The following is a 56459-nucleotide window of genomic DNA, read 5'->3' on the forward strand; positions in this document are numbered from 1 at the left end:
GATGTTCATTCAGGGTGTACATTTAGATAGTAGAGTGTCTTCCCATTTTTTTCCACTCTTTTGCCCCTTCGAGTAAAATTTTACACATACCATCATTATACATCAAAATGCCATTGATATTTCGGAAGACAGCTGCGTATACTCCAATAGCGGGTCATGCATTTTACGGCCAGGCAAAAACAGTTTGAAACCAAACCGCGGGCCGTGCATGATGCATCATCCAGCCCTGGGCAGAAAGGAGAGCCCTCCTTTTCCCTTCTATACGGGGAAGCCTTATGCATTGTCCGGCCCAAGCTTTTTTTCAAGCGCCTCTATCTGGTTGAGAAACCGGCCGGCTTTCAATTGCAGGCCGGTATATTCATCATAATACATGGAAATGGCCGTTCTCAGTTCTTTTTTTGTCGAGTCTTTGACAGAAATGCTACCGAGCCGGTTGATGTCCAGAAAATAAAAAAGCCGGAGCAGGCGGATAACCGGCTGTGGCAACGGAAGCCGGTACGGGTCGCGCGCAAAACAGCGGTGGCAAAGAAGGCCATTTTCCCGGATGGAAAACGCAAAGGGCCCTTCCGTGTTTCCGCATACCGCACATCGGTCCATCACCGGGTACATGCCGAGCACATTCAGCATCTTCATTTCAAAGATGTCCCTGATAATTTCCGGGTCATAGCCTTCATCAATATATTCGAGTGTCCGGAGCAAAAGTTCGAACACAAACGGATTCTTTTTTCTATCTTCAACCGCCCGGCCTAAAAGTTCCACCACATAGGCGGCATACGCCGTTTTAAAAATATCTTCGCGGATATGGCGCATCGGTGAGACGGCCTCTCCCTGCTGAAGGGTGGCAAGGCCGCGCGACGGCTGAAAAAGGAAATTCCCATATGTAAAAACCTGGGAAACCGCAGCCAGCCGGCTGTTCGGCTTTTTGGCTCCGCGCGCCATAAAGCCCAGCTTCCCAAATTCTCTCGTGTAAATATGCAGGATTTTATTGGATTCGCCGTAGTCGGTATTTTTAATGACGATCCCTTCACATTTTTCAAACAACCTCTCCACCTCTTGCCCGGCAGGCAGTGCGGCATATCCTTAAATAATGGAAAAATCCGCATCTGCCGGATCTTCGTCACGTTCATACCGGTCCTGGCGCCGGTCCCTTTCCAGTTCCTTAAAAAGCAGGTACGTATCAATATTGCCGGTATCCGCAAAGACTTTCCAGGTAAATTCTAACATATTCACCACGCCTTTCATGTTGTAGGTCATGAAATTTCATTAAAAGTCTTTAATAGCTTCACCAGGGGACATGCAAACATTCGGGGTAAAAATTTACAACCAAAAGCGGGCGCCAAAATCAATATTCGTCTTCCCGGAAACCGAAATCGCGCAGCTGGCTGATTTTATTCCGCCAATCTTTCTGCACTTTTACCCATAATTCCAAATAAACTTGCGACCCGAGCAAATTTTCAATATCAGCCCTTGCTCTTTTGCCGATCTCTTTCAACATACTTCCCTGCCTGCCGATGATAATCCCCTTTTGGGACGGCCGTTCGACAACGATCGTCGCCATCACGCGGATGACATCCTTGTTCTCCGCCTGCTCTATTTTCTCAATGACAACTGCAATCGAATGCGGCACTTCTTCTCTTGTAAGCTGCAATGCTTTTTCGCGGATCAGTTCCGAAATGATGAACCGTTCCGGATGGTCCGTCACCTGGTCCGCCGGATAATACTGCGGCCCTTCCGGCAAATATTCCTTGATGGCACCGAGCAGCCGGCCGACGTTATTTCCTCCGAGCGCGGAAATCGGGACCACTTCACGGAACGGGTATAAATCTTTGTACTGTTCAATAAAGGCAAGCAAATCATCCGGATGGACGAGGTCAATTTTGTTGATGACCAAAAAAACAGGCGTGCGCACGTGTTTAAGCAGGTCGATAATGTACTCGTCGCCGCGGCCGCGTTTTTCTTCCGCATTGACCATAAATAAAATCAGGTCCACTTCTTTTAATGTGTCCGTGGCTGATTTTACCATGAAGTCGCCAAGCTTATGCTTCGGTTTATGAATGCCAGGTGTATCAATAAAAATCATCTGTGCATCATCAGCTGTGTAAACGCCCTGTATCTTATTCCTTGTGGTCTGCGGCTTATCGCTCATGATGGCGATTTTTTGCCCGACCACCTGGTTGATGAAAGTGGACTTCCCGACATTCGGGCGTCCAATGATAGAAATAAAGCCTGATTTATATGTTGGTTGTTCCATGCAAATCCTCCGTTGAATAAGCGCCCGAAAGCAGCTTTACCATTGTTTCCATATCTTTTCCCCTTACCTATATTTTACTACAAATATGACCAAAAGTTAAAATGTATTTTTCATTACTTTTGAATATTTTAAAGGTTCGTGAAAATATTGTCGACTCGTGGCGTGTTTGCACTGATTTTAGCGTCACTTGCATGCCATGGCCGTTTTCAAGCAATGCGATTACCTTTATTTTAGCGCAACGGCCTGCGCCTTTCAAATTGCGGCAGATCCCGTTGGCGCCCCTAACTGTACGGCAGCCCGGCCGGATCCGCCATCTGCTTTTTCAGGTGGGGAGAAGCGGGCCATAAAAAAGAAGCCGCATTAAAAAGCCGCTCCCTGGAATACATGCCATAATTTTGGAAGAAATACGATGCAGCCGATAATGGCCGCAAGCACGGCCCACATCAGGACCGCCGCCGCCGCTGCATCTTTCGCAAGCTTGGCAAGCGGATGGTATTTATGCCCCACGGTAAGGTCAACCGCCCGCTCAATTGCTGTGTTCATCAGCTCCATTGCAATCACGCCGAAAATGGAAAATAAAATGGCGATCCACTCTGTTTTGGAAAGGGAGAAGAAAAATCCGAGCAAACAAGCGCATAACGCCGCCAGAAGATGAAAACGGAAATTCCGTTCCTGCCGGATGGTTGCAAACAGCCCCTCCACAGCCGGCCGGAAAGGGGTGCGGTATTTCGGGATTTTTTTATCGTTTAAGTCCATAGCGATCGAGGATCTCGTTTTGGCGCCCGAACATTTCCGTTTCATCTTCTTTTGTCATATGGTCATAGCCGAGCAGGTGAAGAAATCCGTGAACCGCCAAAAAGCCGAGTTCCCTTTCAAACGAATGCCCGTACTCTCCTGCCTGCTCCCTTGCCCGCGGCACGGAAATGATAATATCCCCGAGCACGCGTGGCATTTCTGCACCGGTAATTTCGATCTCCCCTTCCCCCATTTCTTCAAGCGCGAACGAAATGACATCGGTCGGCTGGTCTTTGCCGCGGTAATCGCGGTTGATTTCGCGGATCCCTTCATTATCCGTAAAAGTTACCGACAACTCGGTGCCGTCCTCCACCCCTTCCTGCCGGGCTGCATAATCGAGCAATGTCCGGACAAGCTCGAGATGCTCCGCTTTCAGCTCATTTGTTTCATCCATCATATCGAGTGATAATGTCATGTCAGCCATCCTTTTTCGTTATTTTTACGGGATACCCTTATTTCGGATACTGGATCCTTGAATGAAAGATGCCGTTAAGCGTCTCGCAAAGCGTGCGTTTAACGGTCTCCAGTTCTTTCAGGGTAATGTCACATTCATTAAATTGCCCATCCATAATGCGCCCTTGCACGATATTGCCGACTAAATTTTGAATGTCATCGGGCGTCAGATGGTTCATGGATCGGACAGCCGCTTCCACGCTGTCCGCAATGTTGATGACAGCCGCTTCTTTCGTCTGCGGCTTCGGGCCCGGGTAACGGAACGCTTCTTCTTTCACATCCGGGTTTTGCGCTTTTGCTTTATGGTAAAAATACTTCAGCAAAGTCGTGCCGTGATGCTGTTCGGCAATATCCGAAAAAGCTTTCGGCAGCTTATATTTTTTCAATGTTTCTGCCCCGTCTTTTGCATGGGCAATGATAATATCCCTGCTTGTTTCAGGCGAAAGGCGGTCATGCGGATTCGGGATATTCAGCTGATTTTCGATAAAAAAATGCGGCCGTTTTGTTTTCCCAATATCATGATAATAGCTGCCGACCCTGGCAAGGAGACCATTCGCCCCGATCGCTTCACAAGCCGCTTCGGCAAGATTGTCAACCATCAGGCTATGGTGATACGTGCCCGGTGCTTCCGTCAAAATCTTCTTCAAAAGCGGGTGGTTCGGATTGGACAGCTCCACATGGCGGATCGGCGACAAAATGCCGAACGCCGCTTCAAAAAAAGGCTGCAACCCCATCACAAGCACGGCGGACAAAATGCCGGAAAGAAACGCAAATGAAAGGGTATATAAAAAGTCCATCTTTACGATCTGGCCGGCATTCAAAAAATAGATGGCACCTACCGCAAGCACATTCAATAGCGCTGCAAAAATCCCGGTTTTAAACAAACGCGTGCTCCGGTCGTTTCGGCAAAAGCAAAATGCCTCCTGTCCCTGTAATAAGTGCGTATACAACCATCTCGGCGTTAAATGTATCTGCAATGTCACCGTGAAATTCGATGCTCGCACAAGCGGCAAGCAGGGCTGAAAGCAAAAAGGCGGAACGGTCCCTGAGCAAAATCCGGGCGAGCAGCGGCACCATTGCAGCCGGATAGGCGTACTCGATGCCCGGAATCTCAAGATGGGTCAAGATCCCTGCCATCTTCATTAACGCAAGGGCAATGACAAGAATCAGGCCGGCCATGACAAGCCGGTTTTGTGCCGGGCCGCTGTCAAACGTATAGACTTTCGCAACACTAGCGGCCGCCAGCTGTTTTTCTTCTTTTGTTTTTTCTTCGTCGATGACCGTTTTCGGAGAACGGATTGTATTGTTCGCAACTGAAAACAGTTTGATATCATACGTCTGGGGCCTAATGTTCGGATAAAAAATGCCGAATAAAATAAGGGCCAGTAAAAACAGGATCACGAATCATTTAAAGCTTAACATCATCCGCAACCTGCCCATTTGCCCGGGAATTTTCATTTGCTTTTCATACACCGCCTTTTGCAATCGCTCTTAACGGTTCCATCATATCAGTTTTCCGGCAAAAATGCATGGCAAAACAACCCGGGTGCCACGGCCCGGGTTATGCGTTTTGATAAGCTTCGATAATTTTCGCAACAAGCGGGTGGCGGACGACATCGCTTTCTTCCAGATAGACGAACGAAATGCCGCGGACTTTCTCCAGCACTCTTTCAGCTGTCAAAAGGCCGGATTCCGCGCCTTTTGGCAGGTCAATCTGCGTTCTGTCCCCTGTAATCACCATTTTGGAGTGAAAACCGAGGCGGGTCAGAAACATTTTCATTTGTGCCTGTGTCGTATTCTGCGCTTCATCGAGAATGACGAACGCATCATCAAGTGTGCGCCCGCGCATATAGGCAAGCGGGGCAATTTCGATTGTTTCCCTTTCAATCAGGCGCTGTGTGTGCTCCGCGCCGAGCACATCGTTTAATGCATCATAGAGCGGGCGCAAATACGGATCGACTTTTTCCTTCAAATCCCCCGGCAAAAACCCGAGGCTTTCCCCGGCTTCAACAGCCGGGCGGGTTAAAATAATCCTTTTTACCTCGCCGCTTTTTAAAGCATTCACCGCCATTACAACGGCCAAATACGTTTTTCCCGTTCCGGCCGGGCCGATGCCGAACACAAGGTCATGATGGCGGATCGCCTGGATATAGTCGCGCTGCCCGAATGTCTTGATCCGGATCGCTTTCCCTTTCGCATTCCGGGCAATTTCTTCTTCGTACAGGCTTCCCAAATATTCAAGATGGCCCTTTTTTTCCATTTCGACAGCGTAAAGCACATCGCGCCCGCTGATCGTGATGCCTTTTTTAATCAAACCAAGCAGTTCGGACATGACGGCGATCACCCTTTCCGCCGCATCTTCTTTGCCGCTTGCCTGGATCGTTTCGCCGCGGGTGAGGATATGGACCCCGTAGGCATCCTCGAGCATTTTCAGATGATGGTCGGAAATGCCGAATAAAAGCACTGCTTCGTTTGTATTCTCCAATTGAAGTTTTGCCGTACTTTCTTCTGTCATTCTAAGTCTCCTTGAGCAATTGGTTTTGCGATTGCGATATTTTCTACTACTTCGTAATAAATCATCATTTTTAATGTACCATTGCGGACATGTTCTTGCAAAACATATTCATCCGTAACGGTTGCTTCTTTTGGCAGTTTTTTGCGCAAATCCTGCCTTGCTAATTTTTTTGCTTCTGTTTCAGCCTCTTTTTTGGTATAATTTCTGTCCCGCTCTTCTTTCTCGCGGACCGTTTCCCTGATAAAGCGGACCGGCAATGTCCATTTTAAAAACTTGACCTTTTCTGCTTCTTCCGATGTCCGGTACTGTTTAAAACGGGGGGTCCGGAAGCCCCATATGTGCAGCTTCATCGAGCCGATTCCAATATAATATTTTTGGGCTGCATTGCCGGTATACACTTGAAAACGGGAGGAAAGCGGAAGTTCAACCGCCGTTTTATACCACGTTTTTCCGTATACTTTCCCTTTGGCTGCCACAGGGTATTTTTCTTTATCATTCCCAATGACACCGGAAACAAGCAGCTGGCCTTTTTTGACATACTGGTTAATTTTTACAACCGGCTTGCCTTTTTCAACAAACATATTTTCCACCACCGCTTTCTGTGAAGCGACAAGATGCTGTGGGCCCGGATTTTTCACCGGTTCCGGCATGTTTTTCTCCACAACGGTAAAATGATAGGTTGTCCCGCGCAGCTCCACGCCGACCCATGTCACGTCCGGAAGATTGTTTGTCAGCTTGCGCTGGATGGTTTCAATATCATCGAGAAAAAACTGTGAATGCCCTGTTTGAATGCCCAGTTTGTCCAATTGTTTGCGGATTTCGTGCTCGGTTTTTGGCGTTGCGCCTTTGATCTCCACGCCCCAAACCATGTTGGAAAGCACCGTGATCACGGCAAGAAAGAGAAAAAAGCCGAACAGGAATCCGGCGTTTTTCAGCGTCCTTTTCCATAAAAAAGGAACGCCGCGCCCCCTTAAAAAGCGGACATGCAAATCTTGTCCCCTTACTGCTTTTCTGAGCTGGTGAATGTCTGAAAGGCGCAATTCGAACGTGACGGCCATGGTGCCCTGCCGCCTGACATTCCAAACAGCGAGGCCGGCTCTTGTCAGCTGGTTGATAAAGCGTTCGATCCCTTTTCCCTCAATTTTTACAGCCACCGACCCCTGTAAAAAAGTTACCCAATGATTTTTCAACCAAAGCCACCCCTATCCGTTCAAATACAACACTTCATCTATTTTGCCTTCCAATAAAATTTCTTCGGGCAAGATCGTTTTGATGACAAAAGACCGGCCTTTGATTAAGAGCTGCCCGTTTTTTAAAAGCAGCCGGACTTCTTTATCGGAAAAAGTCAAAAGGCCGCGGTGGTTCTCAACATAAATATGAATTTGGCCGATCATCGTGATTCTCGGTAGGTCCATCATGACATCCTGCGGAAGGTCCATTTTTTGTGACATCCAGTTTTGCAAATGCTGCCGCCATTTTTTCGCCATAAAAAGAACCCCCTTTCATCTCATATTTATGAAATAAAAAAGGGGTTCATCACTTTATTTGCAGTTTTTTTGTCCGAAACGTCCGGGACCGTTTGGAAACCCGTGTTTCCGGTTCAAGGATACGGCAAAGGTGCGGTAAAAAGCACAACGAAAAGCCGGAAATCATATTGATTTCCGGCTTATATGAGAAAGGTCAGGATAATTGCTGTTGCACAATATTTCTTACAACCGTACCGTCAGCTTTGCCTTTTACTTTCGGCATGACGGCTCCCATAACTTTTCCGAAATCAGCTTTAGACCCGGCATGCACTTCTTCAATGGTCTGCCGGACAATTTCACGCACTTCGTCTTCAGAAAGCTGCTCCGGCAAATATGCGTTCACATATGCCAATTCTTTTTCTGCTTTTTCAACAAGGTCACTGCGACCTGCATTTTTAAATTCCTGGAGGGAGTCTTTCCGTTGCTTCACTTCGCGAGAAAGGACTGTCAACTCTTCATCATTCGTCAAACCGTCTTTTCCGAGCCTGATCGCTTCGTTTTGAACAGCTGCCTTAAGCATACGAATTACGGAGAGTCTTTCTTTATCTTTGTTCTTCATCGCTTGCTTCATATCGCTATTTAAACGCTCGAGAAGACTCATCATTCCACCCTCTCTTACCACTTACGTTTTCTAGCAGCTTCTGATTTCTTTTTGCGTCTTACGCTTGGTTTTTCATAAAATTCGCGCTTTCTGTATTCCTGTAAAGTTCCGGTTTTCGAAACAGTACGTTTAAAGCGGCGAAGCGCATCATCAAGCGACTCGTTTTTTCGAACGACAGTTTTAGACATTTCTTTCCCTCCCTCCGAACACAAACGGTTACATGTCAGGTTGAGCAACCCGTGCACTTTATTATTATATAATATCCTCCATAACCGGTCAACATTTGCGCCTTGTCTTTCGTGATTTGGCTTTTGCCTTATTTGCCCCGCCTGTTCCTCCTTTTGGTATAATAGAGATCAAAGAACGATTGGAGGAAGACGATGGAACAACAGGAAACGGCACATATCATTGTTTCAGGAAGGGTACAGGGCGTCGGCTTCCGCTACCACACCCAATTTTTGGCAAAGCAATACAATATATGCGGGTGGGTCCGCAACAAAGACGATGGCACTGTCGAAGTGATGGCACAAGGCAGGAAAAAAGAGATGGAACAATTTATCCGCGGGCTGAAAAAAGGGCCGTCGCGCTTTGCAAAAGTAACCGGAATGGATATTGACTATTTACAGCAGCAAGAACAGTACCGTGATTTTCGTGTGTTGTATTAAATGGATTTTCCAAATAATAAAAAGGCATGTTCGATACCCCCTTTCCATATGATCATAAGGGGGGAAGGACATGCTTTATTTACTTTCATTTCTTTTGTTGACGGTGACATTTTTATTCGGCATTCACAGGCTGCGGGCCGGGCTGTTTGCCTTATCCGGCGGCCATGCCGGAAATGCACTGAAAAAACTGGCAGGCAGGCCGCTGTCCGCCATGCTGTTCGGGATGGTTTTGACGGCGCTTTTGCAAAGCAGCTCCGCCGTGATGGTCATCACTGTCGGGCTCGTTTCTGCCGGAATGCTGACGTTTTCGCAATCGATCGGAATCATTTTGGGCACGAATATTGGCACGACTTTCACGCTCGAATTGCTGACTTTCGACTTCTCCTCTTTGAGCCTGCCTTTTTTGGGGGCAGGAGCAGTGTTCTATTTTTTCGGAAAAGGCCGCGTCAAAAGCGCCGGTATTATTCTGTTCGGCCTCTCGCTTGTGTTCGGGGCAATGCGCGGATTTGAGGAGCTTGCCGTGCCGGTATCAAAAACCGCTTTTGTCCAGCATTTGTTTACCGTTTTAAATACCCACCTCTTGTCCGCTTTCTTACTCGGAATCTTGCTTTCTGCAGCGATCCAGTCCAGCACCGTGACGATCGGGATGGCGATGGGTTTTCTTGCAGCCGGGGTATTCCCGCTTGAAACCGGAATTAGCATCATGCTCGGGGCCAATATCGGGACATGCATCACCGGGCTTCTGGCCAGCATCGGGGCCGGAGAGGAAGCAAGGCTGACGGCATTTACCCATGTCTGGCTGAATGCCGGAGGGGCGCTTGTTTTCTTGCCTTTCCTGCATGTGCTCGCGGACACTTGCCGAATGCTGTCGGCTAATCCGGAACAACAGCTTGCCCATGCAAGCCTATTGTTTAATCTTCTATCCTCACTGGCTGTTTTGCCATTTTCCGAAAGATTCGGCCGGTTTATCATCGCTTTGCACGGAAAAAAATAAAACAACCGGGCTAAAAGCCCGGTTGTTTTTGCCATGTGCTTCAAAGGGCAGGCATTTTATCCGGAAACTGCCCTGGCCTCTTCAATGCCATTATGCGGCACTTTTTTTCCTATTATGGGGCTGCCTTTTATCAGGCGCGCTTTTTCCGGGCAAACACGCCATCCGGTTTTTGCGTTACATGGCTTCATTTACGGCCGGCATGACGTCGTCCATCACTCTGACGAACTGTGCTTCATTATATGGATACCCAGCTTTTGTGATTTTCACTTTGACGAGTTTTCCAACCATATCCGGGGTGGCCGGGAAAACGACTTTCAGGTAATTATCGGTATAGCCTTCGTACAGCCCGCTTTCCGGATCTTCTTTGAACGGCTCTTCCGGAATGACTTCAAGCACCTCGTTTTCAAATTGGGATGCGTATTCTTTTGCCAGCTGGTCGCTTAATACGATCATGCGGTGGACACGTTCATTTTTGATTTCTTCATCAATCTGGTCCTTCATTCTGGCAGCAGGCGTACCTGTCCTGGGCGAGTACGGGAAAACATGGAGTTCCGCAAACCGGTGTTCTTTTATGAAATTGTATGTTTCCATAAACTCTTCTTCCGTTTCACCCGGGAAGCCGACGATGACATCAGAAGTCAGTGCAAGGCCCGGCAATGCTTCTTTCAACTTGGTAATCCGTTCCGCGAACTGGTCCATCGTATATTTCCGGCGCATTCTTTTCAGCACCGTATCGGAACCGGACTGGATCGGGACATGCATATGGCGGACAACGACTTTCGAATGTTTAATCACACCAATCACTTCATCCGTCAGCTGGCTGGCTTCAATAGACGAAATGCGGACGCGTTTCAGCCCCTGCACTTTTTCTTCTAGGTCCCGAAGCAGCATCGCAAGATTGTAATCTTTTAAATCCTGGCCGTATCCGCCTGTATGAATGCCGGTTAAAACCAGTTCTTTATAGCCTGCATCGACAAGCTGCTGGGCTTGCGCGATGACCTTTTCAGGATCCCTCGACCGCATCAGGCCGCGCGCCCACGGGATGATGCAAAACGTGCAGAAATTGTTGCAGCCTTCCTGGATTTTCAGGGAAGCCCGGTGCCGGTCGGTAAAATACGGCACTTCCATTTCTTCATACACACGGTTTTTCATAATATTTTTGACAGCATTGACCGGTTTGCGCTCTTTCAAATACTGTTCAATATACCCAAGCATTTTGGTGCGGTCCTGTGTGCCGACAACGACATCGACACCGGGAATTTCGAGGATCTCGCCCGGCGATGTCTGCGCATAACAGCCGGTCACACAAACTACGGCATCCGGGTTTTGCCGGACTGCCCGGCGGATGACCTGACGGCTCTTTTTGTCTCCTGTATTGGTGACCGTGCAAGTATTGATCACGTAGACATCGGCATTCGTTTCAAAGTCGGTTCTTTCATAGCCCGCTTGTTTAAACAGCTGCCAAATGGCTTCAGTCTCATAATGGTTCACTTTGCATCCTAATGTATGGAATGCTACGGTTGACATCCTCTTCACCTCATTAATTCAAAATGGTAACTTATGGCAGAAAGTACATATAACGGCGCCGTCTCCGCCCGCAAAATGCGCGGGCCTAAGCTGCAGGATACGAATCCGGCTGCTTCAAGCCTGCGGATTTCATCAAGGGATAGGCCCCCTTCCGGCCCGAAAACGGCCAGTACATTGCCGCCTTCCGATATGTTCGACAATACTTCCGCAAACCGGTGCCGTTCCCCTTCTTTTGCATTTTCTTCAAAAGCAACCAGCTTATATTGATATGTATGGCTTTCTTCGATCAGCTGCTGGAAAGAAACAGGGGGGCTGATTTCGGGCAAGTGGCTGCGGTGCGACTGTTCTGCGGCTTCCCGGGCAATCTTTTGCCAGCGTTCGCGTTTTTTTGCTTCTTTCTTTGTGTCCCATTTTACAACGGATCTTTCCGCAATGAAAGGCAAAAAATGAAAGGCACCCAGCTCGGTTCCCTTTTGGATGATCCATTCCAGTTTATCCGCTTTCGGAAGGCCGCATGATACAGTAACATGGACCGGAAGCTCTTTTACGGCGGTTTCCCATCCGGTAATCCGGGCCATAACGGCATCGCCTGTGATTTCCCCGATTTCGCAAATGCACACTTTTTCATCTGAAAATACACCATAAAAGCGGCTTCCGGCGGACATTCTCATGACGCGCGCGATATGATGGTAATTTTCGCCGTCCAGGCGGATTTCCTGCTCCCCCCGATACGGCCGGTTTAAAAAATAACGCTGCATGGCCTCTCACCCGCGCTTTGCCATGAGCGCAACCCAGTCTTCCATGACCATCGTTTCTTCAATCGTGAAGCCGGAAGAAGTGAGCGCATCCACGACAAGGTCCTTTTTTTGCCGAATGATGCCGGAAGCAATAAAACGGCCGCCCGGTTTGACATGCCCGAATGCCTCTTCAGCAAAACGGGCGATCACTTCAGCAAGAATATTGGCCACCATCACATCGGCTTGCCCGCTTACGCCTTTCAACAAATCATTTTGTTTGACAGTTACCCGGTTTTGGACTTTATTGAGTTTCACATTGAGCGTAGCCGCACGGACCGCCACCTCGTCCAGATCAAGCGCAAGCACCCGCCCTGCTCCGAGCAGGGCGCTGGCAATGCTTAACACGCCGGAACCGGTGCCGACATCAATGACCGTGTCGCCCGGTTTTACCGTCCGTTCTAATGCCTGGATGCACATGACCGTGGTCGGATGGGTACCGGTGCCGAACGCCATGCCGGGGTCCAATTCAATGATCAGCTCATCGCTTGATACCGGCTCATAGTTTTCCCACGTCGGCACAATCGTAAATTTTTCGGATATTTTCACGGGATTGTAGTATTTTTTCCATGCCGTTGCCCATTCTTCTTCATGCACTTCGCTGATCGTCACCTTGTTCGGGCCGATATCAATATCAAAAGTGGCCAGATTGGTAATCGCCTGTTTGATTTCCTCGACGGTTTCACCTAAAAAGCTGTTTACGGGCAGGTACGCTTTAATGATGACCCCTTCTTCCGGAAAATCGTCCGGATCCAGTTCATAAATTTCACCGAACCGGTCGTCATGCTCTTTCAGCAGCTCATCCGAGTCCTCGATCACAATCCCGCCGGCGCCCGCTTCATACAAAATATTCGAAATCGGATCCACCGCTTCGTTCGTGGTGTGGATCATAATTTCCGACCATTTCATGAACGCCTCACTCCATTCCTGTTTAGTCCCCTTTAAATGCCCGTTTCATTTTGTCAAAAAAATTGCTGCTTTGTTCATCCGGGACCTCTCCACTCGCTTCGGCGAATTCGCGCAAAAGTTGTTTTTGCCGTTCGGTAAGCTTCCTTGGGGTGACAATTCTCGCGATGACATGCTGGTCGCCGGTGCCGTGCCCGTGGACATTCGGCACGCCTTTCCCGCGCAGCCTGAATTTTGTGCCGGATTGTGTGCCGGCCGGAATTTTCAATTTTACTTTCCCGTGCAACGTCGGCACTTCGATTTCATCGCCTAAAGCAGCCTGGGTAAAAGTAATCGGGATTTCGCAGTAGATGTCGTCGCCGTCCCGTTCGAACAGTTCATGCGGCCGGACGTGGAAAATGATGTACAGGTCGCCGGCCGGTCCGCCGTTTATGCCCGGTTCGCCCTGGCCTGCAACGCGGAGCTGCTGCCCGTCGTCGATGCCGGCCGGAATTTTGACATGAATTTTGCGGCGTTTTTTCACTCTTCCGGTACCGCCGCAAGTTTTGCATTTGTCTGTAATGATCTTGCCGGTACCGCCGCAGTAATGGCATACCCTGCGGTTCACAATCCGGCCGAACGGTGTCTGTTGCTCAGTATTGAGCTGTCCGGTTCCGTGGCAGTGCGGGCATTCTTTCGGATGCGTCCCCGGTTTTGCCCCGGTTCCGTGGCAGGTATTACAAGTTTCCTCGCGCGGAATCTGGATGTCCGTCTCTTTCCCGAAAACCGCCTCCTCAAATTCAAGCGTCATCGTATATTGCAAATCAGCCCCCTGCCTTGGCGCATTCGGGTCATTTCTTCTGCCGCCGCCAAAGAATGTGCTGAAAATATCTTCGAAACCGAAACTGTCAAAATCCGAGCTGCTGAATCCGCCAAAACCGTTTCCGCCCCCGAAGCCCTGGTTCGGCCCTGCATGCCCGAACTGGTCATATTGAGCGCGTTTCTGGTCATCGCTCAACACTTCGTACGCTTCCTGGATTTCCTTGAATTTTTCTGCAGCATCAGGCGCTTTGTTAATATCCGGGTGGTATTTTTTGGAAAGCTTGCGGTACGCTTTTTTTATCTCGTCTTTCGATGCATCTTTCGCGACGCCCAACACTTCATAGTAATCCCGTTTACTCATTTCTTCTCACTCCCGAAACGTTCACATAAAGGTAATTGTAGCATTCGCATAAGAAAAAAGTCAAAGCCGAGAATAGACCAGACTTTGACTTTTTTCCTGGCTCATTGAAAAATGGCCATATTGTTTTATCGTTATTTTTTATTATCATCGACTTCTTCAAAATCAGCGTCGACAACATTGTCATCCTTTTTTCCGTCTCCCCCGGCATCCGTGTTTTGCTGCTGTTGTGCTGACTGCTGATACAGCTTGACGGACAAGTCCTGCACGATTTCCTGCAGCGCATCTTTTTTCTGCCTCATTTCATTGAGATCATTTTTCTCAATGGCCGCTTTTAATTCGTCCTTTGCTTTTTCGGCTTTGGAAATTTCAGATGCGTCCACTTTACCTTCCAGTTCTTTTAATGTTTTTTCAGCAGTGAATACAAGCAGGTCGGCTTCATTGCGGAGTTCCGCTTCTTCTTTGCGTTTCTTGTCTTTTTCTGCGTTAGCTTCCGCTTCTTTTACCATCCGTTCGATTTCTTCATCGGACAAAGTGGTGGACGATTTGATCGTAATCTTTTGCTGTTTGCCGGTGCCAAGGTCTTTTGCGCTGACATTGACAATCCCGTTTTTATCAATATCAAACGTAACTTCAATTTGCGGAATGCCGCGCGGTGCCGGCGGAATATCGGTCAATTGGAAACGGCCGAGCGTTTTGTTGTCGGCAGCCATCGGGCGTTCGCCCTGCAGGACATGAATGTCAACGGCTGTCTGGTTATCCGCTGCAGTTGAAAAGATTTGCGATTTTGAAGTCGGGATCGTTGTATTGCGCTCAATCAATTTCGTGAACACGCCGCCCATTGTTTCAATTCCGAGCGACAGCGGCGTAACGTCGAGGAGCACGACGTCTTTCACATCCCCCGTCAATACCCCGCCCTGGATTGCGGCACCCATTGCTACAACTTCATCCGGGTTGACGCCTTTATGCGGTTCTTTCCCGATTTCTTTGCGGATCGCTTCCTGAACGGCCGGAATCCGGGTTGAGCCGCCGACTAGGATGACTTTATCGATGTCATTCGCTGTAAGCCCTGCATCCTGCAATGCCTGGCGTGTCGGGCCCATTGTCCGTTCAACAAGGTCTGCCGTCAGTTCGTCGAATTTCGCACGGGTTAACGTCATTTCCAGGTGGAGCGGGCCTGATTCCCCTGCCGTAATAAACGGCAGCGAGATTTGGGTGGAAGTGACCCCTGACAAGTCTTTTTTCGCTTTTTCAGCCGCATCTTTTAAACGCTGGAGCGCCATTTTGTCTTTCGACAGGTCGATGCCGTGTTCTTTCTTAAATTCACTGACAAGGTAATCGATGATCGCCTGGTCGAAGTCGTCGCCGCCGAGATGGTTGTCGCCGGCAGTTGCGTGCACTTCAAAGACGCCGTCGCCGAGTTCAAGGATGGAGACGTCAAACGTACCGCCACCAAGGTCAAATACAAGGATGGTCTGGTCCTCATCCGTTTTGTCAAGGCCGTATGCCAGCGCTGCAGCAGTCGGTTCGTTGATAATCCGTTCGACTTCAAGCCCGGCAATTTTCCCGGCGTCTTTTGTTGCCTGGCGCTGGGCATCATTGAAATAAGCAGGGACCGTAATGACCGCTTTTTCGACTTTTTCGCCCAGATAATCTTCCGCATATGATTTCAAGTATTGCAGAATCATGGCGGAAATTTCCTGCGGCGTATATTCTTTTCCTTCCGCTGTGACTTTGTGTGTCGTGCCCATATGGCGTTTGATCGAAATGATCGTATTCGGATTTGTGATCGCCTGGCGTTTTGCGACTTCCCCTACCTGGCGTTCCCCGTTTTTAAAAGCGACAACAGACGGCGTTGTCCTGCCTCCTTCCGGGTTCGGAATGACTTTCGGTTCGCCGCCTTCCAGAACTGCGACACATGAGTTCGTCGTACCTAAGTCAATGCCGATAATTTTGCTCATGATAATGCCTCCCTTAAAAATTATGTAAAGCGCGTTACTCGTTCACTTTCACCATGGACGGGCGGATCACCCTGTCTTTTAACATGTACCCTTTTTGGAATTCCTCAATCACAACGTTGGACGCAGTGCCTTCTTCCTGCCCCTGCATGATCGCCTGGTGATAGTGCGGGTCGAATTCTTTCCCAATTGCTTCAATCGGTTCTGCGCCTTCTTTTTTCAGCGCCTCCAAAATGCTGCGGTAGACCATTTCCATCCCGTCCAGCAACTGGGCCGTATGTTCGTTTCTTTCAGCCATGGACAGTGCGCGTTCAAAATTGTCAAGCGCCGGCAGCAGGTTCACAATCAGATCCTGTGCTCTGTATTTCTCGGCTGCTTCACGGTCCAGATTCACGCGGCGCCTGTAATTATCAAAATCTGCGCGCAGGCGGAGATAGCGGTTTTCAGCCTGTTCGAGCTCATTCCGCAATTTCTCAATCTCCTCTTTTGCTTTTTCCAGTTCTTCAGCGGCATTTTCTGTTTCAGGCTTCTTCGCCGTTTTAGCTTCATTGCCTTCGCCCTCCGGCGCCGCCTGCGGATTTTCCGTATCTTTTTCTTCCGCAAAAATGGATTCAATTTGTCCTTCTTTCACTTCATCCGAAGCCCGTTTTTGTTCGTCTTTCACTTCTTCTGAAGCGCGTTTGTTTTGTTCTTCTGCCATGAGCGTTCACCCCCTTTAAAATGAGACGGGCATAAAAAAGCCCAGTAAGAAAGGACTTAAAGCATGTGCCCGCGCTTTAAGCCTCCCTACCCAATATGCCCGTATTGCCTATCTGTCATACAATTTCGTCAAGGCGTTGGTCATATCATTGCTCAAGAAATCCACTATACTGATGACACGTGAATATTCCATGCGCGTAGGGCCCAAAATTGCAATTTTGCCGACCGGCTGGTCACCGATCGAATAAGTGGCTGTAATCATGCTGCAATCTACCATCTCGGAAATCTGGTTTTCTCTCCCGATTTTTACGTGAATGCCACTCGGCACGCGTTTGACCAGGTCATAAAAACTGTCTTCCCGTTCTATCATATCAAAAAGGGTCCGGACTTTCTCGAGGTCATGGAACTCCGGCTGGTTCAAAATATTGGCTTTCCCGCCGACAAAAAGTTTATCATGCCGGTTTTCGTTAAACATGCTGATCACGGTCTTCAGGATCGATTCATAGTTTTCAGTATGGCTGCGCAAAATGTCAGCGACTTCCTTATATATTTTATCCTCTAAATCCGGAATCGGCACATTGGCCAGCCGTTCGTTAAAAATATTGACCATTTTTTCCAGCTCGCCCGGGCGGAATCCTTCCGGCAGCGAAACCGTCTTGTTCTCCACGCGGCCGGTATCGGTAATCATAATGGCAACCGCCGTTTTTTCATTCAGCGGGACGATCTGCATATTTTTCAGTTTCGTATCTTTGACTTCCGGGCCAAGCAGAATCGCCGTGTAATTCGTCATTTCGGAAAGAATTTGGGCGGACTTTTTCACAAGCTCTTCCATTTCATCTATTTTTTCGGCAAAAATCGAATGAAGCTGCGAAATGTCTGCCGGTCCCAGTTTTTGTGGCGACAGAAGGTGATCGACATAATAACGGTACCCTTTTTCAGAAGGCACCCTACCGGATGACGTATGTGTTTTTTCAATAAACCCGAGTTCCTCAAGATCCGCCATTTCATTCCGGATCGTAGCGGAACTGAAGGAAATGCCGTTTTTCTTGGAAAGCGTCCTGGAACCTACCGGCTGGGCGGAACGAATAAAGTCATCAATGATCACTTGCAAAATCAACAGCTGACGATCAGTTAACAACTTCCATCACCCCTGTTAGCACTCCATATAAACGAGTGCTAATTTATATAAATAAATTAACAAAATCCCCTGTTGTTGTCAATATATTTACTTTGCCCGTCAACTGAGGAGAAAAGCTTCAAAGACTTCATTGCCGAGAAAACGCCCTTCCCTTGTCAGCCGGAGAAAACCGCCCTTTTCTTCAAGAAGCCCGCGTTCTGTCATTTCTTTGATCGCGCCTGCAAAAACCTCCTTCATATCCGCCCCGAATTTTTCACGGAAATGGCGGAAACGGACGCCTTCGTTTTTTCTGAGCCCGAGAAACATTTCTTCTTCCATTTTTTCTTTTTTTGTCTCTGTATGTTTTTTCATGACAGGGAGGCACCCGTCCCGAAGCATGCCGATATATTTCTTCAATGCGCCGTAATTGGACAGACGGACACCCTTTTCATACCCATGTGCGCCGGCGCCGAAACCGAAATATTCTTCATTGTTCCAATAGACGAGATTGTGGCGGCTTTCATAGCCGGGTTTGGCAAAATTGCTGATCTCATACTGTTTCAAGCCGTGCTTTTCCATCTCGTCCATTAACATGCTGTACATATCCGCTTCCGCATCTTGTGACGGCAGGCGGAGTTTTCCTTTCCGCATCAGATTGTAAAAAATCGTCTTTGGCTCAATGATCAGCGAATAACTTGAATAATGCGGCAGCCCCATCGACAAGGCTTCGCCAAGCGTTTCACGGAAATCTTCAAGCGTCTGCCCAGGAAGCGCGAACATCAAATCCATGCTGATATTGGAAAAGCCGATCTTTCTCGCATGACTGATCGTCCGGTGCACATCTTCCCGGCGGTGGGTCCGCCCGATTTTCTCGAGCAGCCGGTCATTGAACGACTGGACGCCGAAACTCAGCCGGTTGACACCGTAATCATGCAGAAGGCGCAGCTTTTCTTCGGACGTTTCCCCAGGGTTGGCTTCAAACGTAAACTCCCCGTCCCCGTCATAAGGCAGAATCGTGCGGATGCCGGCAAGCAGTTTTTCAAGCTGCCGCTCATTCAGCGCTGTCGGGGTGCCGCCCCCGACAAAGACCGTGCTCAGCTTTTCACAAGGGGATTCAGCCGTTTTGATCCGCATTTCTTCCAGCAGCATCTCAATGTATTCATCCACCGGCTGGCCTTTTAATAAAAATTTATTGAAATCGCAGTAATAGCAAATATGTTCGCAAAATGGAACATGGATATATGCGGCTTTCATTCCATCACAACCTTATTTGTTTTCATCACGGGCATGTCCCGGGGAAAAGGAGCGCGCGGACAGCCGCCAATCCGCTCCCTGCCCGCCCCGGTTATTTTTTCGGGGTATCGTCCATCTTCAGCACAGCCATAAACGCTTCCTGCGGGATTTCAACAGAACCGACCTGCTTCATCCTTTTCTTGCCCTCTTTTTGCTTTTCAAGCAGTTTCCGTTTCCGGGAAATGTCCCCGCCGTAACATTTTGAAAGCACGTTTTTGCGCAATGCTTTAATATTGGAACGCGCAATAATTTTCTGGCCGACTGCCGCCTGTACAGGCACTTCAAACTGCTGGCGCGGGATGAGTTCTTTTAATCTTTCGACAATCGTCTTGCCGCGTTCGTACGCAAAGTCGCGGTGGACGATGAAACTGAGGGCGTCCACTTTTTCCCCGTTTAATAAAATATCCATTTTTACGAGATTGGACTGTTTGTAGCCGATCAATTCGTAATCAAAAGAAGCATACCCTTTTGTGCTTGATTTCAGCTGGTCAAAAAAGTCGTATACAATCTCGGAGAGCGGGATTTCATAAATGACATTAACGCGGATATCATCGAGGTACTGCATATCGATAAAATCGCCGCGCTTTGCCTGGGCAATTTCCATCACTGCGCCGACATAATCGTTCGGGACCATAATGGACGCGCGCACGTACGGCTCTTCGATATATTCGATTTTCTGCGGTTCCGGCAAATTCGCCGGGTTATCAACCGTCACTTCACTGCCGTCCGTCAGTTTGGCTTTATAAATGACGCTTGGCGCGGTGGTAATGAGATCAATGTTGAATTCGCGTTCCAGCCGCTCCTGGATGATTTCCATATGCAGGAGCCCGAGAAAACCGCAACGGAAACCGAAACCGAGCGCCTGCGACGTTTCCGGCTCATATTGCAGCGACGAATCATTTAACTCCAGCTTTTCAAGGGCATCCCGCAAATCATTGAATTTCGCGCTGTCTACCGGATACAGGCCGCAGTAAACCATCGGATTCATCCGCCGGTAACCAGGAAGTGCTTCTTTTGCAGGGTTTTCGGCGCCCGTAATCGTATCGCCGACGCGCGTGTCTTTTACATTTTTAATTGATGCCGTTAGAAACCCGACATCACCGACGGTTAATTCGTCTATGTACAACGGTTTCGGGGTGCTTACGCCGAGCGCTGTCACTTCAAATTCCTTGCCGGTTGACATCATTTTAATCTTATCCCCGACTTTGACGGAGCCTTCCATTACACGGATATAGGCGATAACGCCGCGGTACGGATCATACAGCGAGTCAAAAATAAGCGCCTTCAGCGGGGCGTCCGGATCTCCTTCAGGCGCCGGCACTTTTTCGACAACTTGTTCAAGAATATCTTCAATCCCAATCCCGGCTTTAGCGGAAGCAAGAACGGCCTCCGACGCATCAAGGCCGATCACATCCTCTATTTCCTGCTGGACGCGTTCCGGATCGGCGGAAGGCAGGTCAATTTTATTGATGACCGGGATAATTTCAAGATTGTTATCCAGCGCAAGATAAACATTTGCAAGCGTCTGCGCCTCCACCCCCTGCGCGGCATCGACGACGAGTACCGCCCCTTCACAGGCGGCAAGGCTGCGTGACACTTCATATGTAAAGTCTACATGTCCCGGAGTATCAATCAAATGGAGAATGTATTCTTCCCCGTCATTTGCTTTATAGTTCAGCCGGACGGCATTTAATTTAATCGTAATTCCGCGTTCCCGTTCCAGTTCCATCGAATCGAGGAGCTGGTCCTTCATTTCGCGCTTGCTCAGCGCGTGGGTCTTTTCCAGAATGCGGTCGGCCAAAGTCGACTTGCCATGGTCGATATGTGCAATAATGGAAAAGTTGCGGATCCTCCTCTGCCTGTCTAATTTTTCTTCACGGTTCATCATTTACCTTCACTCCTGTATTCGGCACATGTACACTATTTCTGATTATATCAGCAGGAAAGCGCGACTTCAACGAAAAATGATCAGCCGCGCATCGCAAAAAAAAGAACCGCCTGTCAAGACGGCTAACGGTTTCCTGATTGCCCGCTCCCGGCGCCGTTTACACTGTCCGCCTGCCAGTAATACCCGGCGAACACATCGGCAAAAACATCCATTGTCCGGTACATTTCTTCAAAAGTATTATCCACACCGCCGACTTCAATCAAAAAAGCATTTCCCGATAAGTCCTGGTTGAATTTTCCGTTGGTCGACGCCCCTTTTTTCAAAATGACCCCCCTTGACAGATTTTTATACTTCTTTTTGATCAAGTTGTGCAAATCCTCAGCCAGCTTTGCATTCTTTTCCCAGTTCGGGTTTTCCCCGCCGATTACAAAAGCGATTTTCGCATACGATTTTCCATTGATGGTAACGGTCGTATCTTTTTTTCTTCTCGAATCGCGGTGGATATCAATAAAATATTGAAGGTCGCGATCGTTTCTCATCGCCGATTCGACGACGGTGCGCGATCCCTGGTAAGACTGGTAATACTGCATATGGTTTTTCTCAAGCAGCTTTAAAACATCGGTCGTATTTGCCTCTGCGCCAATTCCCTTGTCCTCGAGATCTTCAGCGAGCCTCTCCCCGACTTTTGTTACGTTGATCTTCGAATGCTGGGCAAGGTCGGGATTCGTGACGCCTTTTAAATACGGCAGATAGGACTCATGTGTATGGGTAAAATAAATCAACACCCGTTTCTTGCCGCCCGTTGTCCGCCCGGGCCGCCGTTTTGCATCGTCCGCACCGCCTTTTTCCTCGATTTTTTCCGTATTTTGTGTGGCCGGGTCTTTCGCTTGCAAGGCGCTGTCAGGCGGGACGGATTCAATCGGCATATTGGTATAGTCAGCGCCGTCTCCGGCAACAAGTATTTTGCTGTCAAAGATTTCAAATCCTGGCAGTTCACGCCCGAGAAAGCTGCGCGGATCTTCAAAGCGGATGTTGGTGAGCATTTCAAAAACAAGATTGCCGACCGGCCGCTCGTCCGTATCCGGAAAATGGTGCACAAGCAGCTGGCTGTCCGACAGCAGGTACTTGTACAATGTTTTGCTTGAAAGATGCTTTGCGGCTTCATTGACGGCTGAAGAGGAAACCCGGTAACCCGGCTTCAAAGACGTCAGCGTGCCAATTAAGATGACAACAAGCACAAGGGACAGGATGACTATGGAGATAAGGCGTATCACACTGGTCAGATTCAATATAAAAAAATGGCTGGAATGCCTGCCGCTTTTCATCGTCCCACCCTTTCCAATCGATTCTATTACATTCTATGAATCTCATGGAAGAATAGAACACCGAAAAGAAGAGGCACCCCCGGGTTATGGCGGCGCCTGTAACTTATCTCGTCTTAAAGCCGGTATTTTCCTGGTTCACATGGGGGTGGAGCGCCGCATTCAGTCCGCTCGCCAGAAGATTTGCCATATCTTCCATAAAAATGTCGACTTCTTTCGGCGTCACCATTAAGTTATGGCCGAGCGGCGCGAGCACTTCGTGAATCAATTTCCGCTTTTCCTGCTCATCCAGATTGCCGACAATCCCCATGAACATTTTCCGTGCTTCACTTCCCGGCAGATCGTCTTCCGTCAGCTTCCGCTTTTCCCCAAATGAAAGCCCTGCCGGTGCAAGCGCCCGTGAAGGCCGGCCTGATTCTTTCATTTCTTTGCCGAAATGTTTTAACAGAAAATCGATCGTGTCGCTTGTAATCGTCACGGCGTCCACCACTGTCGGAACGCCGATCGCAACAACCGGCACCCCGAGCGTTTCTTTCGACAATTCTTTCCGCTTGTTGCCAACACCGGATCCCGGCTGAATGCCCGTATCCGAGATCTGGATCGTGGCATTCACCCTTTCCAGCGAACGGGATGCAAGTGCATCGACGACAATAATAAAATCCGGTTTCGATTTTTCACTGACGCCGAATATAATATCGCTCGTTTCGATTCCGGTCATCCCCATGACCCCCGGGGCAATCGCGCTCACCGGCCTGTAGCGCGATTCAACGTTTTCCGGCTCGATTTTAAACAGATGGCGGGTGACGAGTACTTTTTCGCAAACAAGCGGGCCGAGCGCATCAGGCGTCACATTCCAGTTGCCGAGCCCGACAACAAGGCAGCTCGCTTCCTCTCCAATATTTATATGCTTCAAATATTGGTTAAACTCATCCGCGAACACTTCTTCCACCTTTTGCTGGATGTCCGTATCCCCGCTGCGGATGCCCTGCATTTCAATGGTCAAATAATTCCCGGCCTTTTTTCCGATGACTTTTTCCCCTTTTTTGGAAATTTGAACCGTCGTCACTTTCATATCGTTTACGGTCCGTTCTTCCACCGTTACGCCTTCCAATTCTTCGCTTTCCCGGTTCTTCACTTTCTCTTCCACTGCAAGATCGCGCGCTTCAATCGCTAAATCTGTGCGGACGGAATAAACACTAAGATCCATTTGTTCGTCTTCCTCCTTTTTGCCGTTTCCTTTATCCTTGTTTTTCCCCATTCCCGGCAGACCATTCGTTTTGTGCAAATTCCGGCCCAATGTATTGCAATCTCGTCTTCCATTTGTTACAATATCATTTGTTCTAAAGTGAATGTGGACGAGCCAAACAAGGTTTGCTCGTAGGAGGTGAAACGGGTGCCAAACATTAAATCTGCGATTAAACGCGTAAAAGTGAACGAAAAAAACCATGCTCAAAATAAAGCGGCAAAATCCGCCATGCGCACGGCAGTGAAAAAGTTTGAAGCAGCGGTTGAAAACAACGACGAAAACGCAAAAGAACTTTTAGTCGATGCGGTAAAACGCCTTGATAAAGCTGCATCTAAAGGCCTTATCCATAAAAATGCGGCAAGCCGCAAAAAATCACGCCTGATGAAAAAATTATCCGCACAGGCGTAACGCACCAAAATAAAAAAGACGCGCGATCCGCGTCTTTTTTATTTTGCCTTCATTTCATGCAGTTGAAACAAAAACATCTCAATGATCATTTCTTTTTTCAGCCCGCCCGATTTCATCCGGTAGTCGCTGTCGGCAAGCAGCGCCATGATCCGGTTCAGTTCATCCGCGGAAAAAAGCCCCGCCTGCCCCGCCGCCAGTTTTACCCTGTATGGATGCACTTTTAAATAAGATGCGATTTGCTGCTGGCCGTAGCCGAGCCTCGCCAGTTCTTTCGTCTGGTAGATGAGCCGGAACTGGCCGGCAAGGAGCGCCAATATTTTAATCGGCTCCTCATTAAGTTTTAAAAGGTCATAATAGATCCGGAGCGCCTCATCAATGCGGCGGTGAACCACTTTTTCAACGAGTTCAAATACATTTTGCTCCAGCGACCGCGCCGTCAGCATTTCCACCATTCCATCTGTTATTTCATTGCCGCTTCCGGCATATAGAGCTAGCTTATTTATTTCATGATCGAGCGCATTCATATTGGTGCCGGCAAGGGAAACCAAATGTTCCACTGCCTTCCTGCCAATCCGGCAGCCTTCTTCAGCGGCGCGGGAGACAAGCCACCCTTCAAGCTCCCTTTCATTTAATTTTTTTGCCTGGAAAGTTGCGGCCTGCTTTTTGATCAATTTCACCAGTTTTTTCCGTTCATCCAGTTTTTCATAAGGCGCAACCAGCACGAAAACCGTGTAAGGGGCGGGAGACTTCACGTATGCTTCCAGCTTGTCCAGCCGGTGTTCCACTTTCTGTTTCTGCTTTTCAGCAGTCAAAAAAAACGGGTGGTGCGCAATCACGAGCCGCCTCTCCCCCATAAAAGGGAATGTTTCCGCATCTTCGATCGCTGTCTCGACCGGCACCTCCTCCAGGTCATACGAAGCATAATTAAAATCCGCCTCTTCCGGAGTGAGCGCATAATCCAGCAATTTCTGTTTCGTTTTTTGAATGAAATAATCTTCTGCGCCGTACAATAAATAAAGCGGGGAAAATTGCCCGCGCTCAATCTTTTTCCATAATTCATCCATTCTGTTCCGCTCCCAAACCTTTCTTACCCCCTATGTTAAGAGAACGGGCGCATTGTTGCAAGCAGAAAACAAATGGAAAAGGGGATCCGTAAAATCCCCTTTATCTATATAAACGTTAACGGAACAGTCCCGGGAAGCTTTTCCGTTAACGGTGGACCCGTACCCTTATTGTCACACGCAGCCGGATATCTATGAATGACAACTCCATCCAAAACGGTGGAAATCGTTCTGAAATTATCATATAATCAAAAAACAGGGAGGGATTTGGATGAACGAATTCGAGCAGGATGTCCAGTCGAAAACGAATGATGTCGCCGATGCCGGAGCAGGTTTTCTCATCTCTTTTTTGTTTTTTGCGCTGATGTTTATCATTGCAACTGCAGCAGACATCATTGGCAGATAGCCCCGCTCCGGGCAGTGCCGGAGCCATTCCGGACGGTTTTTTAATTAATGTATATTATGGGAGGACGGTTGAAAAGGTTCCCTTTTCTTTGAAAAAGCGGTATTGCACCGCCCCGTCCTCATCCGTCCGGAAAATGAATACCCCGTTTTCGCTGAGCCGTTTGACCACTCCCGGAGACGGATGCCCGAAACGGTTATGCTTTCCGACAGAGATGACGGCGATCCGCGGATGATACTTCCGGATGAGCGTTTCGCTTGTCGAAGTTTTGCTGCCGTGATGCCCGGCTTTTAATACGTCAATACGGATATCCGGATAAGCCGCCACAAGTTTTTCTTCTCCTTCCTGCTCAAGGTCCCCGGTAAACAGCCACGTCTTTCCACCTGTTTTCGCATAAAGGACAAGCGAGTCATTATTCCCCTCATACGTTTCGTCAAACGGCGAAAGATATTGAAATACCCCCGATTTGTTTTGCCATCCGTCCCCGTTTTTCATCTCATACACCGGGATTTTTTTCTGGCGGGCGCAAGCGAGCACCTTCTGCATGAGCGGTTTTTCCCATGAATGGGGCGAGATATGGATTTCTTTGACGTGGAGAGATGTGATCACAGCCGTTGCGCCGCCGATATGGTCCTCGTCGCTGTGCGTTAAAATCAGCTTATCAATCGTCGTAATCCCCTGGCTTTTTAGAAATGGCACCACAATATCTTTGCCGGTTTCAAACGGATGCTCCCTTCTTTTCCATGCCGGTTCCGGAAACCGGACGGTCCCACCTGTGTCAATTAAATACGCCCCCCTTGAAAGCGGCAGCCGGATTAAAATACTGTCCCCCTGCCCGACGTCGATAAAGGTGATTTTGCCGAAAAGCGAATACCTGTTTGCCGCAAGGAGGAGCATGAGAACACAAACAAGCGGCAGGACAGCCCGGATCGTTTTCTTGCCGTTTTCCATCGCCGCCAAACAATAAACTCCCGCACCTGCCATCAGGATCGATCCCCAGTATGGCGGCCTCCCGGTAACGAGCGTGGACCAGCGGCCGTCTATCGCTTCCCCCGTTTTTTCCGAAAGCCGAACGAGCCCGTCAAAGCACGCGGCAAAGACGGAAAACAGCGGCGGCGCCACCCATTCTGTAACAAAGGCAAGCGCAGCAAGCGGGAGCAGCACATACGTATAAAGCGGTACATAAAAAAGATTGGCAACAAGCCCCGCAATGGAAAACTCATAAAATGAATAAGATAGGATGGGAAGTGCCGCAAGCTGGGAAATGAACGAAATCGCGAGCCCTTTTTGCAACGGGCCCCGGAACCGCTCTAGAAGAGGACCTGAAAGAAGCAGCGCGGCGCAAACAGCAAAAGAGAGCTGGAATCCGATATTGTACACAATATTCGCATTTTTTAGTCCGTACAAAATGAAACAGATGGACAAAGCATCAAGCGGCCCGATCGGCAGTTTTTTTTGCCTGGCCAGCACAAGCAGCATCGTCATTGCCGCCGACCGGACAACTGGCGGGTTCATGCCGCATAATCCCGCATAAACCGGCATCACCCCCAGTAAGCAAACGGTGGCACGTTCCCTTGTCAGCCCGAGCCGGATGAGCAAATAGTAGCAAAACCCGGCAACGAGTTGTACGTGAAGCCCGGAAATGGCAAGCAGATGGACAACGCCAAGCCGCTGGTAAAGCTGGTACACATCGTCATCAAAGTCTGTTTGCTCGCCAAACAAAAGCGCTTCTGCGTACGGTACGGATTTTTCCGGAAATGTTTTTTGAATTTGAAGCAGGGAGCGGTGGCGGATTTTTTTCAAGAAACCGTGCAGATGCTGCGGCGGGCTGTTGCACGCGGAAAGCCGGTCCGCTTTTAAAATCCAGTGGATATGCTGATGGGCCAAATAGTTGCGGTAATGAAATGCGGACGGGTTGCGGTTTGGCTCAGGAGCTTCCAGTTCCCCTTGAGCCATGCAAACCGTTCCGGGGGATAAAGTTTGTTTCAAGGTTTCCAGTTCTGCCTCGCTCCCGGCGTAATACGTTAACATAAACGTTTCTTTTCCGGCTTCCGCCTTTCCCTTGACCGCGTTCCCGTCGATGCGCGGATAATCGCTGAAACGGACGGGCATCCGGGCACTGCCGGCATGAAATTTTGTATCATACGCAAATGCCTGGAAATAACCGCTAAAAATCCCCAACCCGTAAAAAACGGCGGACAACAGGAGCAAAGGCCGGTTCCGGGACAGGAAAATCCGGATCCAAATCAAATGGGCCGAAAGAACCAGAAGCGGCGGCGCGTGAAGGCCAACCAGGATGCCGCTTAATGCAGCGAGCGCGGCGAACAGCCAGTTGCCTTTCACACCATCACCCTGTTACGCTTTCGGAACGGATCCCGTTTCCGTTTCTTGATAAGCGCCTGCAAATAATGCCGCCGCCATTTGCTGCAATTCCTCCAGTTCTGCCGCTTCCGCCCCGTGGTCCTTTGCAATCATGAATAATTTCTCCACCAGTTTGGCTTTTTCGCTTGCCCGGATATCGAGTGTTTCCGGATGGAACGGGACATGCTCGACATGCACCCCCGCTTTTTCAAAAAGCTCTCTTGCATACGGATGCACCCGGTAATCCTGTGCATAGTACACGTTTTGAATCCCTGCCTGAATGATCGCTTTGGTACAGTGCAGGCACGGGTAATGGGTTACATAGAGGTCCGCGCCGTTTGTCGCCACCCCGAATTTTGCACATTGCAAAATTGCATTCATTTCAGCGTGGATCGTCCGCACGCAATGCCCGTCAATCACGTAGCAGCCCTTGTCAATACAGTGTTCGTCCCCCGCGATGGATCCATTGTAGCCGCCTGCGATAATTCTTTTATCCCTGACGATCGTCGCCCCAACTGCAAGCCTTGAACAGGTGCTCCGCCAGGATAATAAATGGCTTTGCGCCAAAAAATACTGGTTCCAGGAAATCCGGTCCATTTTTCTCTTCCTTTCTGCTCATCCTTACTGTAAAGTGATGGAATTTTCGATTTTGGCAAAAGTCTGGTCCCCAATCCCCGACACATTTTTCAAATCTTCCGGCTTTTGAAAAGGGCCGTTTTTCTCCCGGTATTCGATAATAGCCGCAGCTTTTGACGGCCCGATGCCCGGAAGCGTCTCAAGCTGGGTCTGGTCGGCCGTATTGATATTGACCTGTGCGGCCGCTTCACTGCTTGCCGCCGTCCCGGAAGAAGCGGAAGCGGGTGCTGAAATTCCGGCAGCCGCCGGGGCAGTTTGGGCAGAAGCCGCTTTTTCGCCTTTTTTCGGCACCTCGATTACCATTTCATCTTTTACCTTCTGCGCGAGATTGACCTGATTCCGGTCGGCGTTTTCGTTAAAACCCCCCGCTTCCTGAATGAGGTCATAGACCCGGTCATCCGCTTCCGCTTTGTAGATGCCGGGATGCTTCACCGCGCCTTTCACATCCACGTAAATTTCGGCAGCGTTCTGCGTTTGGGCCGAGGATTGCGTTTGGGCGGTGTTTTGGGTCGAGTGATTTTGCACATCCGTCCCGCCCCCCTCAGTTTGTCCGGACTGCACGGCCGTTTCGGGTTGCCGGTAAGCCCCGGACGCGGTGTCCATACCTCCATTTTGGCTAAAATAGTAAAAGATTGCAATCGTAATGGCTGCCACAGCTGCAGCAGCATGCCAGCGGTATTTGAGAAACAACGTTTTCAAAGACCTTCACCTCTGTTTTTCTTTTTTCAGATACATAATCGCCCGGATCTGCGCATATATTGTACCGGGCGCTGAAAGATCGGCGGCTTGGGGAGGGAAAACAGCATGGACATTGGCGTGATCGGAACGGGAAATATGGGCAGCATGTTAATTGAAGCTTTGATAGAAACAAAAGCCGTTACGCCTGCACAATTTCGGATCACAAATCGCACACCTGAAAAAGCCGCAAAACTTGCAAACAAGTATCCCGGGATTCAGGTTGAGAATATAGAAAATACCATTTTGGAGAGCGATTTAATTTTGTTGTGTGTTAAACCGCTTGAGATGCACGGCATTCTGGAGAAGGCCAGAGGCGCCTTCCGGAATGAACAGTGCCTTGTCAGCATTACAAGCCCCGTTACAGTCGGGCAGCTCGCCGCAATGGTCCCCTGCTCGTGCGCAAGGGCCATCCCGAGCATCACGAACAGGGCAGCTGCCGGTGCGGTTTTGCTGACATTTGGCAGCCAGTGCACAAGCGAGTGGCAGGAAAAAGTAAAAACACTGTTCTCCAAAATATCCACCCCGGTTGAAGTTGGCCAGCAAATCACGAGAGTGGCATCAGATCTGGTCAGCTGCGGCCCTGCTTTTTTCAGTTTTTTGGCGCAAAAAATGATAGAAGGAGCCGTCCGCAAAACAAAGATTGACAGCGACACCGCCTGCATATTAACGGCTGAGATGCTGATCGGCCTGGGGGAACTTTTGAAGCAACAAATTTATACGCTGCCTGCCCTGCAGGAAAAAGTGACGGTAAAGGGCGGTATCACCGGCGAAGGATTAAAGGTGCTTGAAAAAGGGACGGATGGCTTATTCGAAAAACTGTTTGAAGCGACACACGAGAAATTTAAGGAGGACACGGACGCGGTGGCCGGGCAATTCGGCACACCATGATATTTCGACATCTTTCTGTTTATTCCTGCTTCTTTTTTAAAATTTTTTCAAAAAAAGCATTCTGCGCGGGCAGAATGCTTTTATCGTTTGATGCACGTAAAAAATATCCTTTCGCTTTTTGGGCCGGGCGCTTCTTCTGTAAAATCGGCAGCGGGCGGCATACAATCGAAGCCCGATTCCGTAAGCCAGTTTTCATAATCAGCAACCGGAAACGTCCGCTGTTTATGTAACTCGTCAAACCGTTCATACAAGCCGGATTTCTCATCATATACGAAAAAGCTGAGATCATGTTCAACGGCATGCGGGCCCTCACCCGGAAAGCAGTTCCAGATATAGGAAACCTCGTCCCCGTTATCGGCAAAAGTGTGATGCGGGAATAGCACATCTGTTTTATAAACGGAATGCACGTCAAACAAAAACATTCCCCCCGCCTTCAGGGCTGCATGCACATGCCGAAACGTTTCTTTCACATCCGTTTCCGTTTCCAAGTAGTTCAGAGAATCACAGAAAATCGCGACAATATCAAAATCATGCAGGCCGCAAAGCGCGCGCATATCCTGCTTGAGGAAAGTGATGCGGGCCCCTTCAGCCAGTGCTTTTCCGCTCGCTACGGCAAGCATGTCTTCCGATAAATCAACGCCCGTTACTTCAAAGCCTTCCCGTGCAAGCAGCAGTGACAGTTCACCGGTACCGCAGGCAAGATCAAGCATGCGCCTTCCTTTGACACCATTCCGCTCCCTTTGGCGCATCACCCACTGCAGCCATTGCGGATAGGGCGCCTCTTCCATCAACGCATCGTATACATAGGCGAAATTTTCGTAACTCATTGCAGAACGCTCTCCGCACTGACAGCCGGCGCGTCTCCCCAAAGCCTTTCCAAGTTATAGTAATTCCGTTCATCGCGGTTAAAAATATGGGCGACAATATCCCCAAGGTCAATCAGCACCCATTTCCCTTCTTCAAACCCTTCAATGCGCCTGACCGCAGTTCCTGCTTCTTCCGCTTTTTCTTTCACTTCGCGGGCGATCGCCTGAATTTGTTTATCGGAGTTCCCATTGCAGATCAGAAAATAATCCGCAATCAATGAAATCCCGCGCATATCCAAAACGACGATGTCTTCCGCACGTTTATCATCGCAAGCTTTTACGACTGTTTTTAATAACGTCTGATTGTCCATTTACGCCCCTTCTTCCTTCATCACTAAATCATTGTATAAAGCAATCGTATCCGGAAAAACAGGCTGATTCCGGCCAATTAAAAATGCAATGGTGTGCCCGGCTGCATACAACACCGCTTCATCGAGATCTTTGCCCGCAAGCCGCCTTGCTTCTTCGACACCCGGAAAATTCCGGCCCGGTTCAATATAATCAGCCAGATATACAATTTTCTCAAGCAGCGTCATCCCGGCCCTGCCCGATGTATGGTATTTAATGGCATCGAGCACTTCCCGGTCAGTGATGCCGGCTTCTTTTTCCACCAGATAAGCGCCAACAGGGGCATGCCATAATTCATGATGGAAAGAAAGCAGCCGTTCATCCATCTTTTGATCAATGATGATTTGCTTCATTTCCTCTTCCGGACGGAATTTTGCATAATCATGGAAAATCGCCGCAAGTTCCGCTTTTTTCCGGTCAGCATGATATTTTTCCGCCAGCCAGACGGCGCTTTCGGCAACGCCGAGCGTATGGATATAACGGCGCTCCGTCAGCTGGGCTTTCACAAGTTCCAATGCTTTCTCACGTTCCATATAAATGATGCTCCTTTATATATTCCCACACTGCATCCGGAATTAAATATTTTACCGACCGTTTTTTTTCCAGGCGTTCACGGATCAGCGAGGAGGAAATATGAATTTCCGGAATTTCAACAAATTGGACAGGATACTTTGTCTGGTGCGAATATGCCGGCCGGTTGACGCCGACAAAGCGGACAAGCCGGACGAGCTGGTCGATATTCCGCCATTTCGGCAAATATTCGATCATATCCGCGCCAATGATAAAATAAAAGTCCGTATCAGGTTCCCGCTTTTTAAGCAGCACCATTGTGTCATATGTGTAGGAGCGGCCGGGCCTCTCCATCTCTATGGCCTCAATCGAAAATGCCGGCTGCCCCGAAATGGCAAGCGTGAGCATTTTGATCCGGTCACATCCGGTGATGCCGGCCGTTTTTTCTTTATGGGGCGGATTTTGGTTCGGCATAAAACGGACTTCGTCAAGTTTCAGATCCTGCAAAATTTCGTTCGCTATAATCAAATGGCCGATATGCGGAGGGTCGAACGTCCCCCCTAAAATACCCACTTTTTTCATGCCGCCCACCCTTAAGGCAAAACAATCTCTTTATGGTTTTTCGATTCTTTATAAAGGACAATCGTATTGCCGATGATTTGCACGAGTTCCGCATGCGCCCCTTCTGCAAGTGCTGCGGCAACAGAATCCTTATCTTCCTCGCAGTTTTGCAGGACGCTGATTTTTAACAGTTCCCGCGCTTCAAGCGCCTCCTGCACCTGTTTGACCATATTTTCATTGACCCCGCCTTTTCCGACCTGAAAAATCGGGCTCAAATGGTGGGCTTTTGCCCGCAAAAAACGTTTTTGTTTACCTGTTAACATGAACTTCCTCCTAAAATGCCTTCAACGATCTTTTTCATTTTCCTGGTATCCGGCTTTACGCCGGTCCATTTTTCAAACGCAATGGCCCCCTGGTAGATAAACATGCCGAGGCCGTTCTGCACCCGGGCGCCGCGTTTTTTTGCTTCTTTTAAAAATTTCGTTTCAAAAGGATTGTATATGATATCAGACACAAACGCACCAGGCTTTAAATGGCGGAGGGAAAGCGGCTGCGCGTCTGTATCCGGATGCATGCCGATCGACGTCGTCTGCACAATCAGCGTATAATTCCCCAGCTGTTCTTCCGTTTCTTTAAGCGTAAGCACCTTCGACGGGCACGGAAAAGGGCTTTCGTCCCGCATTTCTTCCGCTTTTTTTACCGTGCGGTTGCACAGATCAACGGTTACCGCCCCTTCCCGGCAAAGCGTATAATAAATCGCTCTTGCCGCACCGCCCGCGCCGATGACAAGCACTTTTTCCCCGGAAAGCACCCGTCCGCTTTCTTCTTTCAGCGCCTGCATAAACCCCGGGCCGTCCGTATTATACCCGACCCATCCGTGTGGGGTGCGGATTACGGTATTAACGGCACCGATCGTTTCCGCAAGCGGATCAATGTCATCGAGATACGGCATGATCGCCTGCTTATGCGGAATGGTCACATTAAATCCGGCCACGCCGATTGCTTTCATGCCGTTTACGGCGGCTTCCAGATTTTCCGGTGTGACATGGAAAGCATGATAGTCTGCATCAATCCCGAGTGCCCGGAATGCTTCATTGTGCATCGCAGGCGACAGCGAATGGGCAATCGGGTCACCGATCACCCCGTATAAATCGCGCATATTTCTCACTCCCCGTTAAAAACAGAACCTTTTTCAGATCAACGACCGGCGCAGCATGACCCGGACGCCCTTTGGCACATAGGCCGCGACAACGGCGCCCGGTTCGTTGACCGTCACCCAGCCAAGCCCGGAAAAAACAATATCCGTCTTTCCTTCTTTAATGGAAAATTCATGGCGAACGAGCGCCGGGAAATCCGCGGCTTCCGCTTTCCCCGGCGGCTGGAGCAATTCCCCGAGCTGGCGCGCATATAAATCATCCGCATTTTCAAGTTTTGTACGGTGAATCTTTAAAGCATTTGAAACATAGCAGACAAATGACCGTCTGCCGCCTTTTATATAATCAAGCCGCGCAAGGCCGCCGAAAAACAGCGTCTGCCGTTCATTCAGCTGGAATACAGCCGGCTTGATTTCTTTTTTCGGTGTAATCACCCTTAATTCGTTTTTCCCGACGAAATGCGCCATCTGGTGGTGGTTGATGATCCCCGGCGTGTCATAAAGAGATGTGCCGTCATCAAGCGGGATGCCGATCATATCCAGCGTCGTCCCCGGAAAATAGGATGTGGTGATGACATCTTTTTCCCCTGTTGCCTGCCGTATAATGCGATTGATAAAAGTGGATTTCCCAACATTCGTGCAGCCGGCAACATACACATCTTTCCCGTTCCGGTACTGTTCGATGGCAGCCATCGCTTCATCCATGCCGTGCCCCTTTGCCGCGCTCACAAGCAGCACATCGGCCGGACGGAGCCCGAGTTCTTTCGCCTGCTGCTTCATCCAGTTGGCCATTTTCGCTCTTTTCACCGATTTTGGCAGGAGATCCTCTTTATTGCCGATTAAAAGAACCGGGTTTTTGCCTGCGAAACGGTGGAATCCCGGCAGCCAGGACCCGTTGAAATCAAAAATATCGACAATTTTTACAACCAGCGCATCCACCTGCCCGAGCCGGTTTAAAATTTTTAAAAAATCATCGTCTGTAAGCGGCACGTCCTGCACTTCATTGTAATGTTTCAATCTGAAGCAGCGCTGGCAAATGACCTGCTCTTTTTCCAGCGCAGATTTTGGCGCGTAGCCTGCCTCATCCGGATCTTCCGTCTGGATGAGCGCCCCGCAGCCGATACAATGGACAGCTTCTTTTTCCAAATTCAATCCTCCCAAGTCAAATAACCTTTTTTCCTGAACCAGCCCATAATCCGGCGCTCAATCATCCGGTTGAGTTTCGTCGCAAAGCCATCTGATTGCGCAACCGGGACGACGAGAATCGTATAAAAACCGCTTCTGTTGCCGCCGAGCACATCGGTCAAAAGCTGGTCGCCGATCACGACGGTTTCTTCCTTTTTCACGTCCATGATAGCAAGCGCCTTGCGGAATGCTTTGCCAAGCGGTTTTCTCGCTCTGAAAAGAAACGGGATGCCAAGCGGGTCCGCAAATGTTTTGACCCGCATTTCATTATTATTGGAAACAATCGTGATTTTGATATGATGTTCCTGCATGTCCTGGAACCATTGGACCAGTTTTGGCGGCGCACTCGGCCTGTCCCACTCGACCAATGTATTGTCCAAATCGGTGATGATGGCTTTAATGCCATGCTTTTTTAATTCTTCCGGCCTGATTGACAGCACCGATTTCACTTGCCGGTCCGGCAAAAAATTTTTCAAGATCAATCCGTGACACTCCATTCATTTTACCGTTCTGTCCACAAGATGCAAGCTTACCCGCCCGTTTATGAGTATATTGTCCCGAATATGCTTCATTCAAGTTTCTTTTATCATAACAATTTCTACAAATTATTCAACTGATAGCAATGCCCTGTTCCCCGGAAGCCGGAAACAGGAAAAACCGCCGGGCAGTGCGCGCTCAGCGGTTTTGATTGCTTTCCATTAGTCTTGTCCGTATCCATGGGTAAATCGCAAAGCTGCCATGCCTGCTGCTTGAAAATGTTGTGTTTTTCTTGCTTTGCGCTTTATACTTTCGCATTTTCCCCCATTGCTTCGATCAGCAGGTCGGCGATATGGACAGCGCGGACTTTTCCGCTTAAACCGGCCCGTTCGATCCCGAGTTTCATTTGCAGCAGGCAGCCCGGGTTGGCGGTCACAATGGTTGTGGCATGTGTCGCTTTTGCGTTTTCCATTTTATGGTCCAAAATTTGCATGGACATCTCCGACTCGACAATATTGTAAATGCCGGCCGACCCGCAGCAGTGGTCCGCTTCCTTCATTTCCCGGAATTCTACATTTTCGATGGCGCCAATGAGCAGGCGCGGCGCGGAAGAGGTCTTCATCACATTGCGCAAATGGCATGAATCCTGGTACGTGACCACCTGGTGCGGGAGGCTGAGTTTCCGTTTATGGAAGCCCAGCTCTACGAGAATAGCGGAAATATCTTTTATTTTGCTTGAAAATGCCGCTGCCCGTTCCGCCCATTCCGGATCGTCTTTTAACAAATGGCCGTAATCGATTAAATAAGCGCCGCAGCCGCCGGCATTCGTGATAATATAATCAGCGCGCAAATCTTCGAAAGCCTTGATATTGCGGCGGGCAAGGTCCTTTGCCATCTCTTTTTCGCCGCCATGGCCATGCAGCGCCCCGCAGCATGCCTGGTCCTGCGGGATGACAACCTCACAGCCGGCAAGCTGCAATAGTTTCAATGTCGCATCATTGGTTTCCATGAACATCGTGTCCATCAGGCAGCCGGTAAAAAAGGCAACGCGTTTTTTCACTTCCGCTTTTGGCATCAAATGTTCCGGGCGCTGTTTCATTTCCTTCCATTTTGGAATTTTTGGCAGCACTTTTTCCATGGACGATAAATTTTTCGGCAGAAGCTTTAAAGCGCCTGTCGCATGCGCCGCTTTTTGCAGGCCGCTCCGCTGGTAAAAACCGATCAGGCCTGTTAAAGCGCGCATCCGATTCTGGTGCGGGAACAATTCTTCAAAGACCGCTTTGCGGAGCACTTTTACCGGCAGGGACTGCTTCTTTTTCTTCGACTGCTGGATAATATCCCGCGCTTCTTCCAAAAGATGCCCGTACTGGACGCCGGGCGGGCATACCGATTCGCAAGCCCGGCAGCCGAGGCACAAGTCCAAAGAGCGCTCCACATCTTCATCCGGTTCGATAATGCCGTCCACAACGGCTTTCATCAATGCAATCCGGCCGCGCGGCGAGTGCGATTCTTTGAACCCCGATTCAATATAGGTCGGACAGGATGGCAGGCAAAAGCCGCAGCGCATGCAGTTCAGCAGCTGGTCTTCGTCCATCCTTTCCCTGAATTTCTGCTGGATTTCTTTTTGTTGTTCGGCTGTAATCATTTTTCCATCACCACTCGATCCGTTTCTTTGGCAAAGACTTTGCCGGGATTTAAAATATGGTTCGGGTCCAGCGCATTTTTGATCGCATTCATGACGCCAATGCCCGTTTCCCCGAGTTTCCATTCAAGATACGGCGCTTTCGCCCTCCCGACGCCATGTTCGCCGGTAATCGTGCCGCCCAGTTCAATCGCTTTTTGAAAAATTTCCGCAAAGGCTTTTTCAACCCGCTCCATTTCGTCCTGATCCCGGATATCGGCAAGGCAGGTCGGGTGCAGATTCCCGTCCCCCGCATGGCCGAATGTCCCGATATGGAGCCCGTATTTTTCAGCAATTTCATTGATTGCCACCACCATCTTTGCGACTTCGGAACGCGGCACGGTCGCATCTTCCAAAATCGTTGTCGGCTTCAGGCGGGCGAGTGCGCTTAAAGCGCTCCTTCTTGCCGTCATGAGCGCTTCCGCATGTTCCGGGGAAGCTGCCACCTTTACATCGACTGCATGTTGCTTGCGGCAAATTTCCGCGATCTTTTCAATATCGCGTTCCACCACTTCCTGCGGGCCGTCCTGCTCGATCAAAAGCACTGCCTTCACATTGGTCGGTAGGCCGATATGCGCAAAAGCTTCCACCGCCTGCAGTGTCGGCTGGTCCAGAAATTCCAGCGTCGCCGGGATGATCCGGTTCGCAATAATGTCGGAAACCGTTTGCGCGCACGCTTCAATATCCTGGTAAAGCGCCAGCATCGTCTTTTTTGCTTCCGGCATCGGCAAAAGTTTCAGCGTCGCTTCCGTAATGACGGCGAGCGTCCCTTCCGAACCGACCAAAAGCCGCGTCAAATCGTAGCCGGCTACATCTTTCGCCAGTTTTCCGCCGGTGCGGATGACCTCGCCGCTTGCAAGCACGGCTTCAAGTGCCAGCACATAGTCGCGGGTCACCCCGTATTTCAAACCGCGTAGCCCGCCGGAATTTTCGTTGATATTGCCGCCAATGGTCGAAATCTTCATCGAACTCGGGTCCGGCGGATAAAACAGCCCCTTTGCTTCCACCGCTTTGATCATATCGAGCGTGATCACGCCGGGCTCAACCGTCACCGTCAGATTCTCTTCGTCAATCTCAAGGATGCGGTTCATATGCTTAAAAACGAGCACAATCCCCCCTTCCACCGGGCATGTGCCGGCGCAAAGGTTGGAGCCGGATCCGCGCGGGACAACCGGAATCCGGTATTCGTTGCAAAGCTTCACAATCGCCTGCACTTCTGCTTTATTGCGCGGCGCGACAACCGCATCCGGCATCGCCTGGAACTGCGGGCTGGCGTCATAGGAATATACAAGCCGGCCCGCCTGCGTGTCATCGTAATTTTCCCGGCCGACGACTTGAATCAGTTTTTCTTTGGCCCCGCTTTCAATCATGAAACATTCCCCCGTTCTTTTTGATCTTTGATACAGTCAAAAAATTGTTTTCTGTTTCTTTTTATGATAAATCTAAATCATGGGGAATGATATAGATAAAGATACAAAGTTTACCGGTTTCTTTTGCTTGTTTTTTAGACTTTTATACAAAGGTGGGCCGAGATGCTATTATACACGAAACTTGCTAAAAATATCGTAAATGAAGTGCAATCGGTGATGGATGAGGATATCATCGTCGTGGATGAAAGCGGGGTGATTATTGCCTCGACGCAAAAAGAACGGATCGGGCATATCCATGCAGGGGCGCGCAAAGTTTTTCAAACGGGCCGGAAGCTGTACATTGATGAAAAAATGGCGGCGCAGATGGAAGGCGTGCGGTCGGGGATCAACATGCCAATCCGGTTTGAAGGCCGGACCATCGGGGTGATCGGGGTGACGGGAAACCCGGAAAAAGTTGAACATTATGCGGAATTGATCCGGCGGCTGACGGAATTGATCATTCAGGAAACCGTCCGGACTGAACAAATCCAGTCGAAAACAAGGGGGCTTGAGGCTTACTTTTACGAATGGGTGAATCTTGAGGCCTATGACCAGCATTTTGCCGAACGCGGGATGATGCTCGGGATTCCGGTGCAGGATCCGCATATTTGCTGCTTGTTAAAAGCGGAGATCCCGCAAGCGGTGGAAACGGATGCTTTTCGCTTGCTGCAGGCGGAATTTGAGAACAGCCGGGATCTAATCGTCCGCTGGGGGCCCGGGCTTTTTCTGCTGCTGATCAGTGCAGAAACACCGTTTGCCGCCCGCAGCCTCAGGAGCCGTTTCGAAGCCGTCCAGCATGAATTCGCTTGGAAATACGGCATCCCCTGTGCGGCCGGAGTCGGGAAAACAGCCGGCACAGTAGTCATTCGCCAATCATTTAAAGAAGCGCAAAAAGCCCTGGCATCCGCCGAAAAAACGGGCAGCATCGTCTTTTACGAAGACCTGCTGCTTGATCTTTTGGTCCAGGAAGTGCAGGACGATACACGGAATGCGTTTGTACAAAGAACGATCGGGAAACTGTACAGCCACTCCGGCCTGCTTGAAACATTGCAGGCCTTTCTCGCCCATGACCTGTCCCTGAAAAAAACGGCCGCTGCCCTGCATGTGCATATCAATACGCTCCATTACAGGCTGAAACAGATCCGCGATGTAACCGGCATTGACCCGAAAAAAGCGGACGGCATTGCCTTGTTTTCCTTGGCCCTTCACCTGGAAGGGCAGGAAAACTTGTAACCTGTTGCAGCGGGATGGGGGCAGGAATGTTGCTTTCAATGAACCAGACCCGCACAGAAAGCATCCGCAGGTTTTTACCACTGTGCAGGCGCCCTTTCCAGTATATCGGTTTCTTGCGAGGCACGGATTCCAAATAATCGGATACCGCTGCTTTTTTACATTTTTTAACCTGCTTCTTCCCATACCAAAAAGAGCGGGACACATTCCCGCCCTTTTTCGTTATTTCACTTCATACTGCCCCATCATGCCCAAGTCTTCATGTTCGAGGATATGGCAGTGGTACATGTAAATCCCTTTAAACGGGAACCGCATGATGACTTTCACCGTATCGCCCGGATGGACAAGCACCGTATCTTTCCAGCCCTGCTCATTGGCAGGCGGCGTTTTGCCGTTGATGCTCAAAATCTGGAACTGGACACCGTGAATATGGAACGGATGCACCATTTTTTTCGTGCCCATGAAAGTCGATTGATTTTGAATCTCCCATATTTCAACCGAGTGTAATTTAACCGTCTCATCTATCCGGTCCATGTTCATTTGCCTGCCGTTAATGCTGACGTTCGGGCCCATGCCGGACATGACAAATTTCCGCGTTTTCACCGCTTCTTGCACCGGCATTTTTTCGATTACAGCCAGTTTTTGCGGAACTTTGTAGGTCTGGTCGGCCTTTCCTTTTACTTTAAAATACATGAGCGTTTCTTTCCCATTTTGGAGCCGGAGCGTTTTGCCGTTTTTCATTTTTGAAAAATCAACCAAAATTTCTGCACGTTCCCCGGGAGAAAGCGTTAATTTTTTCATTTGCACAGGCGTCTTGAGAAATCCCCCGTCGGATGCAATTTGCACAAATGTCCTGTTGCCGCTCAGATGAAGATTGTACGTCCTGCCGTTTGCCCCGTTTAAAATCCGGAAACGGACGAGGCCGCGCCTGACCGTTAACTGCGGCTTAACCGCGCCGTTTACCAGTTCGGTTGTGCCCTGGAAGCCGTACATTTCATCTGTCATATTTAATTTGTACACGAGCTGGCCGTTTTTGTTAAAGCGGCGGTCCTGCAGCACAAGCGGAAAATCATTTTTGCCGTAGTCTTTCGGAATATCAAGGCTTTCCGCATGTTTGTCATCGACATAAATCAGACCGGCCAGACCTTTGTATACCTGTTCGCCTGTTTTTCCCATCGGGTGGGGATGGTACCAGAGCGTGGCAGCCTGCTGGCTCACCGTAAACTTTGCTATCCATGTTTTGCCTGGCTGGATGACAGCATGCGGGCCGCCGTCAGCCGAACCCGGGACAATGAGGCCGTGCCAATGGACCGTCGTTGCTTCCGGCAATTTATTTTTTACGATGATATTCACTTTTTCGCCCGTTTTCAACCGGATGACCGGCCCCAAATAGTCGCCGTTATATCCGTACGTTGCTGTTGTTTTCCTGGAAATAAACGCCTTTTTCCCCTGCTGTGCGGTTAAAGTATACTCCGCCGCGTTGGGATCCGGGTTCGTATCTTTTAAAACGGCTGGAATGGGCAGATCCGGATGCTGTGCCGCTTTATGATTTGTGCTGATTTTCACATAGCCGTTATAAAAGAAAACACCGCCAATACCCACAATGACCACGATTAAAATCAGAGCCCCTAACTTTATCTTGTTCATCCTACCCCTGCTTTTTCTTTTTTGATGTTCAGTACCATTGTAATGTTTTTTAACACCGGAAATCCATCGTTATAGATTGACAATTTTGTGAACATCTGTTGTGCATAGGCATCTTTGTTTTAACTTTTTTATAGTGGGGTATAATAATACTAAAAAGGAGGGATTGAATATGTTTGATTTAATGCCGTTCAGAAGAAACGACGATGTTTTCGAACGTATGATGAAGACTTTCAATGAGATGTTTGATGCGAATGCGTTGGCGCCTTTTGCGAACGCAAACTCGTTCCGTACCGACATTACGGAAAAAGAAGATGCTTATCTTGTGGAGGCCGAACTGCCGGGCTTCTCAAAAGAGGACATTACCATTGATGTCCGCAATAATGAGCTGACCATCCGTGCAAAACGCGACCAAATGGAAGAAAGCAAAGATGAAAAACATAGAGTTATCCGGCAGGAACGCCGCTATGGCGAATTCGTCCGGAAGTTTTACGTGGATAATATTAATGAAGACGAAATCAGCGCCACCCTTGATAATGGCGTCCTGAAAATTCATATTCCGAAGAAAACGAAGGAAGGCCCATCCGAAAAACGGATTCAAATCCAGTAATCATGAAGCGGAGGCTTGTAATGCAAGCCCCCGCTTTTTTGTGTAAAAAAGAAGCCGGATAATCCCTTAATCCATCAAATCCTTCTTCATTTTTTTAAATTCTTCTTCCGTGATTTCCCCTTTTGCATACCGTTCCCGCAAAATGTCGAAGCTTTTGTCTTCCCTTTGATGCGGCCGGAATTCGCTCACTTTTTTGATGCCTGCCACTATCAAAAAAATCACGAGCACAAAGATGACAAGCTGGGCAATCATGCCGATTAGGCTGAATACGCCCATCATGCCATAGCCACCGTACATCATGATGGTCAGCGCCTTTCCTTTTTACATTCCCTACTACTGTATACTGTACCACTTTTTTCTTAAAAAATCCATGATCTATTCGGGCTTCCCTTCCCCCCTTTTTTTGCACTCTTGCGCAAATTCGGCCATCGTTTTCTCATCCATCGGGCCGATGATTTTACGGATGATGGTCCCTTCTGCATCAATAAAGTAAGTCGTCGGAATGGTAACCGTTTTGTAAAGGGTGCCGACGGAGCCGTCCATGTCAAACAGAATTTGAAAAGCAAGGCCGTTTTTCTTCACAAAGTCAAGCGGCGCATTCTCGTTTGTTTCGGTATTCGTTAAATTCACAGCAAGCACTGCGACATCCGGGTTTTTTTCATAGAAACGCTGCATATCCGGCATCTCCGCTTTACACGGCGGGCACCAGGAAGCCCAAAAATTCAGGATCACCGTTTTCCCTTTAAAATCAGACAGTTTGACCGTTTGCCCCGATAGATTTGTCAGTGCAAAATCCGGCGCCTTTTCCCCTTCTTTTGCTTCTGCACCGCCGGATAGCGGTTGTGCCTTCACCGCGGTTTCCTGCCTCTCCCCTGCTGTTTTATTTTTATCGGGATCGTCCGGTTTTTTTAAAGCCATAAGCAAAATGGCTGAGGCCAGAAGCACGGCGGCAGCCAGAAACACCATTTTCTTCAACCGCTTCAGCTCCTTTTCGGGTATTAAAATGCTTTTCTACCATTTTTATTCTTTTTTTCGATGAAATAGAAGCAAACGCTATAACGCCATATTTGCAAAGAGGACAGGAGACGGTTTTTATAAATCGAGATGGAACCCGGCCGGTATTGCAAATGCAAAAAACGTGCTGCCACAAACCAGTATGCGGCCGATATCGGCTGGGCATCCAAGCAGGTTTAAAATACTTATAAGCTGTACAACCTGCTCGATTCGGGCAAAACGAACCTGGCATCCCGAAATCTCAACAGCCATGCAAAGAAAGCAGCAGGGTGCTTTATCCTGCTGCTTTACCCGTTTTCATTTCTCCTATGGCTGCGCCGGGCTTTTGCCAATGCGGGGAGCGGTTTAAAGCGGGCATCCCGGCCGTAAAAAGGGAACCTTGCGCCGTGTTTGGCGTTACCATCCCCGGCTTGCGCCGCCGCCTCCGGAAGAACCGCCGCCGCCTTTGCTGCCTCCCCCGCCGCCGCTTCCGCCGCCACCGCCGCCGCGAAAGAACATCATCAGGATATTCAGCAGAAAATACGTCATGGTTCCGCCGAGAAACTTGAAATCAATGAAAATCAGGATAAGGATCCCAAGCCCGATCAAAATCTGTTTCCAGAACGAATAGGGGGAAGCCTGGGCGGAAGAGGGCCGCTCATACGCCTTTGGATGGGCCTGAAGATTTACATTGTATTCCTTCGCCGTTTCGGCGGCAAGCTTCTTATACGTATTGATAACCGCCGCATCCGGCTTGTTTTCTTTCAAATACGGTATGGCATACTGATCAAGGATCCGCCCTACTTTTCCGTCCGGAAGCGCCCCCTCCAAGCCGTACCCGACTTCAATTCTAATTTTCCTGTCTTTTACTGCCACTACGAGCAATACTCCGTTGTTCATGGTTTTATTGCCGAGCCCGTACTGGCGGAAAGCTTTGTTGGCGTAAGCATCAATGTTTGTGTCTTTCCCGGTCGTGTCCACAGTCAATACCGCGACTTGCGCTTTTGTTTGCTCATCCAGCTGCCTGCCGAGCGAAACGAGTTCCTGTTTCTGGCTGTCTGTCAGCACCCCGGCAAAATCCTGCACATAGATGTCCCCGGCCGGTTCCGGAATGCCCGCTGCAGCACGCGCACCGGGAACGGCCGTGCATACGGCCAACAGAAAGGCGAGAAAAACGGCTGTAATAAGCGCGGCCCTTTTCATCACTGATCACTGCTGTTCCCGAAATCAACTTTCGGGGTTTTCTTTGCACTTTCATCCGCTTTAAAATATTCCTTTTTCTCAAAACCGAACAGGCCGGCAATAAGTGCGCCGGGCATTCTTTTCACCTTTTTGTTATACGTTGCGACGGCGCTATTGTAATCCTGGCGCGCCACAGCAAGGCGATTTTCCGTGCCGGCGAGTTCATCCATCAGCTGCGTGTAATGCTGGTTTGCTTTTAAATCTGGATATTTTTCAACCACCACCAACAGCCGTCCCAACGCGCTATCCAGGCGGTCGTTTGCCGCTGCCTGGTCTCCGGGTGTTTTTGCCCCGGCCAATTGTGCGCGGGCTTTCGAGATGTCATCTATCACCGCTTTTTCATGGGAAGCATAACCCTTGACGGTATTCACAAGGTTCGGGATCAGATCCGTCCGCCTTTGCAGTTGGTTTTGAATTTGCGAATAAGATTGATTTACGTTTTCTTCCGCATTCACCAAGCTGTTATAACTTGTAAAAACGCTGACGATCAGAACCACCAATATGGCGGCCACAATCAGCCATGGCATCCACTTCTTCATATACAATCCTCCTTATTTTATGCTTATAAATCCAATACCCTGCCAGCAGCATTGAAATGCCAGGCCCGGCAAAAAAAAGAAAGTATGTACCGGCCGCCTACCATTAAGATACGGAATGCCTGCCCAAAAGTTTCATGCTTCAGGTAAAATATTTCCCGAGCAGGATGCCTAAAAATGCCAGGGCAATGCCGAACAGATAGCTCAGCACAAGGTACGGAACAAGAATATGATATTTTTTGTCAGCCTGCAGCTGAATATTCTCAAGTTTAAAAGTGGAGAAAGTTGTAAAGGCGCCCAAAAAGCCGGTCCCGAGAAGTAGGCGCCACGAACTCCCGGCACCTGTGCCAAACAGAAGGCCGAGCATAAATGAGCCCGAAAGGTTAATGAAAAATGTGGCCAGCGGGAATTTTGCCGGAAACGCCCGGTTGATCCACCGCGAAAGAGAAAACCGGGAAACCGCCCCGAAAAAGGCGCCGATTGCGATAAAAATGCCGTTTAAAACCATGAATCCGCCTCCTTCATGACGCTGTATCTGAACCGCCTCTTCCCTTTAGCCGCGAATGCAGCATCCCGCCTAGTTTAAAGCCGGTCCATGACATGAACAGCCCGCCGGATAAACTGCAGAAAACATATAACAGCGCGGCAAACGCATGCGATTGCTGGATAAGCTGCACCGTCTCCACGCTGAAAGTCGAAAATGTTGTGAAGGAACCGACAAACCCGGTGCCAAGCGCGGTTACAATATACGGATGAATCTTATTGGATTTAAAAAGATGCATCGTAAGCCAGCCAAGCAGAAAGCAGCCGGCCAGATTGATCGCAAGTGTCGGATATGGAAAAACGGCATGCGTGTACATGCCGATCCATATGCCGAAATAATAGCGTGCCAAAGCGCCGAAAATACCGGCAACCCCGACCCAAATATATAGCATACAGCTCCCTCCAGTCCATTGCGGCATGGGATTTGCCCCCTGCGCTGCTTTTTTCGTGAAAAGAGTTCCCGTGCCGTGCCTAAGGGTTCGTTTATTTTGTCAAAAGCCTTGCCAGCCCAAATGCAGCGGCAGCGGCCAAACCGCCAATCACAACGGTCTCAAGCCCGCTCTTCCACACATTGGAACCGGTAAACCGCCCTTTCACCGCCCCGAAAATAAACAGCACAACGAGCGTCACCAGGACGGAAACAAGCAGGGCCTGTGATGCCCTGGTGACAAAAAAGTACGGGGAAAGCGGGATCAGCCCGCCCACAATATATGACAGGGCAATCGTTAACGCGCTTTTTAAGCTGCGCCCCTTTTCCGGCTTCTCAAGCCCCAGCTCGAATTTCATCATAAAATCCACCCATTTATCAGGGTTTTCTGCCATTTTATCGACGATTGCCTCGATTTGTTCCGGTTTCAGATCATATGCCTTAAATACATCCCGGACTTCGTCTTTTTCCCGTTCCGGCACTTCTTCTACTTCCCGGTATTCCCTTTTTAATTCGCTATAATAATGTTCGGCATCCGATTTTGCTGCCAGATAACCGCCAAGCCCCATGGCAATGGAACCGGCCGCAATTTCTGCCGCGCCGGCCGCGAGAACGAGCACCGGCGAATCCACTGCACCGGATAACCCTGCCGCCAGTGCAAACGGCACGGTCAGCCCGTCCGACATGCCAATTACGATATCACGGACGGTGTCGGATGCCTGGAAATGTTCCTCAACATGTTCATATTCCGGCATTCCTTCTCTTCCTTTCTGTCTTTATAGGTATTATTGTAGCATGTCAAGCCGGGAATGGGCGAAAATGAACATAAAATTTACTTTCTTGTAAAAGTTTCTTTGCAAACTTTTGAGATACGCATATAATGAACTTAACAACTGATGTCCGTCCAAAAGCCAGTTTTCCGGCTTTTGGACAGCATGTGTAAAAGGAGCCAATAAAATGTCACACGACCATGGACACCAACACCATCATCATGAGCCGGCACAATACGGAAAAGCTTTCGCAGCCGGCATCGGGCTGAATATTCTTTTTGTTGCCGTTGAAGCCATTTACGGCTTCTTTTCCGATTCCCTTTCGCTGTTGGCGGATGCAGGCCACAATCTGAGCGATGTGCTCGGGCTCATTATTGCCTGGGCCGCTGTCTGGCTCGGCAAAAAATTGCCAACAAAAAAGCGCACATACGGCTATAAAAAATCATCCGTGATGGCTGCGCTTTTAAATGCGATTATTCTGCTGATTGCAATCGGCGCGATCTTTCTCGGAGCAATCCAGCGTTTTGCCCATCCGGAACCTGTCGCAGGCAAAACGGTCATGATCGTTGCCGTGATCGGGATCGTTATTAATACCATCACCGCTTTACTGTTTATGTCCGGGCGAAAAACTGACCTCAATATCCGCGGCGCTTTTTTGCATATGGCTGCCGATGCGCTTGTCTCACTCGGCGTTGTCATCGCAGGTGCGATTATCCTGTTCACAGGCTGGGAGTGGGTCGATCCGGTTACAAGCATCATCATTGCGGTTGTGATTTTTGCAGGGACATGGGGCCTGTTGCGGGAAGCGGCCGACCTTTCGCTTGATGCGGTGCCTGCAGGCGTTGATGCCGGTGCGATTAAAACCTATTTAGAACAAATTCCGACCGTGCTCAACGTCCATGATTTGCATATATGGGGAATGAGCACGACAGAAACGATACTGACGGTCCATATTGTCCGTTCCCAAATTGAAGACAACGACCAGCTGCTGGAAAAGCTGGAAAAAGAACTGCATGACAAATTCGGGATCGAGCACGCTACCATCCAGATTGAGAAAGGGACTTATGTTTGCGGGCTAGCGCCGGACAACAAAGTGTAAAAGCAGATAAACAAAACTTGCGGCAATGCAAGATTATAGCCGGGCCCCATGCAGGATCTCTTCCGGGCACAACACAGATTTTCCTCGTGTACCGGCAAAAGAAAAAAGGCTGCCACCGTGCAGCTTTTTTCTTTTGCTCCTTCAAAAGCAAAAACTTTTCGACAGATTTCTACATTTCTCCTTCGTTGTGGATATTCTTATACACATTTTGCACAAAGTAACACCAGTCCTTCGCGCGTTTATAAACAATTTACCCACAAGATATAAACATTTTACTGTGGATAAAAGAACGCTTGTTCCGCAAGACTAAATTTGATAAAGTAAGGGTACAAATACTCTATCTTTATGATACGCGGGCTGCTTTAAAAAAAGAACATGATTTTCGGAGGTGGTACAAATGTATAAGTTATCTGATGAACTATTGATCGAGTCCTATTTTAAAGCAAAAGAACTGAAATTAAGTTCCGAGTTTGTTAAGCTCATTGAAAAAGAGATTGAACGCCGGTCGCTGACGCATAAAATCAAAGCAACCTCCTAGCCACTTTTGCTTGATATGTGGCTTTTTTTGTGTGATAAATCCTATTTTTGTGAATATGTATAAAAATAAAGGCAGTTGGGAGGTTTGCGGGGGTGGATTTTGATCATTGGTATAATGCTATCTTGAATTTTATCAAATCGCAAGCCGCCAATGGATTGACAGTGGCAAACGGATGCTGCGGGGCTGCAGCGCTTTTTTATTGCGGCAATCACGAGCCGGCGGTTTCCGCTGCCTTGATTTTTGCCGCTGTATTGTTCGACCGCTATGACGGGAAACTGGCCAGAAGGTTAAAAACAGAATCCGCACTCGGCAAGCAGCTTGATTCCCTTTGCGATTTGCTCTCGTTTGGCGCCGCGCCTGCCATGCTGATCCATACAGCGCTGTTTTGCCTGTACGGGATTCCGGGTATGCTGGTCGCCATGTTTTATATGCTTTGCGGGATGATCCGGCTCGCCCGGTTTAATATCAGCAAGCAAAAAGGCTTTTTTTACGGGCTTCCGATCCCCGTGGCAGGCTTATGTGTAACAGCCGGTTTTTTTGCCGTTCCTTATGTCACCCCCTTCTGGTTGTTCGTCTGGATGGTGCTGTTATCGATCCTGATGGTGGCGCCGTTTAAGTTAAAAAAAATATGAAAAAGGCGCACTGCAAATTTTGCAATGTGCCTTTTTCATTATTCGCCGTTTTGTTCCTTTCTTTTTTCTTTCTCAAGCCGGTAAAATTCGTGGAACATTTTCATGAGGGCCCGCTTTTCAATACGGGATACGTAGCTTCTTGAAATGCCGAGCTCCTTCGCAATTTCGCGCTGCGTTTTTTCCTTTTCTAAATTCAGGCCGAATCTGCCGATGATCACCTGTTTTTCGCGTTCATCCAATATGTCAAAGAATTGTTTCACTTTTTCCAGCTCCATATTCAGCTGGATCGTGTCAAATACGTCTTCCGCTTCAGACTGGAGGACATCAATTAACGAAATTTCATTTCCTTCCTTATCCTGGCCGATCGGGTCATGCAGCGAAACATCTTTTTTTGTTTTCTTTAAAGCTCTTAAATGCATAAGTATTTCATTTTCTATACACCTGGCCGCATATGTGGCAAGTTTTGTCCCTTTCCCTTCCGAGTAGCTTTCGATTGCCTTGATCAGGCCAATCGTCCCGATCGAGATGAGATCTTCTGTATCTTCACCGGTATTTTCAAATTTTTTGACAATATGCGCTACAAGCCGCAGGTTATGTTCGATTAAAATATTCCGGGCATCCGCGTCGCCTTCCGCCATCCGCTTCAAATATTTCCGTTCTTCGCTTGCCGAAAGAGGTTGTGGAAAAGCATTGTTTTTCACATAGGAAACCAAAAAAACAAGCTCTTTCATCATATAGCTTACTGCAGTTAAGATCCCCGACATCCTTCCACCTCCATTAGGCTTGAGCCTATATAGTTCAAACATATGAACAAGGAGGCGGAATTGTGTCTGTCCCGAAGAAAAGACGGTCTGGTAAATATTGCACGGCATTTAAAAAATCAAAAAACCGCATTACAGCGCGCTGTAATGCGGTTAAACAGATCCCTTAATTGTGTACAGCTTCATCCGTTTTCGTTTCCCGGATGATGTAATCAAAAGCGGCGAGCGCAGCTGTCGCGCCGGACCCCATCGAAATAATGATTTGCTTATAAGCGCTGTCTGTGCAGTCTCCTGCGGCAAACACGCCCGGAACACTGGTCGCGCCGCGCTTATCCACCACAATTTCACCCCGCGGTGTCCGTTCCACTGTATCGCCAAGCCATTCGGTATTCGGGACAAGGCCGATTTGGACAAACACGCCCTCGAGTTCAATATGGTGTTCTTCCCCGGTTGCACGGTCAATATATGTGATTCCGTTCACTTTATCCGTGCCGGTAATTTCTTTCGTTTGCGCATTTTTTATAACCGTCACATTCGGAAGGCTGTAAAGGCGCTCGAGCAGCACACGGTCCGCCTTTAATTCAGGCATAAATTCAATGACGGTTACATGTTTGACCACACCAGCAAGGTCAATGGCCGCTTCAATGCCGGAGTTTCCCCCGCCGATTACGGCAACATGTTTACCGGCAAACAACGGCCCGTCACAGTGCGGGCAGTATGCCACACCTTTGTTTTTGAATTCTGCTTCGCCCGGCACGTTGATGTTGCGCCAGCGTGCACCGGTGGAGATGATCACGGTTTTACTCTTTAATACAGCCCCGTTTTCCAATTCCACCTCAACGAGATCTTTCTTTTCAACCCGTTTTGCACGCTGCAGATTCATAATATCAACATTATACTGTTTGACATGCTCTTCAAGGTTTGCAGCAAGTTGCGGGCCTTCCGTATACTTCGTGCCGATTAGGTTTTCAATGCCGACTGTATCGAGCACCTGCCCGCCAATGCGTTCAGTGACAATCCCTGTCCGGATGCCTTTGCGTGCCGCATAAATGGCTGCACTTGCACCGGACGGGCCACCGCCGATGACGAGCACATCAAACGGGTCTTTCTTTTCAAACTCGGACGGATCCGCTGTGCTGCCAAGCTTGGCAAGAATTTCTTCCACTTCCATCCGGCCGCTTTCAAAGAATTCGCCGTTCAGATAAATGGAAGGGACGGCCATAATGCCTTTTCCTTCCGCTTCCTCTTTAAATGCAGCCCCGTCAATCATCGTGTGCGTAATATTTGGACTGAGCACACTCATGATGTTCAAGGCTTGTACCACAACAGGACAGTTCTGGCAAGTCAAGCTGACATAGGTTTCAAAATGGTATTCGCCTTTTATGCTTTGAATCTGGTCAATGACCTTCTGATCCACTTTAGGAGGGCGGCCGCTGACCTGCAGCAGGGCCAAAACGAGCGAGGTAAACTCATGCCCGAGCGGCACGCCCGCGAATATAATCCCGGTGTCTTCTCCCGGACGGTTTACACTGAAACTCGGGGTTCTTTCGAGTTTTGTGTTTTCCACTTTTATCCGGGGCGACATGGCGGCCAATTGGTCGACCAGTTCGAGCATATTCCGCGATGTTTCATCGGAACCCGCGCTCACTTTCAGCAGAACGTCGCCCTCCATCATTTGCAGATACTGGGCCAGTTGCGCTTTAATCTCTTCATCCAGTATCATTTCGGTTCATCTCCTCAGATTTTGCCTACAAGATCAAGGCTTGGTTTCAGTGTTTCACCCGTTTCTTTCCATTTTGCCGGGCATACTTCGCCTGGATGCTGGCGTACATATTGTGCGGCTTTCACTTTGTCGATCCAAATGCTTGCGTCGCGGCCGATGCCGTCAGCGTTGATTTCAACCCCCTGGATGACGCCGTCCGGATCGATCAGGAAAGTGCCCCTGTCGGCAACGCCTTCTTCTTCGCGCAATACATCGAACATGCGGGTGAGTTTTTGTGTCGGGTCGCCGATCATGGTGTATTCGATTTTGCTGATCGCTTCAGAATGGTCATGCCATGCTTTGTGCACAAAATGGGAGTCTGTTGAAACCGAGTAGACTTCCACGCCGAGTTCTTTTAAAGCGGCATAATGTTCCTGGAGATCTTCCAGTTCAGTAGGGCAGACAAATGTAAAATCAGCAGGATAGAAGCAGACAATGCTCCATTTTCCTTTGAAATTTTCATCCGTTACTTCGACAAATTCGCCGTTGCGGTATGCTTGTGCTTTGAACGGTTCAATTTTTTTGCCAATAAGGGACATCGTGCAATTCCTCCTTAAAATCATTTGTGTGAATGATCACGGTTTGCCGGCCCGGCCAGCAAACAATAATCATTTTAATCCAATACCAATTATTATATGGAATTAATTTCTTGTCAAGCAATTACACCCGGATTTCTATTTTATCGTTTCCGGATTTTAAATGATATAGTCATAAAACCATGATATTTATGTTTTTTATGCTGTTTCCGCCTCTTTTTTGCACGCTTGTAATTGAAAATCAGGGCAGATAATTGAAATTTTTTGCGCCCAAAGACTGTCGCTCTCCCATTCCACTATTGAGAATGCTTTTCAATGAATCAATGCCAAAAAAGCCGGTGGCCGCAGCCATCAGCTTTTCCTTTTCCGCCTGTGGAAAACAGCGGTAAAAATCAAAATATGCAAAAACATAGCGCCATCCCCTGATCCGGTTTTGCTAGGTGGAATCTGTCTCCATAAAGATAAAGTCCAAACGTCTCTGATAACGGGCCATCGTCAACCGCTCCTTTCTCAAGATGTTTTTTTGCTTAAAAATGCCTTACTTGGAATGCTTCACGCTTCGCATTCATTTCATCGTACAGCCTGAAAACTTCTTCATCACGCTGCCTTTGTTCTGCTGTCTTTTTCAGCCGTTTAATCGTGACCGTAATAAAGATTAAATTTAATGTCATTTTTTTCACCTCCTTCAGGGCACAAAAAAGCCGCAGGACCGGCATGATCCCGCGGCTTTCCGAAAAAAACCGCACGGATCAGGCAAATGCATCCTGCGGCTTGTGCGTCAAATTAAAAAATCAGCGCAAATTCAAACCGATACGGAGCGGATGCAGAACATGTTCAGTTGCAACTGCTGAAAATAGGATTGTGTATGCCATGTTCTCCAACCTCTTTTGAATTTGCTTACATAGGAAAGTATATCCAATTCAGGCGGGTTTGTAAACCGCAAATTGGCAAAAAAATAAAAAAAGGCCGAAAACCTTGTATGCCGGACAACCGTGTGCTTTGTTACTGCACCGCCCGGGTTACAAAGGCCCCTGCCTTTTCCATTATGATTTGCGATTATTCCGCTGTAAAAGCTGTGCGCCTTCTTCGCTTTTTAAAAGCCGTTTATGGTAAGCGCGTGAAATCGAGAAAAACAAAACAGATACGGCAACAAACCCGCTTGACGCAACGAGTAAAATTTTTGTCCCCAGTTCGGATTTCCCTTCGATCGGCATCACCGCACCCAAATATAAAAAGCCCGTCACAGCAAGCAGCACGATGCCGTACATTTTAAAATCCACCATTTTCACGTACATCGATTTCGCTTTCTTCAACCGCCTCACCCTTTCTATCAATCTGCTAAACCTACTCTATCACAGATGAAACATAAAAAAGACAAGTAATTGCAGGAAAGGAAGGAAAAAAATGGGTCTACAGATGTTCAACAATGCCCGTGACAAGATGGGCAGAGTTCACGGCCGCTGTTTCCAAATATTCATCAAAAGAGATCCCGGACTCCTGCCCTGCAATATCGGAAAGGGAGCGGATGATCACAAACGGGATGCCGAATTGCCATGCCACCTGTGCGACGGCAACGGCTTCCATTTCCACCGCCTGCACTTCCGGGAAGTGTTCCTTTACAGCCGCCGTTTTTGCGGGGTCATCCATAAATGAGTCCCCGGTAGCAATCAGCCCTTTCGTAACCTGAAGTCCAGGCAGTTTCCCCGCGCAGCTTTCCGCAATCCGGACCAGTTTCTCATCCGCCAAAAAAGCGGGCGGCATTTGCGGCACTTGCCCGTATTCATAGCCGAACACTGTCGCGTCAACATCGTGGTGGCGCACTTCCGTTGAAATGACGACATCGCCAACGTGAAGGGCGGGGTTTGCGCCTCCTGCTGAACCGGTATTGATTAAGCAATCCGGCGCGTATGTTTGCAGCAAAAGGCCGGTAGAAAGCGCAGCATTCACTTTCCCGATCCCGGAACGGAGCAAAATGACATCTTTCCCTTTCATTTTTCCCGCCGTATATTCATAGCCGGCAATCGTTTCAACATGCGGATGCTCAATCTGCCCGCGCAAAATCGACACCTCTTCTTCCATTGCGCCGATGATTCCGATTTTCATATGACTCCCTCTTTCGTCCAAAAGTTCCAATCCCCATTATATAGCAAAAAAGCAGAAGTGGATACAGCTTGCCAAAAAAACAACGTCTGATACGATGTACATGGAAGTGAGCGAAAATGGCATTTGAACTCGACAGGATAGAGGATAAGATTGAATTTTTCGAAGCGGACCGGCTTGAGGCGCTCGAGAAAAAAATCAATGATCAAATCGAAGCCAATAAAACCTTGCTGCTCCGGGTGGCGTCCGTTTCACACCAAACGCAGTTTGCCGCGGACGGCAGGCCCCATTATTCCGCCGTGGTCCATTTCGCGGCACAAAAATAAGCGGCACAGACGGCCGCTTATTTTTTATCGTTCTCGATCAATTCATACATCTTTGTCGGTTTCCAGCCTTTTCCGTCCACCCATGTCAAATAAACACGGTAGGTCGTATCGGAATTTTTCGCAGAAACCGTTCCGATCGCCTCATCGGTCGTTGCCCCGTGCTCCAAAAACCAGACCGTCATATTGTCTTCCGGTATGCCTGTTGCATAAGACAATGCCTTCAGCTTTTCCTTCCAGTCAAGCGAAGTGGATGAGGCGGAATAGACATGCCCGCCTGTTTGTCCGGTTCCGACCGGTTTCCAGCTGGAATCGGTAATGACTTCTTTCACATTCGGTTCATTGCTCTTTTCCACTTTACGGGTAGATTTTTTGTTGTCTTTGCCCGCCGTTTTTTTGGATGTATGAGATGATGTCGTTTCATGGCCGGACGAAGCAGTCTTTGTTACGGCCGCTTTCTTTTCCTTCGGTGCCGGTTTTGCGTTATCGTTCCCGGCGAAAAAAATGGAGTAAGCCACGATACAAATAAGCGCGATGACAATCACAATCAGGGTATTTAAAATGATGTTTGTTTTCCGCCGTTTTGACTGCTGCATGGCCTGTTTCCGTTCTTCACGGCTGTAAAATTCAGGCAAGGTCATCCCTCCATTTCCTGGCCTTATCATACCACGGTTTTGCCGGCTCGAAAAGGCGCACAAATGCGTTAGCGGCGGGCATGGCCCGCCGCAATCCGGATGTGATAAGCGTATGCGGCAGGCGGTGCCCTTTACAACACGGCACTTTGGAACACCTGCGCACTCGCTCCGGATTATTGAATCGAGATGATTTTGACTCTCATATCCCCGCCCGGCGTCTGAACCGTGACTTCCTCTCCGACGCTTTTCCCGAGCAGGCTTTTTGCAATCGGGGAGTCGTTTGAAATTTTTCCTTCAAACGGATCGGCCTCGGCGCTTCCGACAATCGTGTACGTTTCTTCTTCCCCGTCCGGCAGTTCCACAAAAGTAACGGATTTCCCGAGCGATACCGTATCTGTCCCGTCATCTTCAATAATTTTCGCATTGCGGATCATGTTTTCAATTGTCGTAATGCGGCCTTCCACAAAAGCCTGTTCTTCTTTCGCGGAATCGTACTCGGAATTTTCGGAAAGATCCCCGAAACTTCTTGCGATTTTAATCCGTTCGACGACTTCTTTCCGTTTGACCGTTTTTAAATATTCCAGTTCCTGTTCCAATTTTTCTTTCCCGTCCTGGGTCATCGGGTAAACTTTTTCCTGAGCCAAATCCCTTCACTCCTATATCTCTTAGTTATCAAATGTGTATGCGTTTCAACATACAAGATGACGCTTTCTGCAAGCGGCTGTGTTTTTTCCGTCATGTTGTTTAGCGCGCCGAAAAGATTCCGGCGCGCTCACCATGTATTCTAAATAATCGTATTACAAAAAAGACTTTTGTTCAAGAATGGATTGCAATTTTGTCACGACTAAATCAATCGCCACCCGGTTCTGCCCGCCTTCCGGGATAATGACGTCTGCATATCTTTTTGTCGGCTCGATGAACTGGTTGTGCATCGGCCTGACCACCGTAATATACTGCTCGATGACCGACTGGAGCGTCCTGCCGCGCTCTTCAATGTCCCGTTCAAGCCGCCGGATGATCCGCAAATCGGCATCGGTATCAACATACAGCTTAATATCCATTAAGTTGCGCAATCTTTCATCTTCCAATACTAAAATGCCTTCCAAAATAATGACATCTTTCGGTTCTACATGAATGGTGCGGTCCGACCGCGTATGTTTGGAAAAGTCGTAAACCGGTTTTTCAATTGCCTCATAAGAAAGCAGTTTATGCAGATGCTCAATGAACAGGTCATTGTCAAATGCAAACGGGTGGTCATAATTTGTTTTCAGCCTTTCTTCAAATGGCAGATGGCTTTGATCTTTGTAGTAAAAGTCCTGTTCAAGCACCAGAATGGAGTGTCCCTTCAAGCTTTCGTAAATCGCCCGGGTAACGCTTGTCTTCCCGGACCCGGAGCCCCCGGCCACGCCGATCACAGCCGGCTTTCGTTCCATTTCCTTCACCTCTTCATACTGACTGCCAATCCATCTCCAACGGGGAAAATCGCGGTGATAAATTGCTCATGCTGCATTAACCATTCGTTGTAGCTTCTGATTTTCCGCACCAGATTGCTGACTTGCTTCTTTTCGATGAAGTCTTGTACCACAAGGCCTTTAAATAGCACATTATCCGTGTATACACATCCCTTTTCCCGCAGAAAAGGCGTAAATGAATCAAAAAATTTCCGGTACTGCCCCTTTGCCGC

The 56459-nt window shown here is 48.9% G+C and carries 66 protein-coding genes (1 of these 66 running past the window's edge); 11 read left to right on the top strand and 55 right to left on the bottom strand.

Annotated features, from left to right (window positions below; translation table 11 throughout):
• Positions 1-273: 273 nt before the first annotated feature.
• The 12 genes from recO to rpsU form a co-directional block, all read right to left on the bottom strand.
• Positions 274-1041 (bottom strand): DNA repair protein RecO, encoded by a 768-nt coding sequence (recO, locus tag IC21_RS06640; RefSeq protein ID WP_029141901.1) that lies wholly within the window; start codon positions 1039-1041, stop codon positions 274-276.
• Positions 1042-1080: 39 nt separating this feature from the next.
• Positions 1081-1224, bottom strand: a complete 144-nt coding sequence (locus tag IC21_RS16190; RefSeq protein ID WP_019720560.1) for a YqzL family protein — start codon at positions 1222-1224, stop codon at positions 1081-1083.
• A 118-nt stretch (positions 1225-1342) separates the two neighbouring features.
• The gene (gene era, locus IC21_RS06645) at positions 1343-2251 is read right to left on the bottom strand and encodes a GTPase Era (RefSeq protein ID WP_029141902.1); all 909 of its coding nucleotides are present in this window, start codon (positions 2249-2251) and stop codon (positions 1343-1345) included.
• Positions 2252-2611: 360 nt separating this feature from the next.
• Positions 2612-3007 (bottom strand): diacylglycerol kinase family protein, encoded by a 396-nt coding sequence (locus IC21_RS06650; RefSeq protein ID WP_013859685.1) that lies wholly within the window; start codon positions 3005-3007, stop codon positions 2612-2614.
• Positions 2991-3461: an rRNA maturation RNase YbeY gene (gene ybeY, locus IC21_RS06655; protein WP_013859686.1), complete on the bottom strand. Its 471-nt coding sequence runs from the start codon at positions 3459-3461 to the stop codon at positions 2991-2993. Before ybeY ends, IC21_RS06650 begins: the two co-directional genes overlap by 17 nt.
• A 37-nt stretch (positions 3462-3498) precedes the next feature.
• Positions 3499-4383, bottom strand: coding sequence for an HD family phosphohydrolase (locus IC21_RS17245; protein WP_257677553.1), 885 nt, complete (start codon positions 4381-4383; stop codon positions 3499-3501).
• Complete coding sequence (locus tag IC21_RS17250; RefSeq protein ID WP_257677554.1) at positions 4376-4900, bottom strand: hypothetical protein; 525 nt, start codon at positions 4898-4900, stop codon at positions 4376-4378. Before IC21_RS17250 ends, IC21_RS17245 begins: the two co-directional genes overlap by 8 nt.
• Before the next feature lie 160 nt (positions 4901-5060).
• Positions 5061-6014 carry a PhoH family protein gene (locus tag IC21_RS06665; protein WP_013859688.1) on the bottom strand — a complete coding sequence of 318 codons (954 nt, stop codon included), beginning with the start codon at positions 6012-6014 and terminating at the stop codon, positions 5061-5063.
• A complete protein-coding gene (gene yqfD, locus IC21_RS06670; RefSeq protein WP_029141903.1) occupies positions 6011-7204 on the bottom strand; it encodes a sporulation protein YqfD in 1194 nt (397 codons plus the stop codon). Before yqfD ends, IC21_RS06665 begins: the two co-directional genes overlap by 4 nt.
• Before the next feature lie 12 nt (positions 7205-7216).
• Positions 7217-7501, bottom strand: coding sequence for a sporulation protein YqfC (yqfC, locus tag IC21_RS06675; RefSeq protein ID WP_013859690.1), 285 nt, complete (start codon positions 7499-7501; stop codon positions 7217-7219).
• Positions 7502-7694: 193 nt separating this feature from the next.
• The gene (locus IC21_RS06685; protein WP_029141283.1) at positions 7695-8141 is read right to left on the bottom strand and encodes a GatB/YqeY domain-containing protein; all 447 of its coding nucleotides are present in this window, start codon (positions 8139-8141) and stop codon (positions 7695-7697) included.
• 14 nt (positions 8142-8155) lie between these two features.
• Positions 8156-8329: a 30S ribosomal protein S21 gene (rpsU, locus tag IC21_RS06690; protein ID WP_017552614.1), complete on the bottom strand. Its 174-nt coding sequence runs from the start codon at positions 8327-8329 to the stop codon at positions 8156-8158.
• 192 nt (positions 8330-8521) lie between these two features.
• Here rpsU and IC21_RS06695 point away from each other — a divergent pair, with 192 nt between their 5' ends.
• Both IC21_RS06695 and IC21_RS06700 read left to right on the top strand, forming a co-directional pair.
• Positions 8522-8806, top strand: a complete 285-nt coding sequence (locus IC21_RS06695; RefSeq protein WP_029141904.1) for an acylphosphatase — start codon at positions 8522-8524, stop codon at positions 8804-8806.
• 70 nt (positions 8807-8876) lie between these two features.
• A complete protein-coding gene (locus IC21_RS06700; protein WP_019720554.1) occupies positions 8877-9800 on the top strand; it encodes a Na/Pi symporter in 924 nt (307 codons plus the stop codon).
• 174 nt (positions 9801-9974) lie between these two features.
• On the opposite strand, the gene mtaB is transcribed toward IC21_RS06700, so the two are convergent.
• The 11 genes from mtaB to gpr form a co-directional block, all read right to left on the bottom strand.
• Positions 9975-11327, bottom strand: a complete 1353-nt coding sequence (gene mtaB / locus IC21_RS06705; RefSeq protein WP_029141905.1) for a tRNA (N(6)-L-threonylcarbamoyladenosine(37)-C(2))-methylthiotransferase MtaB — start codon at positions 11325-11327, stop codon at positions 9975-9977.
• Positions 11328-11332: 5 nt separating this feature from the next.
• Complete coding sequence (locus IC21_RS06710; RefSeq protein ID WP_013859695.1) at positions 11333-12085, bottom strand: 16S rRNA (uracil(1498)-N(3))-methyltransferase; 753 nt, start codon at positions 12083-12085, stop codon at positions 11333-11335.
• Between the two features lie 6 nt (positions 12086-12091).
• Positions 12092-13030, bottom strand: a complete 939-nt coding sequence (prmA, locus tag IC21_RS06715) for a 50S ribosomal protein L11 methyltransferase (RefSeq protein WP_029141906.1) — start codon at positions 13028-13030, stop codon at positions 12092-12094.
• 22 nt (positions 13031-13052) lie between these two features.
• Positions 13053-14189 carry a molecular chaperone DnaJ gene (dnaJ, locus tag IC21_RS06720; protein ID WP_029141907.1) on the bottom strand — a complete coding sequence of 379 codons (1137 nt, stop codon included), beginning with the start codon at positions 14187-14189 and terminating at the stop codon, positions 13053-13055.
• Between the two features lie 131 nt (positions 14190-14320).
• Positions 14321-16147: a molecular chaperone DnaK gene (gene dnaK, locus IC21_RS06725; RefSeq protein ID WP_029141908.1), complete on the bottom strand. Its 1827-nt coding sequence runs from the start codon at positions 16145-16147 to the stop codon at positions 14321-14323.
• A gap of 34 nt (positions 16148-16181) precedes the next feature.
• Positions 16182-16844 (bottom strand): nucleotide exchange factor GrpE, encoded by a 663-nt coding sequence (gene grpE / locus IC21_RS06730; protein ID WP_029141909.1) that lies wholly within the window; start codon positions 16842-16844, stop codon positions 16182-16184.
• A gap of 108 nt (positions 16845-16952) precedes the next feature.
• Positions 16953-17981, bottom strand: coding sequence for a heat-inducible transcriptional repressor HrcA (gene hrcA, locus IC21_RS06735; protein WP_029141910.1), 1029 nt, complete (start codon positions 17979-17981; stop codon positions 16953-16955).
• Between the two features lie 99 nt (positions 17982-18080).
• On the bottom strand, positions 18081-19214 hold the full coding sequence (gene hemW, locus IC21_RS06740) for a radical SAM family heme chaperone HemW (RefSeq protein ID WP_029141911.1): 1134 nt from the start codon (positions 19212-19214) through the stop codon (positions 18081-18083).
• Between the two features lie 91 nt (positions 19215-19305).
• On the bottom strand, positions 19306-21138 hold the full coding sequence (gene lepA, locus IC21_RS06745; RefSeq protein ID WP_371729402.1) for a translation elongation factor 4: 1833 nt from the start codon (positions 21136-21138) through the stop codon (positions 19306-19308).
• 125 nt (positions 21139-21263) lie between these two features.
• On the bottom strand, positions 21264-22466 hold the full coding sequence (locus IC21_RS06750) for a stage II sporulation protein P (RefSeq protein ID WP_019720546.1): 1203 nt from the start codon (positions 22464-22466) through the stop codon (positions 21264-21266).
• Positions 22467-22569: 103 nt separating this feature from the next.
• A complete protein-coding gene (gpr, locus tag IC21_RS06755; protein WP_050996503.1) occupies positions 22570-23721 on the bottom strand; it encodes a GPR endopeptidase in 1152 nt (383 codons plus the stop codon).
• Positions 23722-23856: 135 nt separating this feature from the next.
• Here gpr and rpsT point away from each other — a divergent pair, with 135 nt between their 5' ends.
• Positions 23857-24117, top strand: coding sequence for a 30S ribosomal protein S20 (gene rpsT / locus IC21_RS06760; RefSeq protein WP_017552603.1), 261 nt, complete (start codon positions 23857-23859; stop codon positions 24115-24117).
• Positions 24118-24155: 38 nt separating this feature from the next.
• On the opposite strand, the gene holA is transcribed toward rpsT, so the two are convergent.
• The gene (gene holA, locus IC21_RS06765) at positions 24156-25181 is read right to left on the bottom strand and encodes a DNA polymerase III subunit delta (RefSeq protein ID WP_013859706.1); all 1026 of its coding nucleotides are present in this window, start codon (positions 25179-25181) and stop codon (positions 24156-24158) included.
• Between the two features lie 268 nt (positions 25182-25449).
• Here holA and IC21_RS16195 point away from each other — a divergent pair, with 268 nt between their 5' ends.
• On the top strand, positions 25450-25584 hold the full coding sequence (locus IC21_RS16195) for a YqzM family protein (protein WP_017552601.1): 135 nt from the start codon (positions 25450-25452) through the stop codon (positions 25582-25584).
• 54 nt (positions 25585-25638) lie between these two features.
• Here IC21_RS16195 and IC21_RS06775 read toward each other — a convergent pair whose 3' ends face one another.
• From IC21_RS06775 to IC21_RS06785, 3 genes are read right to left on the bottom strand one after another with little or no spacing between them, the layout of a single operon-like run.
• Entirely contained in the window at positions 25639-27924 is a 2286-nt protein-coding gene (locus IC21_RS06775; protein WP_029141913.1) for a DNA internalization-related competence protein ComEC/Rec2, read from the bottom strand.
• 12 nt (positions 27925-27936) lie between these two features.
• On the bottom strand, positions 27937-28539 hold the full coding sequence (locus tag IC21_RS06780; RefSeq protein ID WP_017552599.1) for a ComE operon protein 2: 603 nt from the start codon (positions 28537-28539) through the stop codon (positions 27937-27939).
• Between the two features lie 24 nt (positions 28540-28563).
• Positions 28564-29277, bottom strand: coding sequence for a helix-hairpin-helix domain-containing protein (locus IC21_RS06785; protein WP_029141914.1), 714 nt, complete (start codon positions 29275-29277; stop codon positions 28564-28566).
• A gap of 105 nt (positions 29278-29382) precedes the next feature.
• Between IC21_RS06785 and comER the strand changes: the two genes are divergently transcribed.
• Entirely contained in the window at positions 29383-30204 is an 822-nt protein-coding gene (gene comER / locus IC21_RS06790) for a late competence protein ComER (protein WP_029141915.1), read from the top strand.
• Positions 30205-30284: 80 nt separating this feature from the next.
• Here the strand turns inward: comER and IC21_RS06795 are convergent, their stop codons facing one another.
• The 10 genes from IC21_RS06795 to glcD all read right to left on the bottom strand — a co-directional run bounded on the left by IC21_RS06795 (position 30285) and on the right by glcD (position 38355).
• On the bottom strand, positions 30285-31031 hold the full coding sequence (locus IC21_RS06795; protein WP_013859711.1) for a class I SAM-dependent DNA methyltransferase: 747 nt from the start codon (positions 31029-31031) through the stop codon (positions 30285-30287).
• A complete protein-coding gene (gene rsfS / locus IC21_RS06800; protein WP_017552596.1) occupies positions 31028-31381 on the bottom strand; it encodes a ribosome silencing factor in 354 nt (117 codons plus the stop codon). The genes IC21_RS06795 and rsfS overlap by 4 nt, the downstream gene beginning before the upstream one ends.
• Positions 31382-31951 (bottom strand): bis(5'-nucleosyl)-tetraphosphatase (symmetrical) YqeK, encoded by a 570-nt coding sequence (gene yqeK, locus IC21_RS06805; protein WP_029141916.1) that lies wholly within the window; start codon positions 31949-31951, stop codon positions 31382-31384.
• Entirely contained in the window at positions 31941-32510 is a 570-nt protein-coding gene (locus tag IC21_RS06810) for a nicotinate-nucleotide adenylyltransferase (protein ID WP_017552594.1), read from the bottom strand. Before IC21_RS06810 ends, yqeK begins: the two co-directional genes overlap by 11 nt.
• A gap of 11 nt (positions 32511-32521) precedes the next feature.
• Complete coding sequence (gene yhbY, locus IC21_RS06815) at positions 32522-32812, bottom strand: ribosome assembly RNA-binding protein YhbY (protein WP_013859715.1); 291 nt, start codon at positions 32810-32812, stop codon at positions 32522-32524.
• Positions 32806-33648, bottom strand: a complete 843-nt coding sequence (gene aroE / locus IC21_RS06820) for a shikimate dehydrogenase (protein WP_029141917.1) — start codon at positions 33646-33648, stop codon at positions 32806-32808. Before aroE ends, yhbY begins: the two co-directional genes overlap by 7 nt.
• A 33-nt stretch (positions 33649-33681) precedes the next feature.
• A complete protein-coding gene (gene yqeH / locus IC21_RS06825) occupies positions 33682-34788 on the bottom strand; it encodes a ribosome biogenesis GTPase YqeH (protein WP_029141918.1) in 1107 nt (368 codons plus the stop codon).
• Positions 34789-34790: 2 nt separating this feature from the next.
• On the bottom strand, positions 34791-35309 hold the full coding sequence (locus tag IC21_RS06830) for a YqeG family HAD IIIA-type phosphatase (RefSeq protein WP_019720536.1): 519 nt from the start codon (positions 35307-35309) through the stop codon (positions 34791-34793).
• Positions 35310-35608: 299 nt separating this feature from the next.
• The gene (locus IC21_RS06835; protein ID WP_029141919.1) at positions 35609-36949 is read right to left on the bottom strand and encodes a (Fe-S)-binding protein; all 1341 of its coding nucleotides are present in this window, start codon (positions 36947-36949) and stop codon (positions 35609-35611) included.
• The gene (gene glcD, locus IC21_RS06840; protein WP_029141920.1) at positions 36946-38355 is read right to left on the bottom strand and encodes a glycolate oxidase subunit GlcD; all 1410 of its coding nucleotides are present in this window, start codon (positions 38353-38355) and stop codon (positions 36946-36948) included. Before glcD ends, IC21_RS06835 begins: the two co-directional genes overlap by 4 nt.
• A 162-nt stretch (positions 38356-38517) precedes the next feature.
• Between glcD and IC21_RS06845 the strand changes: the two genes are divergently transcribed.
• On the top strand, positions 38518-39627 hold the full coding sequence (locus IC21_RS06845; protein WP_029141921.1) for a CdaR family transcriptional regulator: 1110 nt from the start codon (positions 38518-38520) through the stop codon (positions 39625-39627).
• A gap of 219 nt (positions 39628-39846) precedes the next feature.
• Here IC21_RS06845 and IC21_RS06850 read toward each other — a convergent pair whose 3' ends face one another.
• Positions 39847-41271, bottom strand: coding sequence for a multicopper oxidase family protein (locus IC21_RS06850; RefSeq protein ID WP_029141922.1), 1425 nt, complete (start codon positions 41269-41271; stop codon positions 39847-39849).
• Positions 41272-41440: 169 nt separating this feature from the next.
• Here IC21_RS06850 and IC21_RS06855 point away from each other — a divergent pair, with 169 nt between their 5' ends.
• The gene (locus tag IC21_RS06855; protein ID WP_029141923.1) at positions 41441-41878 is read left to right on the top strand and encodes an Hsp20/alpha crystallin family protein; all 438 of its coding nucleotides are present in this window, start codon (positions 41441-41443) and stop codon (positions 41876-41878) included.
• A gap of 66 nt (positions 41879-41944) precedes the next feature.
• Here the strand turns inward: IC21_RS06855 and IC21_RS06860 are convergent, their stop codons facing one another.
• The 7 genes from IC21_RS06860 to IC21_RS06890 form a co-directional block, all read right to left on the bottom strand.
• Positions 41945-42178, bottom strand: coding sequence for an SHOCT domain-containing protein (locus IC21_RS06860; protein ID WP_029141924.1), 234 nt, complete (start codon positions 42176-42178; stop codon positions 41945-41947).
• Between the two features lie 75 nt (positions 42179-42253).
• Complete coding sequence (locus IC21_RS06865; protein ID WP_234969466.1) at positions 42254-42844, bottom strand: TlpA family protein disulfide reductase; 591 nt, start codon at positions 42842-42844, stop codon at positions 42254-42256.
• Between the two features lie 444 nt (positions 42845-43288).
• Positions 43289-44074 (bottom strand): TPM domain-containing protein, encoded by a 786-nt coding sequence (locus IC21_RS06870; protein ID WP_029141926.1) that lies wholly within the window; start codon positions 44072-44074, stop codon positions 43289-43291.
• Positions 44074-44652, bottom strand: coding sequence for a LemA family protein (locus IC21_RS06875; RefSeq protein ID WP_013859734.1), 579 nt, complete (start codon positions 44650-44652; stop codon positions 44074-44076). Before IC21_RS06875 ends, IC21_RS06870 begins: the two co-directional genes overlap by 1 nt.
• 139 nt (positions 44653-44791) lie before the next feature.
• Positions 44792-45157: a fluoride efflux transporter CrcB gene (gene crcB, locus IC21_RS06880; RefSeq protein WP_013859735.1), complete on the bottom strand. Its 366-nt coding sequence runs from the start codon at positions 45155-45157 to the stop codon at positions 44792-44794.
• A gap of 13 nt (positions 45158-45170) precedes the next feature.
• On the bottom strand, positions 45171-45584 hold the full coding sequence (crcB, locus tag IC21_RS06885) for a fluoride efflux transporter CrcB (protein WP_026683581.1): 414 nt from the start codon (positions 45582-45584) through the stop codon (positions 45171-45173).
• Positions 45585-45675: 91 nt separating this feature from the next.
• Positions 45676-46374 (bottom strand): VIT1/CCC1 transporter family protein, encoded by a 699-nt coding sequence (locus tag IC21_RS06890; protein ID WP_013859736.1) that lies wholly within the window; start codon positions 46372-46374, stop codon positions 45676-45678.
• Between the two features lie 202 nt (positions 46375-46576).
• Here IC21_RS06890 and IC21_RS06895 point away from each other — a divergent pair, with 202 nt between their 5' ends.
• The 3 genes from IC21_RS06895 to pssA all read left to right on the top strand — a co-directional run bounded on the left by IC21_RS06895 (position 46577) and on the right by pssA (position 48658).
• On the top strand, positions 46577-47488 hold the full coding sequence (locus tag IC21_RS06895) for a cation diffusion facilitator family transporter (protein WP_029141927.1): 912 nt from the start codon (positions 46577-46579) through the stop codon (positions 47486-47488).
• A 397-nt stretch (positions 47489-47885) separates the two neighbouring features.
• Positions 47886-48026, top strand: a complete 141-nt coding sequence (locus IC21_RS06900) for a sporulation histidine kinase inhibitor Sda (protein ID WP_017553160.1) — start codon at positions 47886-47888, stop codon at positions 48024-48026.
• A gap of 92 nt (positions 48027-48118) precedes the next feature.
• Complete coding sequence (pssA, locus tag IC21_RS06905; protein WP_029142440.1) at positions 48119-48658, top strand: CDP-diacylglycerol--serine O-phosphatidyltransferase; 540 nt, start codon at positions 48119-48121, stop codon at positions 48656-48658.
• 38 nt (positions 48659-48696) lie between these two features.
• Here pssA and sigK read toward each other — a convergent pair whose 3' ends face one another.
• The 6 genes from sigK to mtnN form a co-directional block, all read right to left on the bottom strand.
• Complete coding sequence (gene sigK, locus IC21_RS06910; protein WP_019720812.1) at positions 48697-49422, bottom strand: RNA polymerase sporulation sigma factor SigK; 726 nt, start codon at positions 49420-49422, stop codon at positions 48697-48699.
• A gap of 163 nt (positions 49423-49585) precedes the next feature.
• Entirely contained in the window at positions 49586-51142 is a 1557-nt protein-coding gene (ahpF, locus tag IC21_RS06915; RefSeq protein WP_029142441.1) for an alkyl hydroperoxide reductase subunit F, read from the bottom strand.
• A gap of 14 nt (positions 51143-51156) precedes the next feature.
• Positions 51157-51720: an alkyl hydroperoxide reductase subunit C gene (gene ahpC, locus IC21_RS06920; protein WP_013859741.1), complete on the bottom strand. Its 564-nt coding sequence runs from the start codon at positions 51718-51720 to the stop codon at positions 51157-51159.
• 524 nt (positions 51721-52244) lie between these two features.
• The gene (locus tag IC21_RS06925) at positions 52245-52388 is read right to left on the bottom strand and encodes a YrzI family small protein (protein WP_013859742.1); all 144 of its coding nucleotides are present in this window, start codon (positions 52386-52388) and stop codon (positions 52245-52247) included.
• A 372-nt stretch (positions 52389-52760) separates the two neighbouring features.
• Positions 52761-53039, bottom strand: coding sequence for a YrhC family protein (locus IC21_RS06930; RefSeq protein WP_230951705.1), 279 nt, complete (start codon positions 53037-53039; stop codon positions 52761-52763).
• Positions 53040-53127: 88 nt separating this feature from the next.
• Positions 53128-53820 carry a 5'-methylthioadenosine/S-adenosylhomocysteine nucleosidase gene (gene mtnN / locus IC21_RS06935; RefSeq protein ID WP_017553155.1) on the bottom strand — a complete coding sequence of 231 codons (693 nt, stop codon included), beginning with the start codon at positions 53818-53820 and terminating at the stop codon, positions 53128-53130.
• Positions 53821-53936: 116 nt separating this feature from the next.
• On the opposite strand from mtnN, the gene IC21_RS06940 reads away from it, so the two are divergent.
• The gene (locus IC21_RS06940) at positions 53937-54143 is read left to right on the top strand and encodes a YrzA family protein (protein WP_029142442.1); all 207 of its coding nucleotides are present in this window, start codon (positions 53937-53939) and stop codon (positions 54141-54143) included.
• A 17-nt stretch (positions 54144-54160) separates the two neighbouring features.
• On the opposite strand, the gene IC21_RS06945 is transcribed toward IC21_RS06940, so the two are convergent.
• From IC21_RS06945 to IC21_RS06960, 4 genes are all read right to left on the bottom strand, one after another.
• The gene (locus tag IC21_RS06945) at positions 54161-54775 is read right to left on the bottom strand and encodes a DUF1510 family protein (RefSeq protein ID WP_017553153.1); all 615 of its coding nucleotides are present in this window, start codon (positions 54773-54775) and stop codon (positions 54161-54163) included.
• 173 nt (positions 54776-54948) lie between these two features.
• On the bottom strand, positions 54949-55419 hold the full coding sequence (greA, locus tag IC21_RS06950; protein WP_013859748.1) for a transcription elongation factor GreA: 471 nt from the start codon (positions 55417-55419) through the stop codon (positions 54949-54951).
• 153 nt (positions 55420-55572) lie between these two features.
• Positions 55573-56208: a uridine kinase gene (udk, locus tag IC21_RS06955; protein WP_029142443.1), complete on the bottom strand. Its 636-nt coding sequence runs from the start codon at positions 56206-56208 to the stop codon at positions 55573-55575.
• 5 nt (positions 56209-56213) lie between these two features.
• A protein-coding gene (locus IC21_RS06960; protein ID WP_029142444.1) for an O-methyltransferase crosses the window boundary here: on the bottom strand, positions 56214-56459 show its end. The gene runs 396 nt beyond the window's last position; 246 of the gene's 642 nt are visible here — the last part of the coding sequence; its start codon lies off the right edge, out of view; the stop codon is at positions 56214-56216.

The sequence above is a fragment of the Heyndrickxia coagulans DSM 1 = ATCC 7050 genome (genome assembly GCF_000290615.1).
GTDB classification, from domain to species: Bacteria; Bacillota; Bacilli; order Bacillales; family Bacillaceae_C; genus Weizmannia; species Weizmannia coagulans.

Excerpts from the sequence above, each read along its gene's own strand:
- IC21_RS16190 (WP_019720560.1), bottom strand. The coding sequence starts at position 1,224 with ATGTTAGAATTTACCTGGAAAGTCTTTGCGGATACCGGCAATATTGAT.
- era (WP_029141902.1), bottom strand. The coding sequence starts at position 2,251 with ATGGAACAACCAACATATAAATCAGGCTTTATTTCTATCATTGGACGC.
- IC21_RS06650 (WP_013859685.1), bottom strand. The coding sequence starts at position 3,007 with ATGGACTTAAACGATAAAAAAATCCCGAAATACCGCACCCCTTTCCGG.
- ybeY (WP_013859686.1), bottom strand. The coding sequence starts at position 3,461 with ATGACATTATCACTCGATATGATGGATGAAACAAATGAGCTGAAAGCG.
- IC21_RS06665 (WP_013859688.1), bottom strand. The coding sequence starts at position 6,014 with ATGACAGAAGAAAGTACGGCAAAACTTCAATTGGAGAATACAAACGAA.
- yqfC (WP_013859690.1), bottom strand. The coding sequence starts at position 7,501 with ATGGCGAAAAAATGGCGGCAGCATTTGCAAAACTGGATGTCACAAAAA.
- IC21_RS06685 (WP_029141283.1), bottom strand. The coding sequence starts at position 8,141 with ATGAGTCTTCTCGAGCGTTTAAATAGCGATATGAAGCAAGCGATGAAG.
- rpsU (WP_017552614.1), bottom strand. The coding sequence starts at position 8,329 with ATGTCTAAAACTGTCGTTCGAAAAAACGAGTCGCTTGATGATGCGCTT.
- IC21_RS06695 (WP_029141904.1), top strand. The coding sequence starts at position 8,522 with ATGGAACAACAGGAAACGGCACATATCATTGTTTCAGGAAGGGTACAG.
- IC21_RS06700 (WP_019720554.1), top strand. The coding sequence starts at position 8,877 with ATGCTTTATTTACTTTCATTTCTTTTGTTGACGGTGACATTTTTATTC.
- mtaB (WP_029141905.1), bottom strand. The coding sequence starts at position 11,327 with ATGTCAACCGTAGCATTCCATACATTAGGATGCAAAGTGAACCATTAT.
- IC21_RS06710 (WP_013859695.1), bottom strand. The coding sequence starts at position 12,085 with ATGCAGCGTTATTTTTTAAACCGGCCGTATCGGGGGGAGCAGGAAATC.
- prmA (WP_029141906.1), bottom strand. The coding sequence starts at position 13,030 with ATGAAATGGTCGGAAATTATGATCCACACCACGAACGAAGCGGTGGAT.
- dnaJ (WP_029141907.1), bottom strand. The coding sequence starts at position 14,189 with ATGAGTAAACGGGATTACTATGAAGTGTTGGGCGTCGCGAAAGATGCA.
- dnaK (WP_029141908.1), bottom strand. The coding sequence starts at position 16,147 with ATGAGCAAAATTATCGGCATTGACTTAGGTACGACGAACTCATGTGTC.
- grpE (WP_029141909.1), bottom strand. The coding sequence starts at position 16,844 with ATGGCAGAAGAACAAAACAAACGCGCTTCAGAAGAAGTGAAAGACGAA.
- hemW (WP_029141911.1), bottom strand. The coding sequence starts at position 19,214 with ATGAAAGCCGCATATATCCATGTTCCATTTTGCGAACATATTTGCTAT.
- lepA (WP_371729402.1), bottom strand. The coding sequence starts at position 21,138 with ATGAACCGTGAAGAAAAATTAGACAGGCAGAGGAGGATCCGCAACTTT.
- IC21_RS06750 (WP_019720546.1), bottom strand. The coding sequence starts at position 22,466 with ATGAAAAGCGGCAGGCATTCCAGCCATTTTTTTATATTGAATCTGACC.
- gpr (WP_050996503.1), bottom strand. The coding sequence starts at position 23,721 with ATGGGGAAAAACAAGGATAAAGGAAACGGCAAAAAGGAGGAAGACGAA.
- holA (WP_013859706.1), bottom strand. The coding sequence starts at position 25,181 with ATGGATGAATTATGGAAAAAGATTGAGCGCGGGCAATTTTCCCCGCTT.
- IC21_RS16195 (WP_017552601.1), top strand. The coding sequence starts at position 25,450 with ATGAACGAATTCGAGCAGGATGTCCAGTCGAAAACGAATGATGTCGCC.
- IC21_RS06780 (WP_017552599.1), bottom strand. The coding sequence starts at position 28,539 with ATGGACCGGATTTCCTGGAACCAGTATTTTTTGGCGCAAAGCCATTTA.
- comER (WP_029141915.1), top strand. The coding sequence starts at position 29,383 with ATGGACATTGGCGTGATCGGAACGGGAAATATGGGCAGCATGTTAATT.
- IC21_RS06795 (WP_013859711.1), bottom strand. The coding sequence starts at position 31,031 with ATGAGTTACGAAAATTTCGCCTATGTATACGATGCGTTGATGGAAGAG.
- rsfS (WP_017552596.1), bottom strand. The coding sequence starts at position 31,381 with ATGGACAATCAGACGTTATTAAAAACAGTCGTAAAAGCTTGCGATGAT.
- yqeK (WP_029141916.1), bottom strand. The coding sequence starts at position 31,951 with ATGGAACGTGAGAAAGCATTGGAACTTGTGAAAGCCCAGCTGACGGAG.
- IC21_RS06810 (WP_017552594.1), bottom strand. The coding sequence starts at position 32,510 with ATGAAAAAAGTGGGTATTTTAGGGGGGACGTTCGACCCTCCGCATATC.
- yhbY (WP_013859715.1), bottom strand. The coding sequence starts at position 32,812 with ATGTTAACAGGTAAACAAAAACGTTTTTTGCGGGCAAAAGCCCACCAT.
- aroE (WP_029141917.1), bottom strand. The coding sequence starts at position 33,648 with ATGCGCGATTTATACGGGGTGATCGGTGACCCGATTGCCCATTCGCTG.
- IC21_RS06835 (WP_029141919.1), bottom strand. The coding sequence starts at position 36,949 with ATGATTACAGCCGAACAACAAAAAGAAATCCAGCAGAAATTCAGGGAA.
- glcD (WP_029141920.1), bottom strand. The coding sequence starts at position 38,355 with ATGATTGAAAGCGGGGCCAAAGAAAAACTGATTCAAGTCGTCGGCCGG.
- IC21_RS06845 (WP_029141921.1), top strand. The coding sequence starts at position 38,518 with ATGCTATTATACACGAAACTTGCTAAAAATATCGTAAATGAAGTGCAA.
- IC21_RS06850 (WP_029141922.1), bottom strand. The coding sequence starts at position 41,271 with ATGAACAAGATAAAGTTAGGGGCTCTGATTTTAATCGTGGTCATTGTG.
- IC21_RS06855 (WP_029141923.1), top strand. The coding sequence starts at position 41,441 with ATGTTTGATTTAATGCCGTTCAGAAGAAACGACGATGTTTTCGAACGT.
- IC21_RS06860 (WP_029141924.1), bottom strand. The coding sequence starts at position 42,178 with ATGATGTACGGTGGCTATGGCATGATGGGCGTATTCAGCCTAATCGGC.
- IC21_RS06865 (WP_234969466.1), bottom strand. The coding sequence starts at position 42,844 with ATGGTGTTTCTGGCTGCCGCCGTGCTTCTGGCCTCAGCCATTTTGCTT.
- IC21_RS06870 (WP_029141926.1), bottom strand. The coding sequence starts at position 44,074 with ATGAAAAGGGCCGCGCTTATTACAGCCGTTTTTCTCGCCTTTCTGTTG.
- IC21_RS06875 (WP_013859734.1), bottom strand. The coding sequence starts at position 44,652 with ATGAAGAAGTGGATGCCATGGCTGATTGTGGCCGCCATATTGGTGGTT.
- crcB (WP_013859735.1), bottom strand. The coding sequence starts at position 45,157 with ATGGTTTTAAACGGCATTTTTATCGCAATCGGCGCCTTTTTCGGGGCG.
- crcB (WP_026683581.1), bottom strand. The coding sequence starts at position 45,584 with ATGCTATATATTTGGGTCGGGGTTGCCGGTATTTTCGGCGCTTTGGCA.
- IC21_RS06890 (WP_013859736.1), bottom strand. The coding sequence starts at position 46,374 with ATGCCGGAATATGAACATGTTGAGGAACATTTCCAGGCATCCGACACC.
- IC21_RS06895 (WP_029141927.1), top strand. The coding sequence starts at position 46,577 with ATGTCACACGACCATGGACACCAACACCATCATCATGAGCCGGCACAA.
- IC21_RS06900 (WP_017553160.1), top strand. The coding sequence starts at position 47,886 with ATGTATAAGTTATCTGATGAACTATTGATCGAGTCCTATTTTAAAGCA.
- sigK (WP_019720812.1), bottom strand. The coding sequence starts at position 49,422 with ATGTCGGGGATCTTAACTGCAGTAAGCTATATGATGAAAGAGCTTGTT.
- ahpF (WP_029142441.1), bottom strand. The coding sequence starts at position 51,142 with ATGATACTGGATGAAGAGATTAAAGCGCAACTGGCCCAGTATCTGCAA.
- ahpC (WP_013859741.1), bottom strand. The coding sequence starts at position 51,720 with ATGTCCCTTATTGGCAAAAAAATTGAACCGTTCAAAGCACAAGCATAC.
- IC21_RS06925 (WP_013859742.1), bottom strand. The coding sequence starts at position 52,388 with ATGACATTAAATTTAATCTTTATTACGGTCACGATTAAACGGCTGAAA.
- mtnN (WP_017553155.1), bottom strand. The coding sequence starts at position 53,820 with ATGAAAATCGGAATCATCGGCGCAATGGAAGAAGAGGTGTCGATTTTG.
- IC21_RS06940 (WP_029142442.1), top strand. The coding sequence starts at position 53,937 with ATGGCATTTGAACTCGACAGGATAGAGGATAAGATTGAATTTTTCGAA.
- udk (WP_029142443.1), bottom strand. The coding sequence starts at position 56,208 with ATGGAACGAAAGCCGGCTGTGATCGGCGTGGCCGGGGGCTCCGGGTCC.